At 73.5% G+C, this 43,695-nt stretch carries 29 protein-coding genes; 11 read left to right on the plus strand and 18 right to left on the minus strand.

Annotated elements, in window-relative coordinates; translation table 11 throughout:
- Positions 1-144: 144 nt before the first annotated feature.
- Positions 145-900, minus strand: coding sequence for a peptidase inhibitor family I36 protein (locus ACPT94_RS28995; protein ID WP_360339313.1), 756 nt, complete (start codon positions 898-900; stop codon positions 145-147).
- A gap of 273 nt (positions 901-1,173) precedes the next feature.
- Here ACPT94_RS28995 and ACPT94_RS29000 point away from each other — a divergent pair, with 273 nt between their 5' ends.
- Complete coding sequence (locus ACPT94_RS29000) at positions 1,174-1,530, plus strand: carboxymuconolactone decarboxylase family protein (protein ID WP_360339316.1); 357 nt, start codon at positions 1,174-1,176, stop codon at positions 1,528-1,530.
- Positions 1,531-1,635: 105 nt separating this feature from the next.
- On the opposite strand, the gene ACPT94_RS29005 is transcribed toward ACPT94_RS29000, so the two are convergent.
- Positions 1,636-2,541: an aldo/keto reductase gene (locus ACPT94_RS29005; RefSeq protein ID WP_360339319.1), complete on the minus strand. Its 906-nt coding sequence runs from the start codon at positions 2,539-2,541 to the stop codon at positions 1,636-1,638.
- A 28-nt stretch (positions 2,542-2,569) separates the two neighbouring features.
- A complete protein-coding gene (locus ACPT94_RS29010) occupies positions 2,570-3,460 on the minus strand; it encodes a glycoside hydrolase family 19 protein (RefSeq protein ID WP_360339322.1) in 891 nt (296 codons plus the stop codon).
- A gap of 432 nt (positions 3,461-3,892) precedes the next feature.
- Here ACPT94_RS29010 and ACPT94_RS29015 point away from each other — a divergent pair, with 432 nt between their 5' ends.
- On the plus strand, positions 3,893-4,930 hold the full coding sequence (locus ACPT94_RS29015) for an acyl-CoA dehydrogenase family protein (protein ID WP_425247197.1): 1,038 nt from the start codon (positions 3,893-3,895) through the stop codon (positions 4,928-4,930).
- Positions 4,931-4,940: 10 nt separating this feature from the next.
- On the opposite strand, the gene ACPT94_RS29020 is transcribed toward ACPT94_RS29015, so the two are convergent.
- The 4 genes from ACPT94_RS29020 to ACPT94_RS29035 form a co-directional block, all read right to left on the minus strand.
- A complete protein-coding gene (locus ACPT94_RS29020) occupies positions 4,941-6,080 on the minus strand; it encodes an LLM class flavin-dependent oxidoreductase (RefSeq protein ID WP_425247198.1) in 1,140 nt (379 codons plus the stop codon).
- A 110-nt stretch (positions 6,081-6,190) separates the two neighbouring features.
- A complete protein-coding gene (ssuE, locus tag ACPT94_RS29025; RefSeq protein WP_360339331.1) occupies positions 6,191-6,745 on the minus strand; it encodes an NADPH-dependent FMN reductase in 555 nt (184 codons plus the stop codon).
- 227 nt (positions 6,746-6,972) lie between these two features.
- Positions 6,973-7,056, minus strand: coding sequence for a putative leader peptide (locus ACPT94_RS29030; protein ID WP_360339492.1), 84 nt, complete (start codon positions 7,054-7,056; stop codon positions 6,973-6,975).
- Between the two features lie 426 nt (positions 7,057-7,482).
- Entirely contained in the window at positions 7,483-7,650 is a 168-nt protein-coding gene (locus ACPT94_RS29035; RefSeq protein WP_489686596.1) for a hypothetical protein, read from the minus strand.
- A 141-nt stretch (positions 7,651-7,791) separates the two neighbouring features.
- Between ACPT94_RS29035 and ACPT94_RS29040 the strand changes: the two genes are divergently transcribed.
- Entirely contained in the window at positions 7,792-9,156 is a 1,365-nt protein-coding gene (locus tag ACPT94_RS29040; RefSeq protein WP_360339334.1) for a cryptochrome/photolyase family protein, read from the plus strand.
- Here the strand turns inward: ACPT94_RS29040 and ACPT94_RS29045 are convergent.
- Together ACPT94_RS29045 and ACPT94_RS29050 are read right to left on the minus strand one after the other, a co-directional pair.
- The gene (locus ACPT94_RS29045) at positions 9,087-9,950 is read right to left on the minus strand and encodes an SGNH/GDSL hydrolase family protein (RefSeq protein ID WP_360339337.1); all 864 of its coding nucleotides are present in this window, start codon (positions 9,948-9,950) and stop codon (positions 9,087-9,089) included. The genes ACPT94_RS29040 and ACPT94_RS29045 overlap by 70 nt on opposite strands.
- A gap of 104 nt (positions 9,951-10,054) precedes the next feature.
- The gene (locus ACPT94_RS29050) at positions 10,055-10,969 is read right to left on the minus strand and encodes a LysR family transcriptional regulator (RefSeq protein WP_425247199.1); all 915 of its coding nucleotides are present in this window, start codon (positions 10,967-10,969) and stop codon (positions 10,055-10,057) included.
- 155 nt (positions 10,970-11,124) lie between these two features.
- On the opposite strand from ACPT94_RS29050, the gene ACPT94_RS29055 reads away from it, so the two are divergent.
- The 4 genes from ACPT94_RS29055 (at position 11,125) to ACPT94_RS29070 (ending at position 13,592) form a co-directional block, all read left to right on the plus strand.
- On the plus strand, positions 11,125-11,820 hold the full coding sequence (locus ACPT94_RS29055; RefSeq protein WP_360339343.1) for a type 1 glutamine amidotransferase domain-containing protein: 696 nt from the start codon (positions 11,125-11,127) through the stop codon (positions 11,818-11,820).
- Between the two features lie 158 nt (positions 11,821-11,978).
- Positions 11,979-12,419: an SPW repeat protein gene (locus ACPT94_RS29060; RefSeq protein WP_360339346.1), complete on the plus strand. Its 441-nt coding sequence runs from the start codon at positions 11,979-11,981 to the stop codon at positions 12,417-12,419.
- Between the two features lie 256 nt (positions 12,420-12,675).
- Entirely contained in the window at positions 12,676-13,242 is a 567-nt protein-coding gene (locus ACPT94_RS29065; protein ID WP_360339349.1) for a nucleoside/nucleotide kinase family protein, read from the plus strand.
- An 86-nt stretch (positions 13,243-13,328) separates the two neighbouring features.
- The gene (locus tag ACPT94_RS29070) at positions 13,329-13,592 is read left to right on the plus strand and encodes a GlsB/YeaQ/YmgE family stress response membrane protein (RefSeq protein ID WP_360339352.1); all 264 of its coding nucleotides are present in this window, start codon (positions 13,329-13,331) and stop codon (positions 13,590-13,592) included.
- A 19-nt stretch (positions 13,593-13,611) separates the two neighbouring features.
- On the opposite strand, the gene ACPT94_RS29075 is transcribed toward ACPT94_RS29070, so the two are convergent.
- Positions 13,612-14,388, minus strand: coding sequence for a GNAT family N-acetyltransferase (locus ACPT94_RS29075; RefSeq protein ID WP_360339355.1), 777 nt, complete (start codon positions 14,386-14,388; stop codon positions 13,612-13,614).
- Positions 14,389-14,953: 565 nt separating this feature from the next.
- The gene (locus ACPT94_RS29080; RefSeq protein WP_360339358.1) at positions 14,954-15,682 is read right to left on the minus strand and encodes a chaplin family protein; all 729 of its coding nucleotides are present in this window, start codon (positions 15,680-15,682) and stop codon (positions 14,954-14,956) included.
- Positions 15,683-15,953: 271 nt separating this feature from the next.
- Here ACPT94_RS29080 and ACPT94_RS29085 point away from each other — a divergent pair, with 271 nt between their 5' ends.
- Complete coding sequence (locus ACPT94_RS29085) at positions 15,954-17,549, plus strand: alpha/beta hydrolase (protein ID WP_360339361.1); 1,596 nt, start codon at positions 15,954-15,956, stop codon at positions 17,547-17,549.
- 42 nt (positions 17,550-17,591) lie between these two features.
- Here ACPT94_RS29085 and ACPT94_RS29090 read toward each other — a convergent pair whose 3' ends face one another.
- The 5 genes from ACPT94_RS29090 to ACPT94_RS29110 all read right to left on the minus strand — a co-directional run bounded on the left by ACPT94_RS29090 (position 17,592) and on the right by ACPT94_RS29110 (position 37,917).
- The gene (locus tag ACPT94_RS29090) at positions 17,592-18,374 is read right to left on the minus strand and encodes an alpha/beta fold hydrolase (RefSeq protein ID WP_425247200.1); all 783 of its coding nucleotides are present in this window, start codon (positions 18,372-18,374) and stop codon (positions 17,592-17,594) included.
- A gap of 64 nt (positions 18,375-18,438) precedes the next feature.
- The gene (locus tag ACPT94_RS29095; RefSeq protein WP_425247201.1) at positions 18,439-19,572 is read right to left on the minus strand and encodes an alpha/beta hydrolase; all 1,134 of its coding nucleotides are present in this window, start codon (positions 19,570-19,572) and stop codon (positions 18,439-18,441) included.
- A complete protein-coding gene (locus ACPT94_RS29100; RefSeq protein WP_425247202.1) occupies positions 19,569-22,256 on the minus strand; it encodes a thioester reductase domain-containing protein in 2,688 nt (895 codons plus the stop codon). Before ACPT94_RS29100 ends, ACPT94_RS29095 begins: the two co-directional genes overlap by 4 nt.
- A 60-nt stretch (positions 22,257-22,316) precedes the next feature.
- Complete coding sequence (locus ACPT94_RS29105) at positions 22,317-36,068, minus strand: SDR family NAD(P)-dependent oxidoreductase (protein ID WP_425247203.1); 13,752 nt, start codon at positions 36,066-36,068, stop codon at positions 22,317-22,319.
- Between the two features lie 139 nt (positions 36,069-36,207).
- Entirely contained in the window at positions 36,208-37,917 is a 1,710-nt protein-coding gene (locus ACPT94_RS29110) for a fatty acyl-AMP ligase (RefSeq protein WP_360339376.1), read from the minus strand.
- A gap of 415 nt (positions 37,918-38,332) precedes the next feature.
- Between ACPT94_RS29110 and ACPT94_RS29115 the strand changes: the two genes are divergently transcribed.
- The gene (locus ACPT94_RS29115) at positions 38,333-39,427 is read left to right on the plus strand and encodes a baeRF3 domain-containing protein (RefSeq protein ID WP_360339379.1); all 1,095 of its coding nucleotides are present in this window, start codon (positions 38,333-38,335) and stop codon (positions 39,425-39,427) included.
- A 291-nt stretch (positions 39,428-39,718) separates the two neighbouring features.
- Positions 39,719-40,732 (plus strand): Gfo/Idh/MocA family protein, encoded by a 1,014-nt coding sequence (locus tag ACPT94_RS29120; protein ID WP_360339382.1) that lies wholly within the window; start codon positions 39,719-39,721, stop codon positions 40,730-40,732.
- A gap of 12 nt (positions 40,733-40,744) precedes the next feature.
- Here ACPT94_RS29120 and ACPT94_RS29125 read toward each other — a convergent pair whose 3' ends face one another.
- Positions 40,745-41,167: an SsgA family sporulation/cell division regulator gene (locus tag ACPT94_RS29125; protein ID WP_360339385.1), complete on the minus strand. Its 423-nt coding sequence runs from the start codon at positions 41,165-41,167 to the stop codon at positions 40,745-40,747.
- A 418-nt stretch (positions 41,168-41,585) separates the two neighbouring features.
- Between ACPT94_RS29125 and ACPT94_RS29130 the strand changes: the two genes are divergently transcribed.
- A complete protein-coding gene (locus ACPT94_RS29130) occupies positions 41,586-42,995 on the plus strand; it encodes a PP2C family protein-serine/threonine phosphatase (protein ID WP_360339388.1) in 1,410 nt (469 codons plus the stop codon).
- 37 nt (positions 42,996-43,032) lie between these two features.
- On the opposite strand, the gene ACPT94_RS29135 is transcribed toward ACPT94_RS29130, so the two are convergent.
- Positions 43,033-43,695 (minus strand): NsdA family TPR-like regulatory protein (locus tag ACPT94_RS29135; protein WP_489686594.1); only part of this gene is annotated, 663 nt, incomplete at its 5' end.

Here is a 43,695-nt window from a genome sequence, read left to right on the forward strand (position 1 = left end):
CCGACTGGGTCAGCGCCAGGGTCATGAGGGCGACGGGCACGGCCGCGAAACGGCACACGCGGCGCGCACGACCGGTGGCGGCGGTGGTGACCAGGGTGTGCGTGGTGCGCTCGGTGCGCGATGTCGTCGATGTCTTCGCCATGGTCAGCACTTCGATTCCGAGTCGGCGAGCTTGTGTGAGCTGATGTACGACCGGAAGAGCCTCGGAAGGGTGGTCTCCTCGCCGGGCAGCACGACGTAGGCCCGGAAGGCCGAGCCGCCGCTCCCGAAGGTCCCGGTGTAACCGGGATCGGGGTAGAAGCAGGCGACCTTGTCCGATCGGTTCGAGACGGAGACGACCAGGTTGTCCCAGGTGCTGGAGTAGTCCTTGTTGCCCAGCACGCCGTTGCCGAGGTCGTCGGTCTGCACGGTCACGCCGGCGGCCCCGCGCCCGCTGGGGCCCTTGAAGATACATACGCGCGTGGCCGTGCAGCGCTCGAAGCCGGTGCGACAACCCGACTTCGACTTGGCGAACTTGTGCGAGGCCGGGGTCACCGTCGAGAAGTCCGCCCCGGGCGTGGCGTCGTCGGGCTGTTCGGGCTTGACGGCCTGTATCCCGGCACCGCCGTAGTTGGGATCGTCGTACAGGCAGCCCCAGAGGCCGGTGCGATTACGGACGGACACGAAGGTCTTGCCCTGCAGATCGGGATCGGCGGCGTAGTCGAGCTCGGTGCCGGGCGAGAACGCGACCATGTCGCCGTTCCCGCCGGCCTGGGTGTACAGGCAGAACTTGTTCTCCGGACAGTCCGCGTACGCCGCCTGGGCCGACCCGGTCTGAAGCCACACGAGAGATGCGGCAAGGATCGCCACCGCCAGCCCCACCAGGGACAGGCGACCGAAACTTTGTTTGACCATGCTCATGATCGGGACTTTATAGGGCTCCCGAGGTGCTGATCAGCCGAAGCCGCCGTCAGCCCAGGGGGGTGGGCCGTCTGACGGTCCGGCGCCAACTCATAGGCCGGTCATAGGGGTTCGAGACAGATCAAAGACTCCTCGGCGCACCCCGATGTCCCGATGTGCGTGAGCCCGAGGACGCTTCTACGGTTGAAGGGCAAGCCGCCGACACGTGAGGTACTCCCGTGCTCCGCGGGTGGGGCGTGTCGGCTCCACGCAGCACAGCGAGGCGGTTCGGACATGCCCACCACGTCAGACGCTCCCGTTCTCGACACGCTCGCCGCCATGACAGTCGACTCGCTCGAGCGCTGCGGACTGGACGAGCGCACGCTCATCCTCACCCGTATCGCCGCGCTCGTGGCCATGGACGCACCGGCGATCTCCTACCTCGCCCACGTCGATCCCGCCCTCAAGGCCAGCCTGACGACGGAGCAGGTGCAGGACGTTCTCGTCGCGATCGCCCCCGTCGTCGGCACGGCACGCGTCATGGCTGCCGCCGGTCACATAGCCCAGGCACTCGGCTTCGCCGTCGCGCTGGCCGAGACCGAGGCCGAGGCCATCTCGAGGGCGGAAGCCCGCAGCCGGGACAAGTCCTGAGCGACGCACCGGAAGCCCGCAGCCGGGACAAGTCCTGAGCGACGCGCCGGGAGTCCGAAGGCGGCGGCCGGTCATCGCGGACCGGAGGCAGGCCGGCCCGCCGTTTCAGCTCGCCTTCCTCCGCGCTCCGTCGAGCCGCCGTACCTCTTCGTCCGTGAGGTGCAGCCCACCCGCAGCCACGTTCTCCACGAGGTGGTCGGGGTTGCCGGTGCCGGGGATGGCCAGGACGTGTGGGCCCTGGGACAGGGTCCAGGCGAGTCTGACCTGGGCGGGGCTCGCGTTGTGGGCGTGGGCCACGGCGAGGAGTTCGTCGTCGTGGGCGGTCGTCGCGCCGTGTGCGCCCGCCTCGCCGGCGATGGCGAAGAACGGCACGAAGGCGATGCCCTGTTCGCCGCACAGGCGCAGGAGTTCCTCGGTCGCGGGCGGGCGGTCGCCGAGGCCGTAGCGGTTCTGGACACTCACCACGGGGGCGACGTCCTGGGCCTCGGCCAGGTGGCGGGGCTCGACGTCGGAGAGGCCGAGGTGGCGGATCAGGCCGGCCTCGCGGAGGTCGGCGAGGGCGCCGAAGTGCTCGGCGATCGAGTCCTGGCGCATGCGGCGCAGGTAGACGAGGTCGAGGTGGTCGCGGCCGAGCTGGCGCAGGTTCTCCTCGACGTGGCCGCGCAGGTCCTCCGGCCGGGCCGAGGTGCCCCACTCCCCCGCGTAGTCGCGGAACGGGCCGACCTTGGTGGCGATGAGGAGGTCGTCCGGGTAGGGGGACAGCGCGCTGTTGATGAGTTCGTTGGCGGAGCGGAGGGAGGAGAAGTAGAAGGCGGCCGTGTCGATGTGGTTCACGCCGAGGTCGATCGCCTTGCGCAGGACGGTGATCGAGCGATCGCGGTCGCTCGGTGTCCCGAAGTGGAAGGCGGCGCTGCCCGTCAGCCGCATCGCGCCGAAGCCGATGCGGTGGACGGGCAGGTCTCCGACGGTCCAGGTGCCCGCGGCGTCCGCGGAGATCGTTTCGGAGGTCATCGACGGAGTCTCGCACACCGACGCGGCGTCAGCAGTAAAGACTTCCTCCGGGCGCCACACCGAGGATCTGCGTGAACTGCTGGTACTTGGTGACGCGGCTCTGCACCTGCGCGGGGTTCTTGCCGTCGCACTCCAGGGAGCCGTTGACGGAGCGGATCGTCTGACCGAAGCCCGCGCCGCTCACCATGGCGTGGTGCGGGGTCATGGTGCCGGGACCGGACTGGGTGTTCCAGTACCACAGGGCGGTCTTCCAGGCCACGGCGGCGTCGTTCTGCACCAGCCACGGATTGTTGAGCAGGTCGATGCCGAGCGCGTCGCCCGCGGCCTTGTAGTTGAAGTTCCAGCTGAGCTGGATGGGGCCGCGTCCGTAGTAGGCCGCCTGACCGGCCGGGCAGCCGTAGGGCCGGCTCCCGTCGCAGTAGTGCGGGTAGTTGGCGGTGTTCTGCTCGACGACGTGCACCAGTCCGCCGGTCTCGTGGCTGACGTTGGCGAGGAAGGCGGCCGCCTCCTGCTTCCTGGTCGTGTCACCGCCAGTGGTGGTGAAGCCGGGGTAGGCACTCAGCGCGGCGGTGAGGCCGCGGTAGGTGTAGAAGCCGTTCCGGTTCGGGAACATCTGGTTGAACTGGGCCTCGGTGACCACGAAGTCGCCGGCGGGCGTCCCGGGGCCGCTGTCGCACGCGTACGGCTCCCAGTACCAGGTGCTGATGGTCGGGTCGTAACCGGGGTTGTCGTGCTCGGCGATGTACGCCTTGCCGTCCGTGTAGCGGACGATGTCACCGGCGCGGTACGCCTTGCCGGCCACCCAGTTCGGGTAGCTCGAGCACGCGGCGGCGGACGCGTGCGTGGCCGGCAGCAGGACCGGCGCCGCGCCGGCGAGCACGAGGGCGGTCAGGACAGCGGAGATGCGGCGTCTCGACACGGGATCAACTCCTTCGCGGAGCACGGCCGCTCGCCGACGAGGGCAGGGCGGAGCAGAGCCCTGTGCGCACATGCCGCGAGCCGGTGGGACCGGCCACGGCGTGGAGGGCGGCCGTGGTGGGGGGTGTGGAGCACACTCAACCGCTTTGGTCTGTACCAGTCAAGGGTGTAGACCAGTCAACGGTCCGTGTCCGCAGTCGGCCTGATGGTGCGTCAGTCGGAGTTGGGGCCCCCGCGACGACTCGTCCGGCGGCTCGGCGAGCGAAGCGGTCGGTGCGGGAGGCGCTGAGTGGTCGGTCCCGGGGGGGCCGAGTGGTCGGTCCGGGAGGCGCTGAGTGGTCAGTCCGGGAGGCGCTGAGCGTGTGACCTGTCGAGGCTTCCTCGGCGTGTGGGGTCGCGTCCGCCGGGGTGCCGATCCGTGAGAATCATGCGCATGACCGCACCGGACCATCCGCTCGTCGCCCGCGCCCGCCTCCTGGCGGACGACCTTCTCGCTCCCCATGCCGAACAGGTCGACCAGGGAGAGGTCCCCGCGAGCCATCTCACCGAGATCAGACGCTCGGGGCTGCTGGGGCTGAACGCGCCGAAGGAGTACGGCGGGTCGGCGGCCCCTGCCTCGGTGGTGCGCGAGACGGCGGAGATCCTGGCCGGGGCCTGCTGCTCGACCTGGTTCGTGCAGACCCAGCACCACACGCCGGTGCTGACGCTGGCGAAGAACGAGAGCGCCGCACGCGACCGTCTGCTGGGCCCGCTGGCACGGGGTGAGCTGCTCTCCGGGGTGGCCTACGCCCACTTGCGGGCACACCCCCGCACCCCCGTCCGGGTCACCCCGGAACGGGGCGGCTGGCGCTTTCACGGAACGGTCCCCTGGTACACGGGGTGGGGCCTGAACGACGTCATGCTCCTCGCCGGGGTGACCGACACGGACGAGGCCCTCTTCGCCTTCACCGAGGCCCGGGAGCAGCCGGGCCTGCGCGCGTCGGAGCCGATGCGCCTGGCGGCCCTGACCGCGGCCCGCACGGTCACCCTGGAGCTGGACGGCCTGTGGCTCCCCGAGGAGGCGGTGGCCCTGCGGACACCGTACGAGCGGTGGGCGGCGACGGACCGCCCGAAGACGGTGGCCGCCGGTCCGGCGGTGTTCGGTGTCGCGGCGGCGGCGCTGGCCCTGCTGGACGACGAGACGGCGGCACCCCTGCGCACCCGACTGACCGAGGTCCGGCGCGCGGCCTATGCCCTGGCCGACCACCCGAAGCCGCACGAGCACCTGGAACAGAGACTGGCCCTCAGGACACAGGCGTACGAACTCCTCCGGGCGGCGACCACGGCGGCGGTGGTGGCGGGCGGCGGCCGCTCGATGCTGCTGACGAGCACGGCCCAACGCCTGGCGAGAGAGGCCCTTTTCCTCCTGGTCCAGGGCCAGACGCAGGAGTCACGCACGGCGCATCTCACAGCGCTGGCCGGGTGGACGTGAGCCCACCTTCTCAGCTCGCGAACGGCACCCGCACGGACGTCGGCCGGTCCCCCGCCGGATGCTTCCACAGCCCTGCTTCGGCCAGCCGCGGCAGCACTCCCTCTCCGAACCAGTACGCCTCCTCCAGATGGGGGTATCCGGACAGCACGAACTCCTCTATGCCCAGCGCCGCGTACTCCTTGATCCGTTCGGCCACCTCCTCATGGCTGCCCACCAGCGCCGTTCCCGCGCCTCCGCGCACGAGCCCGATTCCGGCCCAGAGGTTGGGATGTATCTCCAGCGCGTCCCGGCTTCCCCCGTGCAGGGCGAGCATCCGCTGCTGTCCCTCGGACTCACTGCGCGACAGACCGGCCTGCACGAACCTGACGGTCTGCGGGTCGAAGCCGTCCAGCAGCCGGTTCGCCTCCGCCCACGCTGCTGCGGAGGTGTCCCGGGCGATGACGTGCAGCCGGATGCCGAACCGCAGTGTCCGCCCCTTCTTCGCGGCGAGCCCTCTGATCCAGTCGATCTTCTCGGCGACCTGGGCGGGCGGCTCGCCCCAGGTGAGGTAGACGTCGACGTGCCGGGCGGCGACCTCGCCGGCAATCGGCGAGGACCCCCCGAAGTAGACCTCGGGGACGGGGTCCGGCACCCGCGCCAGCTGCGCGTCCTCGACCCGGAGGTGCTCGCCGGCGAGGTCGACGGTCCTGCCCTCCCACAGTCCCCGCACGATCTCCAGGAATTCACCGGTCCGGCGGTACCGGTCGTCCTTGTCGAGGAAGTCGCCGTACGCCCGCTGCTCGTGGCTCTCGCCGCCGGTGACGACGTTCAGCAGGAGCCGTCCCCCGGTCTGCCGCTGGAAGGTGGCGGCCATCTGCGCGGCGAGCGTCGGCGAGACGAAGCCGGGGCGGAAGGCGACCAGGAACTTCAGGCGCTCGGTGTTCTGGCTGACCATCGCGGTCGTCAGCCACGCGTCCTCGCACCAGGCGCCGGTCGGGGTGAGCGCGCCCACGAAGCCGAGATCCTCAGCGGCGCGGGCGATCTGGCTCAGGTACGCCACCGTGGGGGGCCGGTCCCGTCCCGAGGCGGTGGCGGGGGTGCCGTGGCCGCCGCCGACGACATGGCGGCTGTCGCCGTTGGTGGGCAGGAACCAGTGGAAGACGAGGGACACGTGCGGTCTCCGATCAGGAATGTCCGTCTGTCGGCGGGGTGTTCGGCTGCGGCGGGCCGGGGCGAGGAGGCCGGATGTCGTCGGCGCTCCACTGCGCGGTCACCGCCGCCTCAGCTCGCCGCGGCCAGGTACGGCGTACGCCCCAGGGCCGTGGAGAACTGGTCGAGGACCTGGGCGAGGGCCTCGGTGGCGGCCGGGGCGACCGTGATCGAGCCGTCCTCGTGGGAGGTGATGTCCTGGTCGAGGGTGAACCAGCCCTGCACGATGTGGGCCGCCCCCATGGAGGTGAGGACCGGCCGCAGCGCGTAGTCGATGGCGAGGACGTGGGCGACGGAACCGCCGGTGGCGAGCGGCAGCACGGTCTTCCCGGTGAGCGCGTACTGCGGCAGCAGGTCGAGGAGCGCCTTCAGGACACCGGAGTACGACGCCTTGTAGACGGGGGTGCCCACGACGACACCGTCGGCGCGCGCGAACAGTTCGGTGGCCTCGACGATCGCGGGGTGGCGGAAGTCCGCGCCGAGCAGGGCCTCGGCCGGGACGGTGCGCACGTCGAGCGGGATCACCTCGTGGCCCTGGGCGATCAGCCGCTGGTCGAGGTGGCGCAGCAGCCGGCCGGTGCGGGAGGAGGCGGAGGGGCTGCCGGATACGGACAGGACGGTGGCCATGGGTCCTCTTTGTTTCGGAAGGGGGACGCGGTGTGGTGAGGGGCGAATTCCACGGGCGCTGCCGGCATGCGGAACTCCGGGTGCGGAATTTCTTTCGGGCATGCCGAATTCAGGGCGTGTTAATGCGCGGCGCATTCAGGCGTGTGAGAGGGAAACAGAGCGCACGACCGCCCGGGCACGGGAGCGGTTGAGGTGCGGGAGAGAGAGTGCGGCGGATCGGGAAGGGATCAGGCCGCGGCGCAACAGGAGGCGCTGGAGACGCGCGCGAGGTCGACGTGGCGTCGCCGCGTGAGATCCAGTCGCGTGTTCATGCCGTCGATCGTGGCAGCCGCCGGTCGGGACAGTCAAGGAAAAACCGACCGGTCTCGTATCGCGGACCATTGGATTTCACGTAGGTGTGGCAGGTAAACGCTTGAACCGGCGGGGAATGCGGCCGCATTTTTCCGGCGCGCCGAGAGCGGAACGGCCGGAATGCAGCGCGGCGGTGACTGGTCGTGGAGGGACCCGGGGCGACGGTTCTGCCGGACATCGGCGTGGTAGGGGAACTCCTTGGAGCGGCGCGGCGCGCTCGCCTGCCGGTTGATCAGCGGGGCGACGACGCGGTGCTTCTGATGCCGCGTCGGCGCCGGGCGCGCTCCGTCCCGCGGGCCGCGCGGGATCCGCACGAGGTGTCCGTACGGACGGTGCGGGCGCCGGGCGGGGTCGGCCGCTGAGCGGGGACCGTCGGCCCCGGTGTGTCACTCGTCGTCGCCCGTCGGCACCACTACGAGGAACGCGTCGGACTTCAGATCCATGACCACGGTCGCGGGCTGGCCCTCGGCCCGCCGCCGCGCCGCGTACTCCTCCGCCGGCCACGATCCGCGCGGAGCTCCCGCAGGAAAGCGCTCCAACACCTTCGCGCCCATAGCCGCAGACACCTCCTGTTCGAGACGGACAGTTCCTTCCTTCGCTGTGCGTTTTCCCGGGATCCGCGCGAGCATGTTCACGTCCACCCGAGCGGTCCCACTCGGTGGTCGCCGCCGATCACGTCACCGGGAGTGGGCGTCATGAGCGTCTCGGTCGTCCTGTTCACGTCGGACCTGCGTCTGCACGACCATCCGCCGCTGCGGGCGGCACTCGACAGCGCTCACGAGGTGGTCCCGCTGTTCGTGCGTGACCGGGCGGTGGAGAGCGCCGGGTTCGCCGTCCCCAACCGGCTGGCGTTCCTCGCGGACTGTCTGCGGGACCTCGACGCCGGGCTGCGTGAGCGGGGCGGGCGGCTCGTCGTGCGCTCGGGTGACGTGGTCGAGGAGGTGGGCCGGGTGGCCCGCGAGGCGGATGCCGGCGAGGTGCACCTGGCGGCCGACGTGAGCGGATACGCGCAGCGCCGTGCGGAAGGGCTGCTGCGGGCCCTGGCGGCACAGGGCGTGCGCCTGCACGTCCACGAGGCGGTGACCGCCGCCGTCGCGCCGGGCACGGTGCGCCCGGCCGCCTCGGACCACTTCGCCGTCTTCACGCCGTACTTCCGCCACTGGTCGCGCCGGCGGCTGCGGGACGCCCTCGGCGCACCCCGCAGTGTGCGGGTCCCGGGCGGCGTCGCCTCGGCCGGACTCCCCTCGCACCGGGGCGTGTCGCCGGGGCTGGCGCCGGGCGGCGAGACGGAGGGCCGCAGACGGCTGACCGCCTGGCTGCGCGGTGGGATCGCCGGCTACGCGGACCGGCACGACGATCTGGCCGGCGACGCGACCTCCCGGCTCTCGCCGCACCTGCACTTCGGCACGCTCTCCCCCGTCGAACTCGTGAACCGGGCGCGCGCTGCGGGCGGCCCGGGCGCCGAGGCCTTCGTACGGCAGCTCGCCTGGCGCGACTTCCACCGCCAGGTGCTGGCGGCCCGCCCGGACGCCGCCGACGCCGACTACCGCACCCGGCACGACCGTTGGCGTACGGAGGACACGGCACGGGAGGAGGTGGAGGCGTGGCGGGAGGGCCGTACGGGCTACCCGGTGGTGGACGCGGCGATGCGGCAACTGCGCCACGAGGGCTGGATGCACAACCGGGGCCGGCTGCTGACCGCGAGCTTCCTCGCCAAGACGCTGTACGTCGACTGGCGGGTCGGCGCCCGGTACTTCCTGGAGCTGCTGGTCGATGGGGACGTGGCCAACAACCAGCTCAACTGGCAGTGGGTGGCGGGAACGGGCACCGACACCCGGCCGAACCGGGTCCTCAACCCGGTCGCCCAGGCGAAGCGGTACGACCCGGACGGCGCGTATGTGCGGCGCTGGGTGCCCGAACTGGCCGGGATCGAGGGCCCGTTGGTGCACGAGCCGTGGAAGTGGGAGGGCAGGGGCCGGGCGGCGATCGACTATCCGGAGCCGGTCGTCGACCTGTCGGAGGGGCTCGCCCGGTTCCGGCGGGCGCGCGGGCGCGTCTGATCGCCCCCGTCGTACACGGGCTGCAGCGTCGGCCGTTTCGCCGTCCGGCCGTCCCCCGAGGAGCGTCCGCGCAGGCGTCTGCCGAGCCAGGGTCCCAGGAAGGCGGCGGCCCAGCGGAGTTCGCCGAGGCCGGCACGCCATCCGGTCGCGGTGGGGTGGTCCGGGGCGGGCAGCGGACGGGTCCAGGAGTCGTCGCTGCCGGGCAGGTCGAGGGCGTGCGCGACGGCGGCGGCGATGCGTGCGTGGCCGAGCGGCGAGGCGTGCAGCCGGTCGGGGCTCCACAGGCGCGGGTCGGTGACCACGGCGTGCCCGGCGGTCTCGGCGACGACGACGCCGTGCCGGTCGGCCGCCGCACGGATGCGGGCGTTCAGGGCGACGACGCGGGGGGCGAGGGGCCGGGCGAGGGGGGTGAGGCGGCCGACGTCCGGAAAGGTCAGGGTGGCGACGCGGGCGCCCTGCGCGCTGAGCGCGGCGAACGCGGCCTCCAGGTGGCCGGCGACCTCGTCCGCGTCGAAGCGGGGACGCAGCAGGTCGTTGACCCCGGCGACCACGGTGGCCAGGTCGGGACGGAGCGCGAGCGCGGGCGCCAGTTGCTCGGCGCGCACCTGCCCGGCCAGCCGCCCGCGGACGGCCAGGTTGGCGTACCGCAGGCCGGAGTCGTGGCGGGCGAGGTGCTCGGCGAGGCGATCGGCCCAGCCGCGCAGGCCGATGGCGTCGTCGCCGTCCCCGAGCCCCTCGGTCTGGCTGTCGCCGAGGGCCACGTAGCGCTCGTAGCGGGTCTCCGTGCCGGGCATGAACAGCCCCCTCCTCCATCGGCTGCCGTCACCCTACTCGCTTTGTTGACTATTCAGATAGGCGCATAGCCGAAGAAGGTCTCCCCACGGCCGGAGGACGTCTCTCACCAGGTGCGGCCCGCGCTCAGCAGGAGGTCGCGGACCCGGGTGACGTCCGGATGGGTGACGACGCCGGGGCGTTGGACGAGGAAGCCCGTGTTGAGGGGCGGGTCGTCCGGTTCATGGAGGGGGACGAGGGCTCCCGAGGCGAGTTCGCCGAGGCAGAGGTAGCGGGGCAGCACGGTGAAGCCCGCGCCCGCGACCACCGCCGCAAGGACACCGCGCAGGTCGGGCACGGTCACCGCGGCGGGAGTCGACAGCCGCCGCCCGAAGACGTGCCGCCAGTAGCGACGGGCGATCGGCAGGTCCTCCGCGTACGTGATCAGCGGCACGGAGTGGAGCATCGCGGGCAGGTCGGCGGCCGCCCGGTCGCCGAGCCGTTCGGCCCACACCGGGGCGGCGACCAGGACGAACTCCTCGTCCGTCAGGGGCGTCGAGGTCAGGGCGCGGCCGCGCGGGCGGGTCGTGGCGATGACCAGGTCGTGCCGTCCGGCGCGCAGCTCCTCGAGCAGAGGTTCGGTCAGGCCGGTGGCCACCCGGAGCCGGACGCCCTCGGCCACCAGGGGCGCCAGGGCGGGCAGCACGCGGGTGCAGAGCAGCTCGGCGGGCCCGGCGAGGTGTACGGGGTCGGCGCGGCCGGACGCCGCCGGGTCCGGGCCGGCCACCGTGGCGAGCTCGTCGAGGGGTGCGGCGATGCGGGCGGCCAGTTCGTCGGCGACGGGGGTGGGGGCGACGCCGCGCGGGAGGCGCTCGAACAGCTCCCGTCCGGCCTGCCGCTCCAGCGTGCGCATCTGCGTCGTCACCGTCGGCTGCGACAGCCCGAGCAGTTGCGCCGCGCCGGTGAAGGAGCCCGAGCGGTACACCGCGAGGAACGTCCTCAGCAGGTTCAGGTCCAGGTGATGGGTGTGCTCCACCGGCATCAGTATTCCCGGCGTCCCATCAACATTCCAATGCCCGGCATTGGATTCCCCATTGGATACCTATGGCTGGGCACCCTAAGTTCGAGGGAGCAACACCGACACGCCGACGCCCGGCATGCGGAACGTCGGGCACGACACCTCAGGAGACCCACACCATGGCCAAGATCCTCTTTGTGATGACCGGCGCCGACCACTGGACGCTCAAGGACGGCACCCGCCACGCCACCGGCTTCTGGGCCGAGGAGGCCGTCGCCCCGTACGAGGCCTTCCGGGCGGCCGGTCACGAGATCGTCGTCGCGACACCGGGCGGTGTCGTCCCGCCGGTGGACAAGGGCAGCCTCGCCCCCGAGGCCAACGGCGGGCAGGAGGGCGCTGACCGGGTCGCCGCCGGGCTCGCGGCGATGACGGAGCTGGAGCGCCCGATCCGCCTGGAGGACGTGGACCTCGGCGACTACGCGGCCGTCTTCTACCCGGGCGGACACGGCCCGATGGAGGACCTGGCCGTCGACGCCGCCTCCGGCCGGCTCCTGACCGAGGCGCTCGGCTCCGGCAAGCCGCTCGGTGTCGTCTGCCACGGCCCCGCCGCCCTGCTCGCCGCGGTGCGGGAGGACGGCTCCAACGCCTTCGCGGGCTACCGGGTCGCCGCCTTCACCAACGCCGAGGAGCTCCAGGCCGGTCTCGGCGAGAAGGCCAGGTGGCTGCTGCAGGACCGGCTGACCGAGGCGGGGGTCGACGTCCGGGTCGGCGAACCCTGGGCTCCGCACGTGGTCGCGGACCGCAACCTGGTCACCGGCCAGAACCCGGCCTCATCCGCGCCGCTCGCCGCCGAACTGCTGAAGAAGCTCGGCTGACCCGGGGGCCGTCCACCCGGCGCTCCGTACTCGCAGGTATCCCGCCATCCCCTCTGACCTCTACACATAAAGGCCAAATAAGCGCAGAATGAACCTGCGCGGCGCTTACCGCACACCGCACCAGACGCGGTCGGCCAGCAAGTCAAAGGAGACGAGTCATGGCCAACGTCTCGCCCACCAGAGGCGACATGTCGACTCACCCCGATGTTTCCGAGATGGGGGCACGGTACGCCCGCATGCTCGGGGGTCGTGATGTGGCGCTCGTCGACGGACCGGTGTTCCTCCTCGGTCTGTACTGCGCCGTATCCCCGTGGATCCTCCACTACACCGCCAGCCAGCCCGCGCTCGTGACCCACAACCTGATCGTCGGTACAGCGATCGGCCTGCTGGCACTCGGGTTCACGGCGGCTCCGGCGCGCATGTACGGCCTCAGCTGGGCCATGTGCGCGCTGGGCATCTGGATGATCATCGCCCCGTGGGTCGTCGGTGACAACCCGGACGCCGGTGTCGTCGTGAACAACATCGTCATCGGCGCCCTGGCCTTGATCCTGGGGCTGATGTGCGCCGGTACGGCCGCGAGGAGCGTCCCGAAGTCCTGACCCTTTCAAGATCGGGAAGACGGCCCGGCCGGCCCGCACCACAGCGGACCGGCCGGGCCGCGTCGCGCCTCGGCCGTCGGCGTCGCCGCGGACGACCGCCCGCTCCCCCGCCGCGGACCGCCGCCCACTCCCCCGCCGTGGGCGAACTCGTCCTCGTGCCGCGCCGTCACCTGCCCTGATCCGCCCGGCCGTCGGCAGGGTCAGCGCCGACGAAAAGCGCTGGCTCGGCGCAGCCGTCGTCTGCCAGCCTGACCGCATGACTCACTCCGAGGCCCTGCTCATCGGCGGGCGCGCCGGCGTCGGCAAGACCACGGTGGGCTGGGAGGTCTCGGCCGTGCTGCGGGCGGCCGCCGTGCCGCACGCCGTCATCGACGGCGACTTCATGGGGCAGGTCCACCCCGCGCCGCAGGGCGACCCCAGCCGGGCCACGGTCGCGGAGCGCAACCTCACGGCCGTGTGGGGCAACTACGCCGACCTCGGCTACCGGCGTCTTGTCTACACCAACACCGTCTGCGTGCTCGACGAGTTGGGTGACTCCTTCCGCCGCGCTCTCGGCAACGACGTACGTCTCGTGCGGGTGTTGCTCACGGCCACCGACGCGACGGCGGAACGGCGGCTCACCGGGCGGGAGTTGGGGTCGGAGTTCGACAGCGAGCTGGCCAACGGCGTCCGCAAGGCGCGGATGCTCGACGAGCGGGCGCCCATGGACGCGGTACGCGTCGCGACCGACGGGCGTACGGTGCCCGACATCGCCGCTGAGGTGCTGGCCGCCACCGGATGGATCACCTCTCGGAACGCACCCGTCCCGCCCGGTCCGGGCTGACGGCACGGCATCAACCGGAACGGACTGTCCCGGCGTCCGGCGGGCAGATGCAGAGCATCGGGGGTCCCGGCGAAGAGGGGCGGAAGATGGAGATCGACGGCATCATCAGTGCCATTTTCATCGGCATCGTCATCGGTGTGCTCGGCCGGCTCGTCGTCCCCGGGCGCCAGCGCATCGGCGTCCTGTGGACGATCGCCGTAGGCATCGTGGCCGCACTGATCGGTTCGGCGCTCGCCGCGGGGATCGGCGTGGCCGACACCAAGGGCGTGGACTGGGTCGAGTGGCTGATCCAGATCGGCCTGGCCGCACTCGGTGTGGCCGCCCTGGACCGGGCCAAGGCGCGACGCTGACGTAACCGGGCAGCGGCCCTTACGGCACGTACACGTACGGCGTCGTCGTGCTCAGGGCCGCGAAGCCGAGCCGTTCCAGGATGGGGCGGCTCTGGTCGGAGGCGTCGACCTGGAGGTAGCGGTAGCCGCGGTCGGCGGCGGCACGGGCGCGGTGGGCGACCAGGGCGCGGTAGATGCCGCGGCCGCGCCAGCCCTCGACGGTGCCGCCGCCCCACAGCCCGGCGAACCGTGTCCCGGGCACCAGCTCCATCCGCGCCGAGCTCACCGGTTTGTCCCCGGCGAGCGCGACGACGGCGACGACCGTGTCCGGGTCGGCGGTGAGGCGGGCGAGCATGTGGTGACGCAGCCGGGCGGCGTCGGCGCCGAAGGCCTTCTCGTGCACGTCGGCCACCAGGTCGACGCCGGCCCGGTCGGTGACGGGGACGATACGCACACCGCCGGGGAGGTCGACGTCGAACAGCAGCTCACGGGTCTCGCCGATCATCAGCGTCTCCTCCGGCTCGGGCGTGAACCCGGCCGCCAGGAGCCGCTTGCCGAGATCGGCCGGACGGTCGTGCCCGTACAGTTTCCACTCGAACTCCCGGCCCAGCCCGGTGAAGTACGCGACCTGCTCGGCGATCTCCGTGTCGGCGTCCCCCGCGTCGAGCGAGGACCAGACGATGCCGTTCCAGCCTTGCGCGGAGGCGACCTGCCGGACCACGCTCCCGGTGCGTTCGACGCGGGCGTCGGGGCCGTCGGGGCGTGCGCCCTCGCGCATGTCCCGGTCGTACAGGGCGAGTACCGTGGCGTGATCCATGCGCCCACTCCAACATCCCGGCGGGCGCGTCTCAACGGAATTACGGACCAGGCGCTGCCTCGGACCGCCCGCTGATCGCCTCGTCCTGAGGCGGTCGCCCTCCCCCGGCGCCCCTCCCTGTCGTCCGGGGGACGGCACGGGGCCGACGAGGACCGCGGCCGGGTGACGTCGGGCGACCACACCCCCGCCGTCCCGGGCGGGAGTCGATCCGCCGACCGACGGACCGACTCCCGCCCGCGGAGCGGGCCGCGGCCACGGTGTGCGCGTCCGGCGAGCACTGCCCGAGGTGGGCGCCCGCCCATGCCCAGGGGCGCGGGCCGCCTCATGTACGTCGCCCCTACGCCGCCCGACTCCTCAGTGGCCGGGCGAGTCGGGCGTACCGGCTGCACCGGTGCACACGTCGCCCGTCCAGGAGATCGCGCCCGGGGTGACCGACGGAGGGGCGGGTCCCCGAACCGGCGGACGGGCTGCGGGGGCTCCATCGGCGGTTCCACCGCGCCCGGGGGCGGGCACGTCGAGTCGCCTGCGGCGCGGGCCGAAGGACGCCCCCTGCCGAAGGGACGGATCAGCGCCCCGCGACCGCCCGGAAGCGGCGGTAGAGAACCGCTCCGCCCAGGATCAGCGCCGCGCTGCCCGCGAGACCCGGCACGGTGGCGTCCGCTCCGGTGCGGGCCAGGGTGGAGTGGGCCTGGGGCGCCGGGACCGGGGCCTGAGGCGCCCGGGTGTGGGGCGCCGGCGCCTGCGGTGCGGGCACCTGGGGCGACGGGGCCGCAGGCTTCGGGTCCGGGTCCGGGTGGGACGCGGCGGGCGGGTCCTCCCTCGGCGGCTCGGGCCGGGGCTCGGCCGGGGGCGGGGGCTCCTCCTCGGGCATGTCCTCGTAACCGTTGTCGTACTCCGGGTCCGGGATGCCGACGATGTTGACGCTGTTGCCGGCGACGTTCACAGGGGCGTCGACCGGCGCCTCGACGAGGTTGCCGGTGATGTCTCCCGGCGAGTACCCCGTGATGCTGGACGCGTCCGCGTCACCGCCGGACACCTCGCTCTCGGGGTTCCAGCCGTATTCGCCGCAGGCGGCGCCCGCGGCGGGGCCCAGCGCACCCATCGCGTTCACGGTGTTCCCGCACACTTCCACCGGGAGATGAACCGGCGACTGGGCGCCGTTGCCGGAGATCATCCCGGGCGGGCCGGCCGCAGAGGCGCTCACCGCGGAGTCGGCGAACGCCGGCATCGTCACGGCCATCGCGCCCGAGGCGGCGGCGACGGCGATCACACCGTTTCGGGTAACCCGTCTCATGGGTCCCTGCCTTCCAGACATGGTCGCGGGCGCTCGCCCGCACCCCATAGAACGCGGACGAACCGTCCGAGTTATGCCTATTCGGCCTTTCACCCGATTGGGCGCCTCTCTGGTCGAACAGCTGGCGAAACGATCCATCGCTTCCGGGGCGGGCGCCCAGCGGGAGCTCCGGCCGTCGCCCCGGCCGCCCGGAGGCGGGCCCCGCGCGGCCCGCCTATCGTGGGCGGGGGCGCCGGATCCCGGTCCGCTCAGGGCGCCTCTGGAGGCACTGATGCTGGCCAAGCTGTCGAGGCGGCCCGCGTCGAGGCGCTGCGCGCTCGCCGCGGCCGCCGCGCTGACCCTGCTGGGCGCGGGACTGCCGACGGCCACCGCGGACACGGACGGTGACCGTGACCCCGGCCTGGCCCGGTTCTACGAGCAGAAGATCTCATGGAAGAAGTGCGAGGTCGACGGGTTCCCCGCCGACCTGGAGTGCGGCAAGGTGACCGTCCCCGTCGACTACGCCCGTCCCACGGCCGGCACCCTCGACCTGGCGCTCGCCCGCTACCGGGCCACGGGTGACAAACGCGGCTCGGTGCTGCTGAACTTCGGCGGTCCCGGCGGCCCGGGCGTCCCCGAGCTCGCCTACGGCGGCAAGGACTTCATGGAGCTGACCGACGGCTATGACGTGGTCACCTTCGACCCGCGGGGCGTCGGCCGGTCCTCGCCGGTCAGCTGCGGGGACAACGAGGACGGCTTCGCCGCCCTCGGCGACGACCCGGCCGACCTCGGGGACCCACGGGCCCTGCTGGACAAGCTGAAGAAGGCGGCCGCCGCGTGCGCCGAGCACTCCGGGCCCGTCCTGCCGCACATAGGCACGGTCGACGCGGCGCGCGACATGGATGTGATGCGCGAGGCGCTGGGCGACAAGAAGCTGAACTACCTGGGCTTCTCCTACGGCACGCGGCTCGGCGCTGTGTACGCCGCCCAGTTCCCCGACCGGGTGGGACGGCTGGCCCTGGACGGCGTCGACACGCTGACAGAGCCGCTCGCCGAGCAGGGCATCGCGGGCGCCCGGGGGCAGCAGGTGGCGCTGGACGACTTCGTGGACTGGTGTGCGCGGGACATCGCCTGTCCGTTCGGCCAGGATCCGCGCAGCGCCCGGGAGGGGGTCGTACGGCTCGTCCGTTCGCTGGACGAGGACCCCGTGCCGACGGATTTCGGCGACACGTTCACCGGGCAGGACCTGGTCGGCGCCATCGGACAGGGGCTGTACAGCAGGAAGCTGTGGCCTGCCCTGGAGCGGGCGCTCGCCCAGCTCGTCGAGGACGGGGACACCAACGGTGTCGTGGCGTTCGCGACCGGAGGCCTGGCGCCGCCGGTCCGCGGCCCGGGCGGGGACGAGCCCACCGCGGGTCTCGTGGACGAGGAGGACATCCCCCTCGACAACCTGCCGGCGGCACTGATGGCGATCAACTGCGCGGACGACCCCGACCGGCCCGGCGCCGAGCAGATCACGGCCGACCTGAAGCGGCTGCGCGCCGCCTACGACCGGGCCTCCCCGGTCTTCGGCGAGTACCGGCTCATCCAGGTCCTGCTGTGCTACGGCCGCCCCAAGGGCACCGACTACATCCGCGAGGAGGTGAAGGACCTCGACACGCCGAAGATGCTGCTGGTCGGCACCCGTGGCGACCCGGCGACGCCGTACCGCTGGACGCTGGAGACGGCGGAGCGGCTCGGGCCGTCGGCGGTGGTGCTCGACAACCGGAGCACGGGACACACCGGGTACGGCTCGTCGAAGTGCGTGCACCGCAAGGTCGACGACTTCCTGCTGTACGGCTCCCTGCCGCCGAGCGGCAGCTCCTGCGGGGCGGACGAGGACGACTGAGTGCGCCGGTGTCCGCCGTGGCCCGGCGGACCCGGGCGGCCTTCAGCCGGAGCTGGGACTCACGAAGGCGTCGATCGCGGCTGTCAGCTCGGCCGGCTTCTCCACGGGCAGTTCGTGGCCGGCGTCGAGGATGCGGACGGTGGCGTCCGGATAGGCCTTGGCCATGCGCAGCATCTGCTTCAGCGGCAGCTGGATGTCGTGGTAGCCGTGGATCATCAGAGTCGGGGTGTGGATCTCCCCCACCCGGTCCAGCACGTCGAAGGCGCGCATGGCGCCGTACAGCGTCATGACGACCTCGCGCGGGGTGTCCGCGGAGGACTTGACGTACGCGCGGATCTCGTCGCGCGGGTAGCCGGGGGCGAAGGCGCGCTGGATGTTGGTGGCGACGAACAGCTTGAACGGAACGAGTGTGGAGACGGCCATCAGCAGGCCTCTGCCGCGGTTGTAGGTCATGCGGCCGATGGAGTTCACCAGCACCATGCGCTCGACGCGCTCGGGGTGCGCGAGGGCGATGGTCTGGGAGATCATCCCGCCCATCGAGTGGCCGACCAGCACACAGCGCTCGATCTTGAGGTGGTCGAGGAGCGCGAGGACGTCCTTCGCCAGCTCGTCGATCGTCTTCACGCCCGCCCCGCCGCTCTCGCCGTGCCCGCGCAGGTCGAGCCGGACCACCCGCCGCCGCTCGGCGAAGTGCGCGACCTGGTGGTCCCAGCGGTGCCGGTTGGCGGTCCACCCGTGCACGAACACCAGGGGCACCCCGCCGCCGTCGCGCGGACCCTCGTCGTCGTACGTCAGTGCTGCGCCGTCGACTTCGAGCTGCGGCATGGGTGCCTCCTGCGAACACGTCCCGGTTACTGACGCGTACGGTAACCGGCGGGCGGGGTCCCCGTCACCGTCGTTCGCCGAGGAAATCGAGGATGTGCCCGAAGACGTCGAGGGCGGCGCCACGGCCCAGGAAGGTGTCGAGGTGGCCGTAGCCCGGGATCTCGGTGTACCGGACGTCGAGCTGGGGCTGCCGGTGGGCGAGGACCTCGTGGCAGAGCCTCTGCGAGTCGAGCCACAGGCCGTTCTCGCTGCCGGCGAGCAGCAGGACGGGCGTGTCGATGCGGGCGGCCGCGTCCAGGGCGTTGGCCGGCAGGGCCCGGTAGCGGTGGTCGGTGTCGTGCCAGCGGACGACGCTGCGCGCGAGCTCGATGCGGCGCAGGTGGGGCAGGATCCACAGCGGCGCCGGGCCGAGCAGCTCCGCGAGCCGGTCGTGGGTGGTCTCGGACAGGTTCTCGTGCACGAAGAGGGAGGCGCCCGTCCCCCAGGCCGAGTTGTGCAGGATCTGGCAGGTCGGGTCCGGGCAGCTCGCCCCGCGGGAGGCGAGGGCGAACAGGGGCGTGTACCTGGACCGGAGGCCGACCTTGCGGAAGTCGACCGGGATGTGGTCGATGCGGGTCTTGAGCAGCTCCGCCGCGACGGACATGCGCAGGGAGGTGCGGCCGGCCAGCTTCGGTGTGAGGAAGACGCCCTGGGAGACCACTCCGGCGAGACCGGGGACGAGTCCGGCGGCCATGCTGAGGGAGAGGGTGAGGGAGCCGATGCAGTGGGCGACCACGAACAGCGGGCGGTCACCGACGCGTTCGCGGATGTGGGTGACGGCCGCCGGGATGTCGTACAGGGCCACGTCGTCGTACGTGTACCGCGCGCCGGTCTCGTTGTACGGCAGCCGGCAGCTGCCCCGCCAGTCCAGCAGCCAGGGCTCGTAGCCGTCGTCGAGGAGGGCGTCGACGAGGTTGCGGGTCTCGGGGAGCAGGAACATGTCGGCGGACGCGGTGTGGCCGTGCAGCAGGAGGACGGCGGGGCGGCCGGTGTCGCCGGTGTCGACACGGGTGAGGCCGAGGCGGACGCCGTCGGCCGCGCGGAACGGGATCTCCTCCACGCGGGCCGGGTCGAGGCGGTGGCGCAGGGGGCGCAGGGCGGTGGTGGTCCTGACCTTGCGCAGCGGCCGCCGGGGAGCTGGGGTCGTCCTGAAGATCATCGGTGGTGCTCCGTGGGGTTCGGGGTGCGGCGCAGGTCGAGCAGGTCCGCGGCGGCGCGGGCGAAGGGGCCGAGGAGGCCGCGGCCCATCTCCAGGCCGAACCAGGCGAGCCAGGTCAGCTTGGCGGCGCGCTTCTCCTGGGCGGTGAGGTGCGGGGCGACCCGGATGCCGTCGATCTGGTCGCGGACGTAGGAGTCGGCGGGGACGACGACCTCCCCGGTCAGCGTCGCCGACTCGCCCTCGCGGCCGAGTTCGATCGAGAGCGCGCGGGTCTGACGCCACAGGTCGCGGCGGGCGCGGGCGTACTTGTGGCCCTCCAGCCACCAGAGTCCGCCGTCGGCGTCACGCAACCGGAGCCTGTACCGCAGGAGTTGGTGCTTGAGGCCGTGCTGCTGCGGGATGCCCTCCTCGGGGCGGACCCAGACGTCTCCGTGGACGACGGTGAGGGGTTCGGCGTGGAGCGCGGGGCAGGTGACCTCGCCGGTGACGTCCACCCGGCGTTCCTTCACCAGCTGGTACATGCTCGCGATGGAGAGGGTGAGGGCCGTCGAGCAGGGGCTGACGGTGCCGTCGCCGACCGTGCGCACACTGCCCTCGGTGGTCTCGGCGAACCACAGGTACGGCTGGTCCTCCTTCTGCGGCAGCCGGGCGAGTCCGTCGCCGGCGAGCCTCTCGAACGTCTTCAGCTGGGCCCGGGCGTCGTAGCGGGCCGCGGGTGGCAGGCCGAGGGCCTCGACGAGGGCGTCGGTGCGTTCGCCGCCGGCGGCCGGGCCCTTGAGGGTGGCCTCGCACAGCTTGAGGGCCGTGGGGCTCTGCAACACGCGGCTGAGGAAGGTGAGTTCGGGGACCGGCTCGGCCTCCAGGCGGGCCAGGGTGCCGATGCGCCACTCGTCCCAGTCCTGGACCCGCACGTGCATGCCGCCGAAGGCCATGTCGCGGACGACGTCGTCGAGGGTGTTCGGGACGCCGGTGAGGTTGTAGTCGAAGCCCCAGGCGTCGGGTTCGCAGACGACGGCCACGGCGACCCGGCTCACCCAGTCGACCGGGGCCGCGTTGAGGTAGCGGAACGCCGGGACGGTGCGGAAGCGGCCGAAGGCCGAGATCAGGCCGCTGCTGAGGTCCTGCGGGTTGTAGGCGCCGGTCCTGCTGTGGCCGCTGATGCCGCCGGGGCGCAGGGCGGAGACGATCAGGCCGTGGTCGCGGGCGCGGCGCAGAGCGACCTCGGCGGCCCACTTGGACTGGTCGTAGCCCGCGATCAGGCGGTCGACGTGGGCGAGCGGGTCGTCCTCGCCCATGGAGGTGATGCCGACCTCGTTGAAGACGGCGATCGAGGAGATGTGGTGCAGCGGCTTCGGCCGTCCGGTGGCGGCGAGTTCGGCGAGGGTGAGGGTGCCGAGGACGTTACTGGCCCGCAGCGACCGGTAGCCGCGCAGGAAGTCCACGGCCGCGGCCACGCCGACGATGCTGTCCACCTCGTGGGCGAGGGTGTGCCACACCTCCTCGGACAGACCCAGGCGGGGCCTGCGGACGTCGCCGGGATGGACGGTGACCCGGCGGCGGACCTCGGCGTTCCAGGGCAGCCGGTAGCTGCGCAACCGCTCGGCGAGCCGGGCGGTCGCGGTCTCCTCGTCGGCGCCGCGGACCAGGCAGTGGACATGGGCGTCGCTGTGCCTCAGCAGGTCGAGCAGCATGTGACTGCCGAGGAAGCCGGTCGCGCCCGTCAGCAGGATCCGGCGGGGCGGCAGCGGCTCGGGCGAGCGGACGAAGGGGAGACGGTCGGCGAGGGCGAGGTCGGCCAGGATCTGGTCGAGGTCCTCGCGGCGGGCGGTGGTGTGCGGGGAGTCCTCCGGGGCGGGGAGGGGGAGCGTCGCGCTCGGTCGGGGGGAGCGAGGGGCCGGGGACGTGAGGCCGGCCGGGGGCGTCGGTGCAGCGGACGCCGTGGTGCCTGTCGGGGCCGTGGTGACGGCGGTGACCGCGGTGACCGTGCTGGTGCCGACGCCCTTGGCGGCCCTGAGGTCCGCCTCGTGGCCGGCGGCCTCCAGCCAGCGCCGGGCCAGGCTGACCGGACGTGCGTCGGCGAACACGTCGTCGAGGTCCAGCTCCACGCCGAGGTCGCGCTCCAGCTCCGCCGCGAGTTCCACGGCGTGCACGGAGCTGCCGCCCGCGTCGAAGAAGTCGGCGCCCGGGTCGAGAGCCCCCTGGGGGAGGTAGCGGCCGGCCGCGGCGGCGATGGCGGCGGCCAAGCCGTCCACGTCCGGCACGACAGCCTCATGGGCGGGCTCCGAGGCCGGAACTCCGTAAGCGGCCTCCGAGGCGGGAACCGCGCGTGCGGGCTCCGAGGCCGGAACCGTGAGTGCGGCATTCGAGGCGGGAACAGCGCGCGCGGCTTCCGGGGCCGGAACTGCCTGCCCGGCCTCGGGGGCCGCAACTGCACGCGCGGCATCCGAGACCGGAACTGCCTGCGCGGCATCCGGGCCCGGAACTGCACGCGCGGGCTCCGAGGCCGGAACCGCGTGCGCGGGGTTCGGGTCCGGGCCCGCCGTCGGTGCCTCAGCCGGGCTCGTCGCCGTCGTGACCATGGCCAGCAGCTCGGTCACGCTGAGCCCGCTTCCGCCCCGCTCGATCGACTCGGCGGTCGCTCGCTGCCCGGCGTTCGCCGCCGCGTCCTCGTTCATGTCACGCATCAGAGCCCTTCACAGTGTGCACGGTCCTTTCCTTCACTGCGGCACGGCCGCCCGACGCCCTCACTGCGCCCAGGACCGGAACGCCCGCAGGTGCTCCGGTGTCGCCACGGTCTCCAGCCGTTCGTCGTCGGGGTCGCCCCCGCCGAGGGCGGCCACGATCCGGCGGGCCGGCGCGTTGCGCGGGGTGCGCTCGGCCGTCAGCCGCACCTTGGTGCAGCCCAGTTCGTCGGCCCGGTCGGCGAGGCGGCCCAACAGCCGTTCCTCGACGCCCCGGCCGAGGGCGCGGCAGCTCATCAGCCAGGCCAGGACGTCGAGTCGGTCGCCCTCGGCGCGGACGGCGAGCAGGCCGATCTGGCCGTAGTCGCCGAAGCGGTCCCGGGCGGCGGCGGTCCACACCTCGCCGCGCTGCCGCCACCGGTCGAGGTCACCGCCGTCGGCCGAGCGGGCGCGGAGGGTGAACTGGTTGGTGCGGCGGACGAGTTGCTCGGCCCGCTGGACGTCGTCCTCCCCCAGGGGCCGGATGTCGACCTCGAGTTCCAGCTGGGCGAGGAACTCCTCGAACCCGGCCTGATCGCGGACGGCGTCCCGCTCCCGCTCCTGGTCGTAGAAGCGGGCCCGCAGCGCGTCCTCGGCGGTCGCGGCGGCCGGGACCAGGGGCCACAACCGGTGCAGGAACTCCTCCAGTCCGGCCTCCGGCGGGCAGGTCACCGACAGGACCTGGGGCAGCGCGGAGCGCATCCTGCCGATCTCGGCCGGGTTGTCGTCCAGGAACAGGAAGCTGTCCACACCGAGGTCGAGGGTGCGGGCCGCCTCCGTCAGGCGGGTCGGCTTCGGCGCCCACGCGGCGGAGAGCACGCTGAAGTGCTCCGGCTTGAGCAGGCTGTCGGGCCGGTCGAGGACGGCACGGACGGTCTCCTCGTCGTTGTTGCTGACGAGCGCCAGCAGCACCCCGGCCGCGCGCCACTGCAACAACCGCCGTGCGAGCAGCGCGCGTGGCCCGGACAGGTCCACGGCCTCGGGACCGATCTCCCCCGCCACGCCGCTCCACAGCGTCTCGTCGCCGTCGACGGCGATCACCTTGGGCGCGGGCCGCAGCACCGCGCGGACGACGTCGGCGAGGGTCAGGGCCACCGCCGCCTGGAAGGGCGGTGTGAAGGGCAGGTGGGCCAGCCGTTCGGTGCGCTCGTCGAAGCGCTCCCCGACGGGGTGGTGGCGGGTCCAGTCGTCGGGGCCGAGCACCGCGACGCCCGGCAGGCCGGTCAGCTCCTCGGCGATCTCCCGCTCCCATCGGGTGAGGCGTTCATCGGTGTGGGCGGCGGGCAGGAAGCCGACGATCAGCGGCTTGCGGGTCCGTTCGGCCACGGCGCGCAGCGCGGCCGGGTACTGCGTGCGCAGCTCGGCGAGGAGTGCGTCGTCCACCGGGCCGAACCGCTCCAGGTCCCGCGCCCTCAGGAGCACGGCGCCGACCGCCGTCGCCGGGTCGGCGAAGACGCCGGCCGGGTCGCGCAGGGCGGCGAGCACCTGGTGGTACGGGGCCTCGGCGACCGTGGGGCCGCCGGCGTCCTTGAGGGCCGTCTCGCACATCAGTGGGAGGTGCCCGAGAGCGAAGGTGGCGGCGAGGGCTATGGAGCCCGGCGACGTGGCGGGCACCGGCGCCGTACGCACGGGAGCGGCGGCGTCCTCGGCCACCTCCCCCAGCAGCCGCACGAACTCCTCCCCGAGCCCGGCCGTGGCCGCCGCGTCCAGGATGTCCAGGTTGTGGTCGAGCCGGACGCGGCCCGCGTCCGGGGTCATGGTGATCATCAGGTCGAGGTCGGAGTACCCGGTGCCGGCCGGCAGGACGTCGAGCCGTTCGAGGCGGCCTCCGTAGCGGACGTAGTTGAAGTAGACCTCCACCAGCGGGGCGTTCGCCCGGTGCAGCCCCTGCCGGGCCAGTGTGGCCAGGACGTCGGAGAACATCGCGCCCTTCGCCAGCAGCCGTTCCATACGGCCGTCCGTGCGGCGCAGCACCTCCGCCACCGGTTCCGCCGCCCGCGCCTCGGCCGGGAAGGGCACCGGTACGCCGAAGAAGCCGACCGCGTCGAAGGCGTCGGCGTGGATGCGGGTGTCCACCGGCACGGCGAGCACGAAGCGTTCCTTCTCCCGCTTCCGCGCCAGCAGCACGGTCAGGGTGCCCAGGCAGAAGGCGGCGGGGGTGACGGCGAGCCTGCTCGCGGCCTCCGCCACACGGTCCATGAGCCCGTCGGGCAGGGAGACGGTGACGCTCCCGGCCCGGTACGACCGCTCGGCCGGGCGGGGACTCGACAGCGTCAGGTCGAGCCGCTCACTGCCCTCGAAGGCCGCACGCCACGCGTCGGTCGCCGTGCCCTCGCCGGTCTGCTGGGCCTCGATCAGGAGGTGGACGTCCCGGTTGCTGACGTCGCCGTCGAGCGGGGTGCCGGACAGTTCGGCGTCGATCTCACCGGCCACGAGCAGCAGGGACTGCAGGTCGCTGACCGCATGGTGGGCGCCGAAGACCAGGATCTGGCCCCACGGGTCCGGGGCGTCCAGCAGCTCGAACCGCCACAGGGGCGCGGTCCCGAGATCGAACGGCGGTTCCAGCAGCTCCCGGAGCCGCTCGGCCGCGTCCGGCTCCGCCGTCACGGGCGTCCAGCGCAGCAAGGGCTCCGGGAGCTCCCGGACCACCTTCAGCTCGCGCCCCTCCGCGCCGGTCACGACGGCCGTCCGCAGGGCGGCGTGGCGTGCGGCGAGCCGGGCCACGACACCGGTGAGCGTCTCACGATCCGTCGCAGTGGTGAGACGCACGGCGAGGCCGACGGCGTGGGCGGCCTGCGGCATGTCCGGGCGGGCACTGCGCAGCAGGCGCACGACGTCACGGGTGGCCGGGTGCGTCTCGGTCTCCGGCACGTCCGCGACCGGGTCGGCGGCGGGACCGGCGGGCGGCTGGTCCACCGCCCGCTCGGGCAGGGCGGCGGCCAGGGTCCGTGCCAGGCCGCGGATGTCGGCGGCGGCGAACATCTCGGCGGTGGGCAGTTCGACGCCCAGTTCTCGGGCGAAGGAGTTGCGCAGCCGCACCAGCATGAGGGAGTCCAGGCCCAGCTCCTTCAGCGCGGTGCTCGCGGTGGCGTCGACGATGCCGCCGGAGACCTCGCCGACACGGGCGCGGACGTAGGCGTCGAGCCAGGTGGCGCGGTCCTCGTCGGTGGTGGCGGCGAACACCTTCCGCACCAGTTCGTCCGCGTCACCGGTGCCGGTGGGCGCGGTGACGAGGTCGGCGAGGAGGGGGCGGGTGCGGACCGCGTCCGGGGCGAGGGCGAGCAGCTCCCGGTCCAGGGCCATCGGGGCGAGCTGGCGGCGGGAGCTGGCGAGGACCTGGTCGAACAGCTCGCCGCCCTCCTGCGGGGAGAAGGCGACCAGTCCGGAGCGGCCCGTCTCGGCGGTCCGGGTGCCGGACTCGGCGACCATGCCGACGCCGGACCAGGCGCCCCAGTCGAGGCTGAGCGCCCGTCGCCCGGTGCGGGAGAGGTGGTGGGCCCAGGCGTCGAGGAAGGCGTTGGCCGCCGAGTAGGGGCTCTGTCCGGGCGAGCCGAGCAGACCGGCCGCCGAGGCGAACAGGACCAGGTTCCCCGCTTCCGGGGCGAGTTCGGTGAGCAGGGCCGTGCCGAGCACCTTGGGCGCGAGGACCCGCAGGACACGCTCGTCGGTCAGGTTCGCCACGGTCGCGTCGTCGAGGACACCGGCCGCGTGCACGATCCCGGCGATGGGCCCGGTTTCCTGTCGTACGGCGTCCAGGGCGGCCGTGAGGCCGACGCGGTCGGCCACGTCGGCGCGGGCGAGGTGCACGGTGACCCCGCGCTCCTCCAGCCCCCGGATCCAGCGCTGGGCGTCCGGGGCCGGTGTGCCCCGGCTCAGCAGGGCCAGGCGGCGGGCGCCGCGCCGGACGAGCCGCTCGGCGACGACGCGGCCGAGACCGCCGAGTCCACCCGTGATCAGGTGGACGCCCTCGGGGGAGATGCCGTGGTCGCCGTCGGCGTCCGGGTGGGTGCGGGCCAGCCGCGGCACGAGACGGCCGGAGTCGCGCAGGGCGACGAGGCGTTCGTCGTCGGCGTGCCGCAGCTGCGTCCACAGGGCGTCGGCGCCGTCGCCGGGCGGCAGGTCGACGAGGGTGGTGGACAGCTCGGGGTACTCCTGGGCGACCGCGAGTCCGAAGCCCCAGGCGAGCGCCTGCTGTGGGTGCACGACCTGTTCGCTGTCCCCGGCGGCCTGGCTGCCGCGGGCGACGACGAACAGGCGCGGGGCACGGCCACGGGGGCGGTCGGCGAGGGCACGCACCAGGTGCAGGGTGCTGAGGCAGCAGAGCCGGGCCGCCTCCTCGGCCGTGCGCTCGTCGGCGACGGGCGGGGCGTCGAGCGCGGTGAGCTGGACGACCCGGGCGGGCAGGGCGTCCGGATACGCCTCGTCGAGCAGCCGGGCCAGGTGGCCGGGGTCGGCGGGGTCGAGGGCGTACCGCCCGGGGCCCTCGACGGCGAACTCCGCCGCGCTGCGCGCGACGACGTGCGGCACCTCCGAGGAGCGGAGGCGGGCGACGAGGTCGTCGGCGGTCCCGGTCCCGTCGGCGAGGATCAGCCAGCTTCCCTCGGCGGGCGGTTCCTGGGCGGCCGGGCGGGGCTGCCAGCGGGTCTCGAAGAGGGCGCCGTCCAGCGGGGAGAGCGCGGCGAGGCGGAACTCCTCGGCCTCCAGGACGAGTTGTTCGTCCTCGTCCCACAGCCGCAGGTCGAGGGTGGCGGTGTCCCCGGCGAGCGACCGCAGCTCACAGCTCGCCCAGACGGGCGCGGTGCGGCGTCCGGTGAAGCGGACGCGGCCGAACCCGGCGGGCACGAACGCCCGGCCCTCGGGCGCGGCGGCGGGCAGGGCGGCCGTGTGGAAGGCGGAGTCGAGGACAGCGGGGTGGAACAGGTGTCCGGCGGCGGGCCGCCGGGCGAGCCGGCCGAGGGCGGTGGTGTCGCCGCGGTGACCCGCCTCCAGATTGCGGAAGGCGGGGCCGTAGTCGATACCGAGCGCGCCCAACCGGGCGTAGACAGCCGCCAGTTCGACGGCCTCCGGGCAGTTCTCGCGTATGTCGTCCAGGTGGGGCTCGGAGACCGGGGGGCCGTCGACGGGGGCGCCGTCGGCGACGACTCGACCGCTGACGTGACGTTCCCAGCGCCGGCCGCCGGCGGTCGCCGAGGACACGGCGAACTCGCGGGAGCCGTCCTCCCCCGCGGGCCGCAGGACGAGCTGCAGCCGTACGGGCTCGTCCTCCTGGAGGCGCAGCGGCTGGACGAACCGCACGTCCTCCAGCCTCACTTCGCCGCCCTCACCCACAGTGGAGGCGGCTTCCAGAGCCATGCCGAGGAAGGCGGCACCGGGCAGCCAGACCTCTCCGGCGACCCGGTGGTCGGCGAGGTGGGCGAGACGGCTGTCGCGCAGGTCGAGGTCGCTCTGGAAGAGGTGGCGGTCGGGTTCGTCGCTGGCCTCGATGTGCGTGCCGAGCAGGGGAGAAACACCGGGCGCGGTGGCCGGGGCGGGAGCGAGCCAGTGGCGTTCGCGGGCGAAGGCGTAGGTGGGCAGGTCGAGGCGGCGGCCCTGCGGGAACAGTGCCGTCCAGTCGGGGGCGTGCCCCGCCGTGTACAGCTCGCCGACCCGGTGCAGCAGGATGGCCCGGCCGTCCTGCTGGCGACGCAGCGAGCCGACGCCGACGGCGTCGATGCCGGCCTCGGCGGCCACGGCCTCGATGGCGGCGGTGAGCGACGGGTGCGGGCTCAGCTCGACGAAGTAGCGGTAGCCGTCGTCCAGCATTCGGGTGACGGTGTCCGCGAAGCGGACGGGCTGCCGGAGGTTGGCGTACCAGTACGCGGCGTCCAGGCGGCCGCCGTCCACCGGCTCGGCCGCCACCGCCGAGTACAGGGGGATGTCCGTCCGCGTGCCCCGGACGCCGGAGAAGCGGTCGAGCAACTCGTCGCGCAGCGGTTCCATGAGCGGGCTGTGCGAGGCGAACGGCGTCGACAGCCGGCGGACGGTGACACCCCGCTCCTCCAGCCGGCGGCCCAGCTCCGCCAGGGCGCCGGCTTCGCCGGAGACGGCGGTGGAGCGGGCGCTGTTCACGGCTCCGACGAACAGCCGTCCCGCGTACGGGGCGAGCAGCTCCTCGACCTCGGTGTGCGGGAGGTCGACGGCGACCATGCCGCCGCGTCCGACGAGCGGGACGACCGCGTGGGCGCGCCCGGTCACCACGGTCACGGCGTCGTCGAGGGTGAGGGCGCCCGCGTGGTACGCGGCGGCGATCTCACCCAGGCTGTGTCCGGTCACGGCGTCCGGGGTGACGCCGAGTGCGCGCCAGGCGGCGGCCAGCGCCGCGTTGACCGCGAACAGCACCGGCTGGAGATACTCGGTGCGCTCCAGCGGAGAGAACTCCTCGGGAGCGCGCAGGACATTGAGCACGGACCAGCCGACGTGCCGCTGCACGGCCTCGTCGATCCGGGTCAGCTCCTCACGGAACGCCTCGGAGTCGGCGTACGACTGCAGCCCCATGCCGGGCCACTGGCCTCCGTGCCCGGCGAACACGAAGGCGACCTTCCCGCCCTGCTCCTCGCGGGGCGCGGTCAGCGGCGCCCGGCCGGACGCCAACGCGTCAAGAACGGCGCGCAGTTCGCCGTGGTCGCCGGCCACGACAGCGGCACGCCGCTCGAAGTGGCTGCGGTGGTGGGCAAGGGTGTACGCGACGTCCGGCAGGACGGTGTCCTCGGTGAGGTGTGCCAGGAGCCGCGCGGCCTGTCCGCGGACGGCGGCCTCACCGCGCCCGGACAGGACGAACAGCCGCTTGCCGTCGCCGTCCGGCCCTTCGGCCTCCGGCAGGGGCTCGCCGGCAGGCGCCTCCTCCACGATCACATGGGCGTTGGTGCCGCTGATCCCGAAGGCGCTCACCCCGGCGCGCCGGACTCGCTCCCGCGTCGCCGGCCAGGGCCGCGCCTCCTGGAGCAGCCGCAGCCCGCTGTCGTCCCAGTCGACATGCCGGCTGGGCGTGTCCGCGTGCAGGGTGGCCGGGAGGGTCTCGTGCCGGAGCGACTGCACCACCTTGATCAGCCCGGCGACGCCCGAAGCGGCCTGTGTGTGACCGATGTTGGACTTCAGGGATCCCAGGTACAGCGGCCGGTCCTGGGGGCGGGTGGCGCCGAAGACCTGGGAGAGGGCGTTCGCCTCGATGGGGTCGCCGAGGGTGGTGCCGGTGCCGTGCGCCTCGATGTGGTCGATGTCGGCGGGAGTGAGCCCGGACTGCTCCAGAGCGCGCCGGACGACCTGTTCCTGGGCGGGCCCGTTGGGGGCGGACAGGCCCTGACTGCGGCCGTCCTGGTTGACGGCGGTGCCGCGCAGCACCGCGAGCACCTCGTCGCCGTCGCGCCGGGCGTCGCTCAGCCGCTTCAGGACGAGCATGCCCGCGCCCTCGGACCAGATCGCCCCGTCGGCGTCGTCGGAGAAGGAGCGGCAGCGGCCGCCGGCGGACAGCCCGCGCAGTCGGCTGAACTCGACGAAGGTCTGCGGGGTCACCATCAGGGTGACCCCGCCGGCGAGCGCGAGGTCGCACTCGCCCGACCGCAGTGCCTGCGCCGCGAGGTGGGTGGCGACCAGGGAGGACGAGCAGGCCGTGTCGACGGTCAGCGCGGGCCCGTGCAGACCGAGGGCGTACGCGAGCCGGCCGGAGGCCACGCTCAGTGCGGAGCCGGTGCCGACGTAGCCGTCGAGCTGGTCGAGGCGGGTGCCGGCCAGGTAGTCGCTGCCGAACATGCCGACGTACACGCCGGTGGTGCTGCCGGCGAGGGCGGCGGGCACGATCCCGGCGTGCTCCAGCGCCTCCCACGCCGTCTCCAGCAGCAGCCGTTGCTGCGGGTCCATGGCGGCGGCCTCCTTCGGGGTGATGCCGAAGAAGCCCGCGTCGAAGGAGTCGATGTCGTCGAGGAATCCGCCGTCCCGGGCGTACGACTTGCCGGGGGCGTCCGGGTCGGGGTCGTAGAGGGACTCCACGTCCCAGCGCCCGGCCGGGAAGGGGCCGACGGCGTCCCGCCCGTCGGCGACCAGCCGCCACAGGTCGTCGGGGTCGTGCACGCCGCCGGGCAGACGGCAGGCCATCGCCACGACGGCGATCGGCTCGTCGGCCGGAGGCTCGGTGCGGGCCGGACGTGCGGCGGCCGCCGCCTTGGCGGTCGTCGCGCCGAGTGCGGTGTCGAGCAGGTGGCGGGCGAGCCGGGCCGGGGTGGGGTGGTCGAACAGCAGGGTGGCCGGGAGCTTGACGGCGAGGCGCGCGCCGATGCGGTTGCGCAGTTCGACCGCCGTCACCGAGTCCATGCCGAGTTCGCGCAGCGGCTGGTCGGGCCGGACGGACTCCGCCGAGCGCAGGCCGAGGGCGCGGGAGGCCTCCTCGCGGACGAGGGCGAGGACGCGGTCGGCGCGTTCGGCCTCGGGCAGCGCGGCCAGCCGGCCGGCCAGGCCGCCGTCCCGGCCGGTGGTGCGGGGTGCGGGCAGCAGTGAGCGCCACAGAGCGGCCCCGGCCACCGTCTCGCGCAGACGCGGCAGGTCGAGGGCACAGGCCACCAGGTGCGGTGTGCCGCGTCGCAGGGCGAGTTCCACCAGGTCGCGGCCCTGGTCGGGGGTGAGGGCGCGGTGACCGAGGCGGGCCATGCGCGCCAGGTCGGCGTGTTCGGCGGCGAGGCCTTCACCGGCCCAGGCGCCGAAGGAGACGGAGACCGCGGGCAGCCCCTGGGCGCGCCGGTGGTGAGCGAGCTGGTCGAGGAAGACGTTGGCGGCCGCGTAGTTGCCCTGGCCGGCGTTGCCGAGGACGCCGGCGGCCGAGGACACCAGCAGGAACATCTCCAGCGGCAGCCCGGCGGTGAGCCGGTGCAGATGCGTGGCGCCGTCGACCTTGGGCCGCAGCACCCGCGCGAGCCGCTCGGGTGTCAGCTCGGCGATCACTCCGTCGTCCAGGACGCCCGCGCAGTGGACCACTCCCCGCAGGGGCGTCTTCACGCGGGCGAGGGCATCGGCCAGGGCGTCGGCGTCCGCGACATCGCAGGCGGCCACCTCGGCCTCGGCACCGAGGGCGGCCAGTTCGGCGACGGTGTCGGCGGCACGGGGATCGTCGGATCCCTGACGGGACGTCAGCACGAGGCGCGGCACGCCGCGTTCGGCGAGCAGGCGCGCGATGTGCCGGCCGACGGCACCGAGGCCGCCGGTGATCAGGACGGTGCCGTCGCTGGGCACCGTCCCGCTGTCCGTGGCGCGGGCGCGGATCAGCCGGGGCGCCAGCAACTCCCCCGATCGGTGGGCGAGTTCGGGTTCGCCGGCCTGGGCGACGGCGGCCCGGAGCGCGTCCGCGCAGTCGGGGCCGTCGATGTCCAGCAGGGTCAGCCCGAGGTCCGGGTGCTCGGCGCGCGCACTGCGGGCCAGCCCCCACAGCACGGACTGCGCGAGATGCGCAACGGCGTCGCCCTCACCGGCGGCGACCGCGCCCCGCGTCACCCAGACGGTCCGCGCGGGCGCCCGCCCCGGCGCGAGCGCGACGAGCGCCTGCAACTCGGCGAGTGCCGTCGCGGCCAACTCCTGTGCTGCCGCGGCGGGTTCAGCGTCGGACGCGGGCCGCGGCCAGAACCGTACGACGACATCGGCGTCTGTGTCGCTCACCCGGATCCCGGCCGCCTCCAGCCGGCGCGCTTCGGCCGGATCGCCGACGACGGCCCACTCCCCCTCCTGAGCGTCGGCCCCAAGGTCCACGGCCGTCCACGCCACCTCGTACAGATGCCGTGCGTTCTCCGAGCCGCCGCTCAGGTCGGCCGGCGTCGCCGTCCGCAGCCGTACGTCCTCCAGGCGGCCCGCGAAGAAGCCGTCGGAGTCCCACAGGGTGACGTCGAGGGTGACGTCGGCGGCCGTCGCGCCCGTCCGCCGCACGGAGGCGGTCAGGTCCGCGGCTCCGCCGGGCGGCAGGGTGCAGCGGCCCACGGCGACGGGCAGCAGGACCCGGTCGTCGGCGGCGTCGAGCGCGGCGGCGACGTGCAGGGCGGCGTCCAGCAGCGCCGGGTGGACCGGGTAGGGGTCGGCCACGTCACGGGCGGTTGGCGGCAGGGACAGGCGGGCGAGCAGCTCCCCGTCACCGGTGAGCACCGCATCCCGTACGCCCTGGAAGGCGGGGCCGTAGCCGAGGCCGGTCCTGCTCAGCCGCTCGTACGTCTCCGGGGTCCACGCCGGCGCGGCGCCCTCGGGCCGGACCGGGGGCCGCTCCCCCGCCGCCACGGCCGGCTCGGACCCCGACGCGGTGGCGTGCAGCGTCCAGCCCGCCGCCTCCTGACCGCGTGGACGGCTGTGCACGGTCACCTCCGGCGCGGGACCGTCGGCGACCACCTCGACCGACACCTCGACGGTGCCGGAGGCGGGCAGGACGAGGGGGGCGAGGAGGAGCAGGCCGGTGACGTCGGCGGGCTCGTCGGGGCGGGCGGCGGCGAGAGCGGCCCGGCACAGTTCGAGCAGGGTGGTGCCGGAGACGACGGTGCGGCCGAACACGGCGTGGTCGGGCAGCCAGTCGGCGGTGGCCGGGGACCATTCGTTGCGGAAGGTCCAGCGGGTCTCGTCCGCCGACCGGAGCTGGATGCCGAGCAAGGGGTGCGCGGCGCGGTCGAGGAGTCCGGCGCCGCCGGTGGCGCCCTCGGGCTCGATCCAGTACCGCTGCGTGTCCCAGGCGTACGTGGGCAGTGCGGCCGGGGCCGTGAGGGGAACGACGCGTCGCCAGTCGACGGACCGTCCGTGGACGTGGAGTTCGGCCGCCGCCCGGTCCAGGCAGGCGGGCCCGTCGGTGTCCCGGCGCAGCGAGCCGACGGCGACGAGCTCGTGCCCGGCCTCCTCGCCGATCGTGCGCACGGCGGTCAGCAGGGAGGGATGCGGGCTCAGCTCGACGAAGCACCGGTACCCGTCGGCCGCCATGCGCTCCACGGTCGGCGCGAAGCGGACGGCCTCGCGCAGGTTGGTGTACCAGTAGTCGGCCTCCAGTTCCTCGGTGACGGGCTCGCCGGTGACCGTGGAGTACCAGGCCACGGAGGCCGGGTACGTGGTCACCCCGTCGAGTTCGTCGAGGATCTCCGTGCGGACCGCTTCGACCTGGGCGCTGTGGGAGGCGTAGTCGACGTCGAGCCGGCGGACGAACACCTGCTCACGGTCGAGGGCGTCGAGGAGTGCCTGGAGCGGCTCCACCTCGCCGGCGATCACCGTGGAGCGCCCGCTGTTGACGGCGGCGACGGACACCCGGCCGTCCAGGCCGGCGAGACGGGTCTCGACCTCGGTGTGGGGCAGGGCGACCACGGCCATGGTGCCGGTGCCGGACAGCGCGGTCAGGGCCTGGCTGCGCAGGGCGACGACGGCGGCCGCGTCGTTGAGGCTGAGGGCCCCGGCGACGCAGGCCGCGGCGACCTCGCCCTGGCTGTGTCCGATCACCGCGTCCGGGCGGATCCCACGGGCCCGCCACACGGCGGCCAGGGACACCATCACGGCGAAGAGGACCGGCTGGACGACGTCGACGCGGTCCAGGGAGGGCGCGCCCGCGTCGCCGCGCAGCACGGCGGCGACGGACCACTCGGTGAAGGGGCGCAGGGCGCCGTCGCAGCGGTCGAGTTCGTCCGCGAACACGGGGTCGTGCGCGAGCAGGTCACGGGCCATGCCGGGCCACTGGGCCCCCTGGCCGGGGAAGACGAAGGCCACCTTGCCGGGCGGGAAGGCGTGCTGGGGGCCCGTGGTCCGGTCGGGGTCGGGGTGTCCGTCGGCCAACGCGCCCAGTGCGGCGAGGAGTTCGTCGCGGTCGGCCGCCTGGACGACGGCCCGGTGCTCGAAGTGGGTGCGGTGGTGGGTGAGGGTCGCGGCGACGGCGGGAAGGGGCGACTCGGGTCGCTCACGCAGGGCCGCGGCGAGGCGCTCGGCCTGTCCCTTCAGGGCGGGCAGGCTGCGGGCGGAGAGCGGGAACAGGGTCGGCCCTGTGCGGCCGGCCCCGGACGTCCCGTCCGCCCGACGCACCCCGTCCGCCCGGCCGGCCCCCTCCCGCTGAGGCACTCCCTCCCGCTGAGGCACTCCCTCCCGCTGAGGCACTCCCTCCTGCTGAGGCACTCCCTCGTGAGGCCCCTCGTCCCGGGTCGCCCCTTCCCGTCGGGGAGCCTCCTCCAGCACCACGTGCGCGTTCGTCCCGCTGATCCCGAAGGCGCTCACGCCCGCCCGCCGCACCCGGTCCGCGCGGCGCGGCCAGGCCACCGCGCCGGTGGTCACGCGCAGCCCGCTGCCGTCCCAGGCGATGTGCTCGGTGGGCGTCTCGGCGTGCAGGGACTCCGGAATCCGCTCGTGCCCGAGGGCCAGCACCGTCTTGATGACGCCGCCGATGCCCGCCGCGGCCTGGGTGTGCCCAATGTTCGACTTGAGGGAGCCGACGCCGAGGGGCCGGTCGGCGGGCCGCCCCGGCCCGAAGACGGCGGCGAGCGCGTTGCCCTCGATGGGGTCGCCGAGCCGGGTACCGGTGCCGTGGGCCTCGACGTAGTCGATGTCCTGCGGGCGCAGTCCGGCGGCGTCCAGGGCGGCCCGCAGCACCCGTTCCTGCGCGAGCCCGTTGGGCGCGCTCAGCCCCTGGCTGCGGCCGTCCTGGTTGAGGGCCGAGCCCTTGACGACGGCGAGGACCCGGTCGCCGTCCCGCTGGGCGTCGGCGAGCCGCTTGAGCAGCACCAGCCCGCAGCCCTCCGCCCACACCACACCGTCCGCGTCGGCGGAGAACGGGCTGCACCGCCCGGACGGCGACAGCCCGCGCAGCCGGCTGAACTCGACGTGCCCGCGCGGCGTCACCAGCAGCGTCGCACCGCCCGCCAGGGCGAGGTCGCACTCCCCGGCCGCGAGCGCCCTCGCCGCGAGGTGCAGCGCGACCAGCGAGGAGGAACACGCCGTGTCGACGGTGACCGCGGGTCCCTGGAGGCCGAGCGTGTAGGCGATGCGCCCGGAGGCCACGCTGGCGGCCGAGCCGGTGCCGACGTGTCCGTCGAGCTGCCCGAGGGAGGCCGCGCCGAGGTATCCGCTGTCGTAGAGGCCGATGTAGACGCCTGTGGAGCTGCCGTTCAGCGTGTCGGGGACGATGCCGGCGCGTTCGAGGGTCTCCCACGTGGTCTGCAGCAGGAGCCGCTGCTGCGGGTCCATGGCGGCGGCCTCGCGCGGGGAGATGCCGAAGAACGGCGCGTCGAAGCGGTCGATGCCGTCGAGGAAGCCGCCGCTCAGCGTGTAGGCCTTGCCGGTGGCCTCCGGGTCGGGATCGAGGAGGCCTCGTGTGTCCCAACGTCCCGCCGGGACCTCGGATATGACGTCCTGTCCGGCGTCGAGGAGCCGCCACAGGGCCTCGGGGTCCTCGGCTCCGCCGGGAAAGCGGCAGGCCATGGAGACGATGGCGATGTCGTCGTGCTCGACGCGCCCCGGCTGCTCGGACGCCTGGTCGGCCTGAGGTTTCTCGAAGAGCGCGTCGGCGAGCGCCGCGATCGTGGGGTGGTTGAAGACGAGGGACGGCTCCAGGGTGCGGCCGGTCCGCTCGGAGAGGTCGGCGCCGAGAGCGACCAACTGGCGGGATCCCAGGCCGAATTCGGCGAGCGGGCGGTGCGGGTCGACGGTCAGCGGGTCGAGTCCGGCCGCCGCGGCCACGGCCGTCGCCAGCCAGGCGCGCACGCCCTCGGCGGTCGTCACGGACGGCTCGGGGTTGTGGTGCTGAGACGCGTTCGCAGGCATCGGAAGAGGAGTCCTCGTGAACTGGGTGCGCGGCGGGTTCGGTACGCCGGGAGAGGCGCGAGCCGGAGCGAAGGGACGGATTCGGCGGTCGGGGGTGAGCGGCTCCGTCGGCCGAACGGTGGGCCGACGGGGGCCGTCGTCATCCGTCGGCGGGTGCGCCGAGCACGGAGAGCGTGCCGTCGAGGTAGGCCGTGCGGGAGGCGCGGCGCTGGATCTTGCCGCTGGAGGTCTTGGGGATCGTGCCGGGGTGGACCAGGACGACGTCGTGCACGGGCAGTCCGTGGGCGTCGCCGATCGCGGCCCGGATCAGATCGGTGATCTTCTCGGCCTCGCCGGCCGCGTCGGAGGCCACCTCGGCGACGAGGACGGGCAGTTCTCCCTCGACGCCGTGGTCCACGGAGAAGGCGGCGGTGCAGCCGGGCCGCAGCGCGGGGTGGGACATCTCGGCGGAGAGTTCCAGGTCCTGCGGGTAGTAGTTGCGACCGTCGACGACCATCAGGTCCTTCAGCCGGCCGGTGACGAACAGCTCGCCGTCCCGCAGGAATCCGAGGTCGCCGGTGCGCAGGAAGCGGCCCTCGCGGCCGGGCAGGGTCGCGCGGAACGACTCGCGGGTGGCGAGGGCGTTGCGCCAGTAGCCCTTCGCGACGCTCGCGCCCCGCACCCAGATCTCGCCGACCTCGCCCTCGGGCAGTTCCTGCTGCCGCTCGGGGTCGGCGACGACGACGGTCAACCCCTCGCCGGGCTTCCCGCAGCCCACGGCGGCGGCGTCGGTCGTACCGCCGTCCGCGTCCAGCAGGACGGGAGGCCGCCCCACCGTGCCGCCGGTGACCATGACGGTGGCCTCGGCCAGCCCGTAGCAGGGGTAGAAGGCCTCGCGGCGGAACCCGGCCGGGGCGAAGGTTTCGGTGAACCGCCGCAGGGTGGCGGCGCGCACCGGTTCGGCGCCGTTGAAGGCGACCTTCCACGAGCTCAGGTCGAGGTCGTCGACGAGTTCGGGGGTGGCGTGCTTCAGGCAGAGCTCGTAGGCGAAGTTGGGGCCGCCGCTGGTGTGCGGGCGGTAGTGGCTGACGGCCCGCAGCCAGCGGTCGGGGCGCTGCAGGAAGTGCAGCGGGGAGAACAGGGTGGTGGTCAGGCCGAGGTAGACCGTGTTCAGGACCGGGCCGATGAGTCCCATGTCGTGGTAGACGGGCAGCCAGCTGACGATCAGTTCGCGGCCGTACTCCTCGACGACCTCGGGGGTGTGGCCCATGCGTTCGGTGATGACCCGCTCGTTGTCCAGCAGGTTGCCGTGGGTGACGATCACTCCGCGAGGGGCGGAGGTGGAGCCGGAGGTGTACTGGAGGAAGGCGACGGAGTCGGCGGTGAGGTCGGGCTCGCGCCAGGCCGCGGCCGCCTCCTCGGTCATGTCCTCGGTGGCCACGCAGGTGATCTCGGCGAGTTCGGGCAGGTGCTCGGCCATGGCGCCGAGGGCGGCGATGACCTCGCGGCCGCCCAGGATCACCTTGGCGTCCGCGTCGGCGATCAGGCGTTTCATCCGGGTGAGGGCGCGGTGGTTCTGCGCGCGGCCCTGCGGGGGCACGCCCGGTACGGCGACGACTCCGGCGGCGAGGCAGCCGAGGTAGCCGCAGACGAACTCCAGGCCGGGCGGGTAGAGCAGCATCGCGCGGGAGCCGGCGAGGCCGCGTTCCTGGAGCCAGGCGGCGACGGCCCGGGAACGGGTGGCCAGGCGGGCGTAGGAGATCTCCTGGATCTCTCCGTCCAGGTCCCCCGTGACGAGGTAGCGGTAGGCGGTCCGGTCGGGCTGGTGCGTGGCGTGCGTGGTCAGCAGATCGACCAGGGAACGAGCCATGTTGACGAGTCTCACCTGTCTGTCAGCGCGCGGGGGAACTGGAGTTCGAGATGCGACATCCGCGTCCGCGCGGACTCCGGGACCGCTCCGGCGCCGTCGCCGGATCACCCGCCTCGTCCGTCCACCGGGGAACCGCTCACCGGTCCGCTTACCGGGTCCCCGTCCCCCCACTCAGTTTGCTACCGGCGAGTAACACCCTAGCAAAGGCCCGCTCGCGCGACGGGTCGAACCCATGTAAACCCTGCGTGTCGAACGGAGTTGACGCGTTCGAACAGCAGACGCGCACAGTCGGAACCCTACAAGATCCTCCGCGGCGGGCACACCACATCGCATCCGCCGTCCCGCCCGCGCACCGGCCCCGCGCGACCTCCTTGCCCCAAATGCCCCCTACGCGAATCGGACCTATCGTGCTGCTATGGAGCACGCACTCAGCCCCGCGACCCTCTCCGAACTGCGCCGCCCGCGCCCCTATCCCGCGGTGTCCGTGCTGACCCCGACACACCGCCGGGACCCGTTGAACGCCCAGGACCGGGTCCGGCTGCGCAATGTCGTCGCCGAGGCGAAGAAGCAGCTGGAGTCCGACCCGGCGGTCACCCGTGAGCGACGCGTCGACGTCGCCGAGCAGCTCGACCGGGCCTTGGCCGAGGTCGATCTGGCGCATGCCGAGGACGGCCTGGTGATCTTCGCCGCGCCGGGCGAGCACCAGGTGTGGTCCCTGGCCCGTCCCGTGCCCGAGCGGGTCGTCCTCTCCGACACCTTCCTCACCCGCAACCTGGTCTCCGCACAGGCGGCCGAGCGGCCGTTCTGGGTGCTGTCGGTCTCCGCCGACCGCGTCACGCTGTGGAGCGGCGGCGTCGACCGGGTCACCGAGGACCACTCCGGCGGCTTCCCGCTGACCAGGCATCGCCCGAACTTCGACGCCGAGCGCCAGGAGCAGATCGGCGACATCCCGAGCACCTTCCGCGACGAGGACACCCGCCATTTCCTGCGGGACGCGGACGCGGCGATGAGCCGTCTGCTGCGCGAGGACCCGCGGCCGCTGTACCTCACCGGCGAGCAGGCGGCGCTGTCGGCCCTCGACGAGATCGGCACCGTGACCAGGGACGCGGTGCACGTCCCGCACGGCGGACTGTCGCACGGGACCCCGGACGCGGTGTGGCAGGCCGTGCGGCCCCTGGTTGCCGCCGAGGCCCGCAAGAGCGTGAACACGGTCAGCCAGGAGCTGGTGTCGGCCCTCGGCCGCAAGCAGTTCGCGGCCGGCGTCGACGAGGTCTGGCAGAGCGCGCGGGAGGGCAGGGTGCGGTTGCTCGCCGTCGAGGAGAACTACCGCGTCACCGTGCGTGACGACGGCGCCCATCTGGTCCCGGCCGAGAGCAGCGACCTCGACGCCCGCGACGACATCGTGGACGAGATCGTCGAGCAGTGCCTGGAGACGGGCGCCGAGGTCCGCTTCGTCCCCGACGGCACCCTGGGCGACGCGGCCGGCATCGCGGGAGTGCTCCGCTACTAGTGCCGCGGCAGGCGACGTTCGCCCCGTCGCGACGCCCGGCACGCCCTCTCGCCGCACCGGCCGAAAGCCCGAGTACATCCAGTACGAGGGCTTCCGGCCGGCACACCGAGAGCACGCTCCCCCACCCTCGAACCGGCTTCGCGGCTCGGGCGGGAGGTACCCCCACGACGCCGCCCCCCAACGGGCAAACGTTGCCTGCCGCGGCACTGGCAAGCCGGTCCACCGGACGGGCCCGGTCCTCCCCGGGCGGCGTACGCTACGGCGTGATCGTCGGCCGGAGGGAGAGCGCACGTGGGTGAGCTGCTGGGCGTGGCGGTACTGGGCGCCGGACACATGGGCGCCGACCACATACGGCGCCTTGACCGCGTGGTGAGCGGGGCCCGGGTCGCCGCCGTGGCCGATCCCGACACCGCCCGCGCGAAGGAGGCCGCCGCCGGGATCGAGGGGGTCTCGGTGCACCGCGAGGCGCAGTCCGCGCTGGACGCCCCCGGCGTCGACGCCGTGCTGATCGCCTCACCCGGTCCCGCCCACGAGGAGGCCCTGCTCGCGGCCTTCGCCCGCGGGCTGCCGGTGCTGTGCGAGAAGCCCATGGTGCCGGAGTCCGCCGGCGCGCTGCGTGTCCTGGAGGCGGAGGCGCGGCTGGGCCGGCGTCTGGCCCAGGTCGGCTTCATGCGGCGCTACGACGCCGAGTACCGCAGGCTCAAGGCGCTGCTGGACGACGGGCGCCTCGGCCGGCCGCTGATGCTGCACTGCACCCACCGCAACGTCTCCTCGCCGCCCGGCTTCACCAGCGGCATGCTGATCGACAGCTCGGTGTCGCACGAGATCGACGCGGCCCGCTGGCTGCTGGGCCAGGAACTGACGGCCGTGACCGTGCTGCGGCCGCGTTCCTCGTCCGGCGCCCCGGAGGGCCTGCTCGACCCGCAGTTCGTGCTCTTCGAGACGGATGGGGGCGCCCTGGTCGACGTGGAGGTCTTCGTCAACTGCGGCTTCGGCTACCAGGTGCGCTGCGAGGCCGTGTGCGAGGCGGGCAGCGCCCGGATCGGCGACGACCACGGGCTGCTCACGACCGCGCGGGGCACCGCCGGCACGGATGTGCCCCAGGACTACCTGGTCCGCTTCGTCGACGCCTACGACCGCGAGGTGCAGGCCTGGGTCGACGCCACCCGGCAGGGCCGGGTCACGGGCCCGTCCGTCTGGGACGGCTACGCGGCCTCCGTCGTCGCCGAGGCCGGGGTCCGGGCGCTGGAGAACGGCACGCGCGTGGCCGTGGACCTCGCCCCGCGCCCGGACCCGTACCGCTGACGCCGAAGGCCCTCAGACATTGCCGAGCAGGGCGTTCAGCCCCTGGTCGACCGCGGCACCGACGTCCTCGCGGCCCGCGGCGACCACGGCGTAGCTGCGCAGCAGGAAACGCCGCAGGGCCGCCGTGTCGAACTGGAGCAGGGCCAGCCCCAGCGGGGAGTGGAGCTCCAGCACCGTACGGGACCGGCCGCACGGCCAGATCTGGACGTCACCGCTGCCGGCCGGACCGCGCAGCCCCTCCTCCAGCAGCGCACGGCCGAAGGTCCAGGTGACCGGATCGCCCTGCAGACAGGCCTCGGAGGGGAAGTCGAGGTGCACGGCGAGGGGGTCGGCGGAGGTGTAGCGCAGCGTGGCGGGGACGGGGAGCTCCCGCTCCTCGGCGGTGATGAGCTGGGCACGGGCGGTCTGTCGGACGGTGACGTGGGCGAGGTCCATGGTCGGTCTCCGCGGCGGTGAGAGGTCGGCCGTTTCGGCGTGATGCTTGTAGGACCTCGCAGGGGCCGTTCGCATTACGCAAAAGCGGCGGCGAATTGATGTGACCTGCGTCACGAGTGCACGGTCCGGCCTCTCACGGCCCGACATCATGGAACACACGACCGTCGAACACCCGGATGATCCCCCTCGGGCGACCCGCCGATTCCTCCAAGTCGCGTACGGCGCCTACGACTTGACCCCTCCACCGCCTACACGTTTCACACGACTCAACGCCCTCACGAAGACTGTGGCATATGCCAAACGCATCACCGTATCGTGTGTTGCCAAATCCCTTACACGGAGTCGCGGGCTGTGCAACAGTCGTAACGGCCCTTCCGTCAGCCTTTGGTCGTCCCCGTCCCCCGCATCGGAGTGCGTCATGCCACCCCACCTCTCTGCGGACCGCCCAGCCGCCCAGCCGCCAGGACACGGCTCGGTCGACGCGCTGATCACGCAGACGCGACGGCTCAAGGGCGAGGTGGACGCCGTACGACGGGACGCGCAGGACGACGGGACGGACCCCCAGGGACGCTGGCAGCGCGCGCTCTACGATCTGGCGCTGCACCAACTCAACGACCTCGACGCCCACTTGGCGCAACTGCGGGACGGACCGCCTCAAGCCGAAGCCGCACCCGCGCCGACCGCTTCCCGGCGCGGCGCGCTGCTCAGCCGGGTCGGCAGCGCGGAGTGGAACCTGCTCACCGACGAGGCCGTCTGGTCCGGCGAGCTGTACCAGCTCCTCGGCCGCGACCCGGCCACTCCCCCGCTCACCCTCGACGAACTGCCCTCCCTCGTCCTCGAGGAGGACCGGCCGAAGCTGACGGCGATGGTCACCGACTGCCTCGTCGACGCCCGGCCCATCGACGGCGAGTTCCGCATCGTGCTGCCGGACGGCGAGGTCCGGACCGTGCACATGATGGGCGAGCCCGTGCTCGACGCCGACGGCAGCACCGCCTCGATGTGGGCCGTGCTGCGGGACGTCAGCGAACTGCACCGCAGCCGGCGGGCGGTGAGCGAGACCCGTGACTCGCTGCAGCGCCACCGGCACGCGGCACAGACCGAGCGCCGGCTCGCGGTCGAGCTGCAGGAAGCCGTGCTGCCGCCCTGGCGCGGCTCCCTGCGGCTCGCGCACCAGGGTCCCCGCTCACTCGATCTCGCCGCGCACTACCTGCCCGCCACCACGACCTCACTCATCGGCGGCGACTGGTACGACGCGCTCGAACTCGCCGACGGCGAAACGCTGTTGAGCGTCGGCGACCTCACCGGCCACGGCCCGGCCGTCACCTCCACCATGGCGATGATGCTGGGCGCCCTGCGCGGCATGGCGATGGCGGGCGCCCAGCCGGCCCAACTGATGAGCTGGCTCAACCAGTTACTGGACGCGGGCGCCCAGCCGACCCTCGCCGGAGCCGTCTGCTGCCGCTACCGTCCCGGCACCCGCACCCTGACGTGGGCGCAGGCCGGACACCCCGCCCCGCTGCTCTTCCGCGACGGGACGGGGCGCCGGCTCAGCGCACCGGACGGCGTCCTCCTCGGCGCCACCTCGGGCGCCGCCTACGGACAGGCCGAGGAGACCCTCGAAGAAGGCGACCTGCTCCTGCTGCACACCGACGGGCTGGTGCCGCGGAACAGCAGCGAACCGGCCGACGTGAGCCCCCTGCTGGACCTGGCCCCGCGCTTCGACGCGGCGCGCACCGCACAGGACTGCGTGCGGACGGTCGTGGAGGAGTTCGGTGCACGCGGGCGCGAGGACGACGCCTGTGTGCTCGTCGCGCGGGTGACGCCGTAAAAGACCGGGACCGTGGCAACCGGCCCCGCCAACCGACTCATGCCTGGGCGGTGTTGCCGCCCCTTCCCCCTTTCGCCTTCGGCAGCGCCTGCCGGATCTCCTCGCGCAGCTCGCTGATCCTCGGGTAGTTGGCGTACTCCGCGGTGAGCCGGTACATCTGGCGCAGCCGGTCCCAGGTGCGGCGGGAGGAGTTCGAGCCCATCGACATCAGGGCCAGCCGGGCGTACCGGTCCGCCTGTTCGGGGTCGTGGGCGATGAAGCAGGCCGACGCCATGGACAGATGGTCGAAGATCTTCGACCGCTCCCGTCCGTCGACACGCAGCGCCAGCGCCTTCTCCGCGTAGTACTGGGCGTGCACGGCCGCCCCGGGCTCGAACTCGGCCAGGGTGCGGTAGGCCAGGGCCTGCATGCCGTACAGGTCCTCGTCCTTGAAGGTCTGCATCCAGGACGGCGGTTCCACATCGGCCTTGTTCGAGACGAACAGGTCCTCCGCCTGACCGAGGGTGCGGCGCATGGCCTGGCCCTTGCCCATCGACGCCTGCGCCCAGGCCTCGATGGTGTGGAACATCGCCCGCGTCCGCGGCAGCACCTCGTCGCCGGAGCCGGACTGGGCGAGCTTCATCAGGTCGAGGGCGTCGTCGGGCCGGCCGAGGTGCACCATCTGGCGGGCCGCCCGGGAGAGCGCCTCGCCGGCCCGCGG

The organism is Streptomyces aurantiaciflavus (assembly GCF_049808595.1).
GTDB lineage: Bacteria > Actinomycetota > Actinomycetes > Streptomycetales > Streptomycetaceae > Streptomyces.

What these genes read in the sequence shown, in the direction of transcription:
- ACPT94_RS29030 (WP_360339492.1), bottom strand. Translation starts at nt 7,056, where the DNA reads ATGAACACGCGACTGGATCTCACGCGGCGACGCCACGTCGACCTCGCG.
- ACPT94_RS29095 (WP_425247201.1), bottom strand. Translation starts at nt 19,572, where the DNA reads ATGATCTTCAGGACGACCCCAGCTCCCCGGCGGCCGCTGCGCAAGGTC.
- ACPT94_RS28995 (WP_360339313.1), bottom strand. Translation starts at nt 900, where the DNA reads ATGAGCATGGTCAAACAAAGTTTCGGTCGCCTGTCCCTGGTGGGGCTG.
- ACPT94_RS29055 (WP_360339343.1), top strand. Translation starts at nt 11,125, where the DNA reads ATGGCCAAGATCCTCTTTGTGATGACCGGCGCCGACCACTGGACGCTC.
- ACPT94_RS29110 (WP_360339376.1), bottom strand. Translation starts at nt 37,917, where the DNA reads ATGGCTCGTTCCCTGGTCGATCTGCTGACCACGCACGCCACGCACCAG.
- ACPT94_RS29065 (WP_360339349.1), top strand. Translation starts at nt 12,676, where the DNA reads ATGACTCACTCCGAGGCCCTGCTCATCGGCGGGCGCGCCGGCGTCGGC.
- ACPT94_RS29100 (WP_425247202.1), bottom strand. Translation starts at nt 22,256, where the DNA reads ATGCGTGACATGAACGAGGACGCGGCGGCGAACGCCGGGCAGCGAGCG.
- ACPT94_RS29115 (WP_360339379.1), top strand. Translation starts at nt 38,333, where the DNA reads ATGGAGCACGCACTCAGCCCCGCGACCCTCTCCGAACTGCGCCGCCCG.
- ACPT94_RS29085 (WP_360339361.1), top strand. Translation starts at nt 15,954, where the DNA reads ATGCTGGCCAAGCTGTCGAGGCGGCCCGCGTCGAGGCGCTGCGCGCTC.
- ACPT94_RS29070 (WP_360339352.1), top strand. Translation starts at nt 13,329, where the DNA reads ATGGAGATCGACGGCATCATCAGTGCCATTTTCATCGGCATCGTCATC.
- ACPT94_RS29035 (WP_489686596.1), bottom strand. Translation starts at nt 7,650, where the DNA reads ATGGGCGCGAAGGTGTTGGAGCGCTTTCCTGCGGGAGCTCCGCGCGGA.
- ACPT94_RS29130 (WP_360339388.1), top strand. Translation starts at nt 41,586, where the DNA reads ATGCCACCCCACCTCTCTGCGGACCGCCCAGCCGCCCAGCCGCCAGGA.
- ACPT94_RS29090 (WP_425247200.1), bottom strand. Translation starts at nt 18,374, where the DNA reads ATGCCGCAGCTCGAAGTCGACGGCGCAGCACTGACGTACGACGACGAG.
- ACPT94_RS29005 (WP_360339319.1), bottom strand. Translation starts at nt 2,541, where the DNA reads ATGACCTCCGAAACGATCTCCGCGGACGCCGCGGGCACCTGGACCGTC.
- ACPT94_RS29105 (WP_425247203.1), bottom strand. Translation starts at nt 36,068, where the DNA reads ATGCCTGCGAACGCGTCTCAGCACCACAACCCCGAGCCGTCCGTGACG.
- ACPT94_RS29060 (WP_360339346.1), top strand. Translation starts at nt 11,979, where the DNA reads ATGGCCAACGTCTCGCCCACCAGAGGCGACATGTCGACTCACCCCGAT.
- ACPT94_RS29080 (WP_360339358.1), bottom strand. Translation starts at nt 15,682, where the DNA reads ATGAGACGGGTTACCCGAAACGGTGTGATCGCCGTCGCCGCCGCCTCG.
- ACPT94_RS29125 (WP_360339385.1), bottom strand. Translation starts at nt 41,167, where the DNA reads ATGGACCTCGCCCACGTCACCGTCCGACAGACCGCCCGTGCCCAGCTC.
- ACPT94_RS29050 (WP_425247199.1), bottom strand. Translation starts at nt 10,969, where the DNA reads ATGCCGGTGGAGCACACCCATCACCTGGACCTGAACCTGCTGAGGACG.
- ACPT94_RS29045 (WP_360339337.1), bottom strand. Translation starts at nt 9,950, where the DNA reads ATGCCCGGCACGGAGACCCGCTACGAGCGCTACGTGGCCCTCGGCGAC.
- ACPT94_RS29000 (WP_360339316.1), top strand. Translation starts at nt 1,174, where the DNA reads ATGCCCACCACGTCAGACGCTCCCGTTCTCGACACGCTCGCCGCCATG.
- ACPT94_RS29015 (WP_425247197.1), top strand. Translation starts at nt 3,893, where the DNA reads ATGACCGCACCGGACCATCCGCTCGTCGCCCGCGCCCGCCTCCTGGCG.
- ACPT94_RS29040 (WP_360339334.1), top strand. Translation starts at nt 7,792, where the DNA reads ATGAGCGTCTCGGTCGTCCTGTTCACGTCGGACCTGCGTCTGCACGAC.
- ssuE (WP_360339331.1), bottom strand. Translation starts at nt 6,745, where the DNA reads ATGGCCACCGTCCTGTCCGTATCCGGCAGCCCCTCCGCCTCCTCCCGC.
- ACPT94_RS29075 (WP_360339355.1), bottom strand. Translation starts at nt 14,388, where the DNA reads ATGGATCACGCCACGGTACTCGCCCTGTACGACCGGGACATGCGCGAG.